We start from the raw sequence: 57,144 nt of genomic DNA on the forward strand, positions 1-57,144 counted from the left end.
TTGAACGAGTAAAACAGTCGCTCCTGCCCACTCGATAACTGTCCCATCATGCTGCGTGCTTCCCTGCTGGCCGATGCGAGAATTTTGCCGCAGGCCAGACGGGGGAGCTACTTTTTCAACAGAATCGGTCGAAAGCAGTCTGTCATACAAGTTTATATTGAGCATCGCCTGGCTTGCCCGCCGCCACTAAAGATTCCTGCCGTGCCAATGCCCACAAACCGACCTTGGCCGTACTCGCCTGCGCCTCAGCCTCGGGATTCGCGCGCCACAACTGCAACGCCAGGTAAAACAGTTACGCCGCTCCCAGAATCTTGATCCCGTAGAACAACAACTCCGACGTCTGCAACACCACCGCCGGGGAGAAAGAGGGCGAGGGTGGCGAGGTCCATGGCGGCTCCGGGTTCGCGGGTGCGGGGAGGTGTGAGGATAAGGGGAGTGGAAGTCGTTGGACAGCCTCAGTCGTTCATGTTTTGAGCTGTTTCGGCATTTGCGACACCACCTTAGCGACTTCAGCGGCCATCTGTTCAGCACCCCGCATCCCGTCAATCCGTAAAATCGGTACCGTCTGCTGTGACAGCCATGTTTCGTGCCACGCCCTGTTGCGCCCTGAGAAATTCGGGTCGTCGTATTGCGAAGCCCATTCCCGGAAGGCCGCGTGTATCGCATGCATATCACCACCGGGTGTGATCCGATCGCCAAAGCGGGCCTTTTCGCGGGCCGCCAACCGTTCGAGGCGAACGGGCGTGGGTGTGACCACAAACACAATCAAGTCAGCATCGGCGATCAACGCATCGCCCCAGATCATGCACGAACCGGTCAGCACCCAGTCGTCGTCACCGAGTGCTTGTTGCATCAAGGAAACGCGGTCGTTGGGAGGTCGCTTGGTTGTGAATGGAGGGTTTGTGGGCATCCAGTAAAAATCATCAACGTCGACGTGTCGTATACCGAGCCGTATCGCGAGGTTGCGACCCAGCGTGGTGACGCCCGCGCACGATGCACCGGTGATGTAGATCCGCATTTTTCCTCCATGAATACAAGCCGGGTTGGCGAACGGCAATCACGCAACCGGCCTTGAACGTGCTGATTTTGACCTTCTGAAGTTCCATTGCATAGTCTTTACCGGGCTCGGGAATGAGTGTGACAGGCGCGGGAAGGCAGGACATTTGCGAACCGCCCATGGCGAACCCTGCAATAAAGGGCCTGTGAAGGTGGGTCTTGAGGGAGAACGATTGATGCCTTCGCCTAAGCGTCGGGTCGAGGCCTATTGATCGGCCTTCCAAACCGCCAGTTCATAGCCATCCGGATCGGTGAAGTGGAACCTGCGTCCACCAGGGAACGAAAATGTCTCGCGGGTGATGACAGCCCCCAGGCTTTTGAGTCGCTGCTGCGTGGCCTCGAGGTCATCGGCGTACAAAATGACCAGAGGCCCACCCGGCCGAACCGGCTCCCCCGTGGTGAACCCGCCAGTCAGACGCCCATCGCTGAACTCGGTATAGGTGGGGCCGTAATCGACAAACGTCCAGCCGAACGCGCCGCCGTAGAAGGCTTTGCTGCGGGCAATATCGCTGACGTTGAATTCGATGTTGTCGATTTGCCGGTCTTTCCCTTGAGTGCTCATGCTTGCCTTCCTGGCCGATGTTAAGAGCGGCGAGTGTAGCGTGAACGCCTGCCTGCATGAAGACAGCAATCGTGCCTATGATGCACTCGACTACAGAATTAATCGGAGCGGACAGCGTGCTGAAGATTGGAATCCTGGGCGTCGGTGAGCTGACGGAAAAGGTGGTGATCGGCCTGCGGCGCAGCGAGTTTGGCGGGCGGTTGCTGCTGTCCCCGCGTAACCACCAACGTGCGCAGCAACTCGCTGAACCGTGGGACTGTGAGGTGATGGCTGACAATCAACAGGTTGTCGATGGGGCGGACTTGTTGGTCCTGGGCGTGCGCCCAGAGATGGTCGATCAGCTTTCGAATGAAGTGCAGCTCAGACCTGAGCAAACGCTGGTGTCGCTGGTGGCGGGATTGAAGCTGGCCGAGCTTCAACGCCGGTTCCCGCAAGCGCGTGTGGTGCGCGCCATGCTGTCCTATGCCGCGCAGATCAACCAGGCGACCGTGGTGGTAACGCCCGGTGGCGAACCCCATGCAACGCTGCTGGGCGCGCTCGGTTCATTGGTTGTATTGGACGAGGAAGAGGCGTTCGAACTGGCCACTGTCGCGGCCTGCATGAACGGCTGGTTCTATTTCTTCCTGAGTGATCTTCAGCAGTGGTTTACCGACAAAGGCCTGTCCAAGGACCAGGCCGCCCAACTGGTGATGGGCAACCTGCAAGACTGTCTGGCCAGCGCCCGCCACCAGCCATCCGCGAGTCTGGCAGCATTGGGTAGCGCCATTGCCACACCGGGCACCTTTACGGCGGCCGGGTTGGCGGTGTTGAGAAACAATGGCGCGACGCAGGCATGGCGCGAGGCGGCTGACGAGGTGCTTGAGCGGCTGCACAAGCCTGCACGTTTATAGCCGGTGATGCTCCAGCAAAAAGTCCACAAACACGCGGATCCGCGCCGGCATGCTCGCACCGCCGACAAACACCACGTGGATCGGCTCCCGGTCGCCGGGATTCCAGGATTCCAGCAGGCGCACCAGGTCACCGCGTTGCAGGTCTTGTGCAACCGTGAACTCGCCGATGCGTGCGATCCCGGCGCCTAATCGCGCCAGTTGAGCGAGGGCTTCGCCACTGCTGCATTCGATATTGCCGTTTATCTTCAGGGAAAACTCCCTGCCGTCGCGGGCGAAGGGCCAGTCGGATTGGGCACGGCGGAAGTTGAACCGTAGGCAGTTGTGGCGCAGCAAGTCGTTGGGTTCCAGAGGCGTGCCGTGTTGCGCGAGGTACTCCGGCGATGCCACCAGGACCTGGCCGGTGTCGCCGATGCGCCGGGCTGTCAGCGGGCTGTCTGGCAGGTCGCCAAAGCGGATTGCCACGTCAGCCTGGCCGCCGAGGATGTCGACCACCTCGTCGCCCAAGGTCAGGTCCACCACAATGTTTGGGTAGCGGGCGCTGAACGCCGCCACCAACGGCACGATGGTCATGCGGCCGTGGCCCAGGGCCGCACTGACCCGCAGCCGGCCTTTGGGCGCGCCCTGGTCGGCGATGGCTTCTTCGACTTCCGCCATGTCGGCCAGGATGCGCCGGGCGCCGCGAAGGTACGCCTCGCCTTCGGCTGTGAAGGCGAGGGCGCGGGTCGTGCGAATCAACAGGCGGGTGCCCAGGCGTTGTTCTGTGCGTGCGATGACGCGGCTGACGGCCGAGGGCGTCAATCGTAATGCCCGCGCTGCTGCCGACAAGCTGCCTTCCTGCGCCACCATCGCGAATACCGCCATCTCACCCGATCTGCCGTTGAAATCCATTTTTGCCTCGCGCGCAAAGGTGATTGCCAATTAAACGGTCTAGTGCCGTCAAAGCGTTGATCGTAGCATTTGCGGCATAAATGAGGAGTCTTCCATGCGTATCAATCCACCCCTTGTAGCCCTTGCTGTCGGTGCCTTTGGCATTGGCGTCACTGAGTTCGCGCCTATGGGCATGTTGCCCACCATCGCCAATGACCTGGGCGTTTCGATTCCCACTGCGGGGCTGTTGGTCAGCGCCTACGCCCTGGGGGTATTGTTCGGTGCGCCACTGATGATCTTGACCACTGGCAAGATTCCCCGTCGTCACTTGCTGGTCGGGCTTATGGCCATTTTCACCCTGGGTAACGTAATGTCGGCGCTTGCAACCGGCTATTACGATCTGTTGATTGCCCGCGTCATCACTTCGCTCAACCACGGCGCGTTTTTTGGTGTCGGTTCCATCGTCGCGGCCAGTGTGGTCGCGCCGGACAAGCGCGCCGGAGCCGTCGCCGCGATGTTTATGGGCCTGACCCTGGCGACCATTGGTGGGGTGCCACTGGCGACCTGGTTGGGTGAACTGCTTGGCTGGCGTACGGCGTTCTGGGGCATTGGCGGACTGGGCCTGGTGACCATGGTCGCGCTGTGGTTCGCGCTGCCTGACCTGCCGCTGCCGAAAAGCGACGGTGTGCTGGCCGAAATCAAGGTGCTGGGGCGTGGTTCGGTACTGGCGGCTCTGGCCCTGACCGTGGTGGGTTCCGGTGCTATGTTCACCGTGTTTACCTACATCGCGCCGATCCTGAGCAACGAGACCCATGCGTCTACCCCCTTTATCACGGCCATGCTGGTGCTGTTCGGCGTCGGGTTGACCCTGGGCAATGTATGGGGTGGCAAGGCGGCAGATCGCTCGATCGACCGGACCCTGATCGTCTCGCTGAGCGCACTGATTCTGGTCCTGCTGGCCTTCGCATTCCTGATGCGTTGGCCGATACCGGCAGCGGTGAGCATCCTCATCTGGGGTATCGCCAGCTTCGCCGTCGTGCCGCCGTTGCAGATGCGTGTGATGGAAGCGGCCAAAGATGCGCCGAACCTGGCCTCGGCCGTGAACATCGGCGCCTTCAACTTCGGCAACGCGATTGGTGCAGCGGTGGGGGGAGCAGTGATCAACGCAGGGCTGGGCTACCCGGCGATTTCCCTGGCCGGCGCGGCGATGGCGGGCATGGGGTTGCTGATGGTCGTGACGTTCGCCTGGGGTTCTAGAGCGCGCATGGCTGCGGCGGTTTAGCAGATGCGCACCAAAGGGTTCGCTGCGGCGCCTGCAGAAAACGCTGTTGAAGGTCTGGATGCGGCAGCAGGCAGGTGTCGAACTGATCCTACCTGCATCCAGCGGCGTTCACCCTCCTGCCGTTTACCGTGAAAGCAAAGGTGCGGTGCTTGTTTGCTCACCACCCACGTCGTGCAAGGACATCCGCGACGTCTCCGGCAACGCCAACCCACCGGCCAGTGCCAGCAACGCCACGGCAATCAGGTAAAACGCCGGTGACAGGTTGCTGCCCGAGGTGCTGATCAACCATGTCGCCACCAGCGGCGCGGTGCCGCCGAAGATCGTGTACGCCATGTTGTAGGTGATCGCCGAAGCGGTATAGCGCGTACGGGTCGGGAAGGTCTCCGAGAGCAAGGCCGCCGTGACCACGCCGCACAGCACCGCCCCAACCGCCAACAACATCACGCCGACAATCGACGCCGCAAACGAACCGGAGCTGGCCATCAGGAACGACGGATACACCACCACGATCAACAATACACAGGCAGTCATCACCGTGACGCGCCGCCCGACCCGGTCCGAATACAGCCCCGCCAGCGGGCAGATCGCCGCCGCGAAAATCAACGCGATCAGCGACACCAGTAGCGCCATCGCCCGGTTCAACCCGCCCGCTACTTGCAGGTACGTCGCGAAGTAGGTGGTGAACATATAAAACGACAACGCCGTCAGTGACACAAAAGCGCCCAGGCAGCAGATCGCCGCACCATGGTTGCGCAAGGTTTCCTTGAGCGGGGAGTGGGCGACGGCGTGCTCTTCCTTCACGGCCTGGAAGGCAGGCGTCTCGTCCAGCTTCCAGCGCAGGTAAAGGCCCACCAGGCCGAGTGGCGCGGCAATCAGGAACGGCAGGCGCCAGCCCCAACTGCCCATGGCTTCGGCGGACAATGACGCCTCAAGGGCATAGGCCACCACGGCGGCGGCGGCGAAAGCGGAAAACGTCGACACCGGCACGAAACTGCCATACCAGGCGCGTTTGTCACTCGGCGCGTGCTCCATCAGATAAGCACAGGCACCGGCGTATTCACCGCCGGCGGAGAAGCCCTGGGCACAGCGGATCAGCGACAACAGAATCGGCGCCGTGACGCCGATGGCGGCGTAGGTGGGCAGCAGGCCGATCAACGTGGTGGCAGCGGCCATCAACAGGATGGTCATGGCCAGGGTGCGCTTGCGGCCGATGCGGTCGCCGAGCATGCCGAAAAAAATACCGCCCAGGGGCCGGAACGCGAACGCCACGGCAAACACGGCGAAGGTCTTGAGCAACGCTGCGCTGGCGTCACCGCTGGGGAAGAATTGCTGGGCGATGGTGGTGGCGAGGAAGCCATAGACGGCGAAGTCAAACCACTCGACGAAATTACCGATGCCGGCGGCGATGATGACCTTGCGCAGGGTTTGCGGGCTGACCTGTTCGGTGGAGGGGCTCGTCATGGGGGAAGGCCTCGGGATAGCTGGGGGGATGACCGATTATCGGTGCAGGTGCTTGGGCGGCGGGGCCCAAAAGAGTCGTCCGCGTAGTCAGTAGCGACGGGGTGGGGGGAGGCACGCAGGAATTGGGCCAGGTCAGGCAATGGCGCCAGGCGTCGTCGGTCGGGTACTGCGGATGTAGCGTGCTGGCGACGACCCCAGCGTCTTGCGAAACATGCTGATAAACGAGCTGACGGACTCGTACCCCAGCGCCTCGGCGGTACGCTGCACCGACTCGCCCTCGGCCAGGTTCTGCAAGGCCACGATGATTTGCCATTGCTTGCGCCATTGGCCAAAGGTCAGCCCGGTTTCGCGCTTGACCAGGCGCGCCAGGGAACGCTCACTCATCGCCACCTGCTGCGCCCATTGCGCCATGGTGCAGCGGTTATCCGGAGCCTCGGCCAGACGACGGGCGATGACGCGCAGCTGCGCCGAAGCGGGCAGGGGCAGGTACAGTCGCTCCGAAGGGGCCTGCTCCAGTTGTTCAAGCAGCACGCGGGCCAGGCGTGCGCTCGCGCTCGGATCCGGATAGTCCTGGTCGAGGGTGCTCAGGTGCAGGATCAGTTCGAGAATCAGTGGCGACAGCACCAGCGTGCAGCAGGTTTGCGGCAACGCAGCCGCATTGGGCTCTATGAACAGAAAACCGACTTTGCCGTTGGCGGTGATGCGGTTGCTGTGAGCGATACCCGCCGGAATCCACACGCCGAATCCGGTAGGCACCATCCATACACCATCCTCCACCGTACACACGATGCCGCCGTGATAGGCCACCACCAGCTGGCCTTTGCGATGGCTGTGCACCGCGTATTCCGCGTCGTTGCGCTGTGCGCCCAGCATTACCGCCACGGCGGGTTGACCCAGGTCGTCGAGTTCGAATTGCTCCACCGTGTACAGGGTTGTCTCGTTCATCAAATCCCCCGTCGACTGTCCGAAATTGATTATAGGCTGGCAGCATACTCAATATCGGCCGTTTCAGGCACGCCCTACCATGCTCACCAAGGGCCTCACCCTGAAGGCCGTTACGAGACTTGAACCATGCTGAGCGAAATCACGATTGCCAACCTCTACCTGCCGCCGTTCCTGCTGTATGTGGGAGCGGCGGCATTGGTCTACGGTGTGCTGGAGCGGGTCGTGCGCACTTGGCTGGACCGGACCTGGCACCCCAGTCTGGCGCGGTTTTTTGTCTCGCTCATTGTCCTCTCGACCCTCGTGCTGAAGCTGTGAGGGCGGCGCCATGACGCTCAATAAACTGTTCAAGATGGCCGTGACGCTGGGGTTGGGGCTGGTTGCCCTGTTGTTCTGCATGCAGTTGTGGCGCGCCTATGTGCTGGCGCCCTGGACGCGGGATGGGCGGGTCAGCGCCCAGGTCATCCACATTGCGCCCGAGGTGTCCGGGCAGGTGGAACGCTTGCTGGTGGGCGACAACCAATGGGTTGCCAAAGGTGCATTGCTGTATGAGATCGATCAGCGTGCCTACCAGATCGCCCAGCAACAGCGCATGGCGGAGCTGGCCGAGGCTCGCAGTATTTTCGAGCAGCGCACTGCGCAGTTCAGGCGCCGCAGCCAACTCGGCGATGCGATTGCACGGGAAGAAACCGACAACGCCGCCCAGCAATTGGCTGTGGCCAAAGCCCGGCTGGACGCGGCGCGCAGCCAGTTGGCCCAGGCCCAGCTCGACCTGGGGCGCACTGCCGTGCGTTCGCCGGTCGAAGGGTATGTGACGCAACTTCGGCTTCAACCGGGTGACTACGCCGTGGCGGGCAGCACCAATATTTATGTGGTCGACAGCCAGAGTTTCTGGGTGACCGCCTATTTTGAAGAAACCAAGCTGCCTGGCGTGCTGTTGGGCGCGCCGGCGTCGATCAAACTGATGGGGTTTGCGCCGCTGCTTCAAGGGCATGTCGCCAGTATTGGCCGGGGCATCGCCGACACTAACGAGCTGCGTGGTGACAGCGGCTTGCCCCAGGTGGCACCGACGTTCAGTTGGATACGCCTGGCCCAGCGCGTGCCTGTGCGGATCGAGTTGGACAGCGTGCCACAGGGAGTGGAGTTGGCGGCGGGCATGACGGCGAGCATTGAAGTCGGCCAGGCAAATGCCGACGCGCGTTGGCGGCTCACGCGCTGGCTGCAGGCGTTCATGTGATGGCCGTGCATGTGTGGTGCTGGTTGGCCGCGCTGCCGCGGCCATGGACCCGGGATACCTTGGGCTATGTGGGCCGCAGTGTGGTAGCGGCCGTGCTGGCATTGTGGCTGGGTTTGCAATTGCACCTGGACTCGCCGTTCTCGGCAGCGTCGACGGTGTTGCTACTGATTCATCCGATCCAGGGCGCGGTGGTGGGCAAAGGTGTGATGCGCGTCGTGGGTACCCTGCTGGGGTTGGCCGTTGCCGTGATCCTGATGGGGATGTTCGCCCAACAGATGCTGCTGTTCATTCTGGGGATCGGCGTGTGGTTGGGGTTGTGTGTCGCAGCCATGACCCTGCTGCGGCACTATCACGCCACGGCGGCCGTGGTTGCGGGCTATACCGTTTGCCTTGCCCTTGGCCCTGCCATCGTTGCGCCTGAGCAAGGCTTCGATCACATCGTCACACGGGGAACGGCGGTGGTCCTTGGGGTCTTGAGCCTGAGCCTGGTGGCCTCGCTGCTGGGGCGCAAGACGGTCGAGGCACAACTGAAGCAGGCGCTTGGGGACGTTTCCACGCGCACGCTACGGTTACTGGCCCTTCGATTCAAGGGCGACGCAGGCGACCCCGCGCAACTCGCCCTCGATATAAATAAGGTGGATGAACTGCTCGGGATCGGGCGAGGTGAGTCGTACCTGATTCGTTCCAGGCTCAAGACGCTCCAGGGTGGGCTGGCGCATTTGCAGGCCGCCGTGCTGGTCACTCCAAGCCTGCCCCCGTTGCCCGCGTGCGTTGGAGCGGGCCAGGCCCTTGAGCAACTGGCGCAGATCCCCTTCGATTTCGTCACGGCTGCCGCGCGGGTCAGCGTCCTGCAAGGCGTTCTTGAGCATGAAAGTGAATCCCCGGATGGGTTGACCGAGGCAGTGGCGGACCTGTCCGGCGCCTTATCGAGTTTTGCCAGCCTTGAAAGCGCCACCCCGCCGCCTGTACGGACGGTAGCTTTCCATCGTCATTATGGCGATGCGCTGCGCAATGGGGTCCGCGCCTTGGCCGCCACCCTGGTGACCGGCGCGGTGTGGTACCTGACGGGCTGGGACCAGGGCCCGACCTTGCTGGCGGTGTTGGGGCCGTGTTGCACCTTGCTGGCGACCCACCCGGCGCCCACCCGAGGGCTTGACGGCTTCCTCAGGGGTACGCTCTACGGCATTGTGGCGGCGGCTGCCTGCAAGTTTCTGCTGCTGCCTCAGATCAATGGTTTTGCGCTGCTCAGCGTTGTATTGAGCGTGTTCTGGGTATGGGGTATCCAGGCTACGACCCAGCCGCGCCATGCCCTGCAAGGCATTGCCTATCTGATTGCGTTCAACACGCTGGTCGGCACCGGCGGCACGGCCCATTACGATTTCATCGACTTCGCCAATCAGGCGCTCGCTTGGTTGGTGGCGATGGCTATCTGTATGTTGGCGTTCCAGATCCTGCCGAGGAAACCCGGCAGCCATGTGCGTGCTCTACAGCACGCGCTTCATCGGGACATCTTGCGACTACTGCGTGTCGGGGGACGTATGAACCTGTCGAAGTGGCACGCCAGGCAGCTTCATCGGCTGGTCTCATTGCGGGCGTTGTCGGGCACGGATGACTCGCCAGTCGATGCACTGGGCTATCTGTCACTCGAACTGGGGCGCAGCCTGGAGCGGCTGCATAACGCCGCCAGGCTGCTGGTCCCAGGAACCCCGATTGCACAATGCGCAGATCGCGGTGCTTATCGCCTGGCCCGGTATGCCGGTCACCCTGCAATCAACGCACTTCAGGCGCGGCGGACGGCGAACGCGTTGAGGCGGCTCGGTGAGCCCGGTCTGGCTGAGCGGTACCAGGTGGTTGCCCGCCTGTTGGCGCACTATGCAAACCTTGCGGGCGTTGCCGACAAACCAGACATCATTGATGAAACCTGCGCCCCAGCGCATCCAGGCGCACCGCGATCGGCGGCAACCGCTCGCTGCTGCGTGCCAGGGTTTCCACATCGTCCGCGGTGCTTTGCGCAATGCTCTGCACCGACTGCAGACGCCCGACAATCTCCAGGTTCGCCGTGGTCTGCTCGCGGGTTGTGGTCACGATACGGCCATTGAGGTCATCAATGTGGGCGATGTCGTCGCCCACTGCGCGCAGCATGTCAACGGCCACTTGGCTGTCCTCCACGCAGCGCTCTACGCCCTCGCGGCTATCATGCATGGCTTGCACCGCCTGCCGGCTGCCGTGTTGCAGGCCTTCGATGATGGTTTTGATTTCCTGGGTGGATACCGCCGTGCGTTGCGCCAGGTTGCGCACTTCGTCGGCAACCACGGCGAAGCCACGGCCTTGCTCGCCGGCGCGGGCGGCTTCGATGGCGGCGTTGAGGGCCAGCAGGTTGGTCTGGTTGGCAATGCTGCTGATCACTTCAAGCACGGTGCCGATCTGTTCGGTTTGCAGGGCCAGGCCCTGCACCGTGTCGTGGGTGCCGCTGAGGCGGGTGGCCAGTTGGGTGATTTCCTGCTGGGCGCGGCCGACGCTTTCCTGGCCGCGCAGGATCTGTTGGCTGGCCTTGCCGGCATGATCCACCGCTTGCTCGACGTGCACGGCAATGTGGCCCATGGCGTCTTCCATGCGCTGCATCGAGCCGCTCATCTCGGTGATTTGCGCCAGTTGGTGCCGTGCGCCTTTTTCCAGGGTGCCGCTGGCGCTGGCCAGTTCCTGGCCGAGTTGGCCAAGGCCGTGGGAGTCACGGGCGACGCCGTCGATCAGGCCGGTCAACTGATGCAGAAAATGGTCGAAACGCTTGGCGAGGGAGACGTGGGTCTTGCCCTGGTCGCCTTGGGCGGTTTCAACGGTGAGCTGGGAAGTGACCGCCAGCATCTTCTCGAGCATTTCCTGGCTCTCGACCGCTTCGGCCTGGCTGTGCACGGCCAGGTAGAGCAGGGCGACGGTCTCCATCACCACGTAGAACGCATGCACGAACACCATGGTCCAGCCGCCGTGGTGTTCCATCACGAACACTGGAAAGCCTTGATGTTGCAGCGCATGGAAAACCACGTGGTGCACGGCGATGGTGGCCGCCGCCACCAGGATCGGCAGCCAGTCACGGTAAAACGTCAGCACCGCGAGCAACGCGAAGATGCCGAAGTGCGCTTCGATCAAGCCCTGGGCCTGGTTGATATGCAATGCCGCCATGACCATCAAGCCCGCGCCGAGCGCGCAGCGCATGACACGGGTACCACCGATGGCGCGGTAAAGCGCGGTCAGCACCACGCTGGTACTACCGCCGACTATCACGGCCTGCACCAGGGTGTCGTGCCAGAACGCCAGGCCCAGGGAAAACAGGAACATCAGCCAGACCAGCGCCAGCATGATGCGGTCGGCTTTACGGTAGTGCTCGGAAAAACGCGTGCGGGTGGGCATTCACACTTACTCCATGTGGTCTGGCCGGAACAAAGCGAAGGGCAGGGTGGAGCGAATCAGGTGTTTTTGATTGTTATTGGATTCAGTGATGCCAAACGTGTATCGGCATCGGGAGGCGGGACTTTAGGGGCGGCTACCCGGGCGGATAGCCGTGGTTCGGAGGGCGGTCAGAAGCTGTACTTGGCGGTCAGCATCATATTGCGTGGGTTGCCGTAGGAGTCGCCGCCATAGCTTACGGAGTTGGAGATGGACTGGTAGTAACGGCGGTCGAAGATGTTGTTGGCGTTGAGTTGCAGGTCAAGGTGCTGGTTGACCTGATAGCCGGCCATCAGGTCGGTGACAGCATAGGCGCCCTGCTGCAGGCGGTAGGTGCTGCCATCCGCGACTTTGAAGTCGTTGTACATGCGGCTCTGCCAGGAGACGTTGCCGCCCACGCGGAGTTTTTCCAACGGGCCCTGGAAGCGGTAGTTGGTGGTCAGCTTGAACAGGTGCTCCGGGGTGTCGGTGTCGAACTGCTTGTTGACCTTCTGCGGGTTGGCGGCGTCCTTGATGGTGTGCGTGCGCGCGTAGGTGTAGCCACCGCCGACCTGCCAGTTCTCGGTCAGGGCGCCTTGCAGTTCGAAGTCGATGCCCTGGCTGCGAATCTCGCCGGAGGCCACAGAGCAGGAGGCCTGCGGGCAGTTTGCGACTGTCACGCCGACGGCACGGTTTTCCTGGTCGACGCGGAACAGCGCCACGCTCGCGTTGAGCGCACCCCCCAGGTATTCACCCTTGATACCCACCTCGTAGTTCTTGCCGACGATGGGCTTGAGCGGGCTGCCGGAGGTGTCTTTTTCGCTCTGGGGCGTGAAGATGTCGCTGTAGCTGACATACACCGAGTGGTGGTCGTCCAGGTCGTAGATCAGGCCGGCGTAGCGGGTGAGGTTGCGGGTGACCTTGTAGTCACCGGTGTTGCTGCCATGGGCGTCGTAGTCGTACCAGTCCAGGCGCCCGCCGAGGATCAGCTTCAACGGGTCGGCCAGGTTCAGGCGGGTGGTGACGTAGACACCATCCTGGGTGGTCACGTCACGGTCATTGGTGGTATGGACGAAGTCCGGTTTGCCCGCTGTGAGCGGCCAGTTGGTGTTGTAGGGGCTGTAGTTGTGGGTGGTCATGTCGTAGATGCGCCGGCTGGCGCCTACCACCAGTTCATGGGCACGCCCGAACGCCTGGAAGGGGCCGCTGGCGAAGACGTCGGCACCTGCCTGGTTTTCATCGTAGGCCGCCTGGTAGACCGTGCGCGCCAGTGTGTTGGCGACCCAGCGCGACTGGTAGGAACCGGAGAACAACGCGTTCTGTTCGGCATAGTTGGCGTTGACTTGCAGTTTCCAGTCGTTGGCCAGTTGCTGGCGCAGTTCGGCGAATACGGTGTTGATCTCCTGGTCCTTGTTTTCCCAGTCAGTGCCGGGGTTGTAGGAGCGCGGCAGGTTCAGGTGATGGCCATCCAGGCCGACCATCGACGAGCCCCAGAAGTAATTGGTCTTGTCCTTCTGGTTGGAGAAACCCAGGGTCAGGGTGGTGTCTTCGCTCAGGTCGGCTTCGGTGACGGCATAGAACAGGCCGTGATACTCCTCGGCGTTGTCGATGAAGCTGTTGGCATCGCGGTACGAGGTAACCACGCGACCGCGCCAGGTGCCGCTGTCGTTGAGCGGGCTGGAGGCGTCGAGTTCGCCGCGATAGTCGTCCCAACTGCCGGCGGCGCCGGTCAGCGTGACTTTCTGCTCGTCCAGTGGGCGCTTGCGGACCAGGTTGATGGCGGCGGAAGGGTTGCCCGCGCCGGTGACCAGGCCGGTGGCGCCGCGCACGATTTCGACGCGATCGAACATCGCCAGGTTCGGTTGTGCGCCGACAGTGACGCCGTTGTAGCCGCTGGGGATGCCGTCATACATCAGGTTGTCGATGTCGAAGCCGCGTGACGTGTAGGACTGCCGGCCAGGGCCACTGGAAAAATTCAGGAACAACCCCGGGGTGGCCTTGACCACATCGTTGATGCTGGTCATCGCCTGGTCATCCATCCGCTGGCGGGTAATGACGGTGACGGCCTGTGGGGTTTCGCGCATGGTCAACGGCAGCTTGGTTGCCGTTTTCATCGCGCCGGTGGTGTAGGACTGGGTGCCTTCAGTGGTTTCGCCCAGTTGCTCTTCGCCGGAGATTTGCGTGGCGCCCAACTCAAGGGTGGCGGCCGGTGCCTGGGTATCGGCGGCAAAGACCGCGGAAGAACTGGCCAGACAGACCGCCAATGCCATCAGGCTGGGTGAAAAAACGTTACCGCCGTGTTGTTGCACTGACATGGAACTGACTCTCCCCGAACGCCGTCCCTAGCGAATAATAAATCTGTTGATAATTATTCGCATTAGTCTGGCAGATTGTTCCTGTAGGAAAAAGCCTTCAGGGAGAATTAGTTAACGAATTTTTCACATCGCAGTGACGGCGATTTGCCATATCGCGCCCCTGGAAAGCGCCGGTTATTCGCGCTGTGGAATGGCCACCCGACTCGTCGCCTTGACCTCCCTCAGCGCCAGGCTCGATTGAATCGACGCAATCCCTAACTGGCGCCGCAACACGCTCTCGACGAACTCGCTGTAGCTGTCCAGGTCTTCGGCCAGCACCTGCAACAGGTAATCGGCATCCCCGGTGATCTTGTGGCACGACAACACCTGCGGCAGTTCCTTCACCACGGTCTCGAACGCGTCCGGCGCATGGTCGGTATGGATCGCAAAACGCACATGCACGAACGCCAGGATATCCAGCCCGAGCATCTTGCGGTCGAGGTTGGCCTGGTAGCCCTTGATCACGCCTTCTTCTTCCAGGCGTTTGCGTCGGCGCCAGCAGGGCGTGAGGCTCAGGGACAGGCGCTCACTCAACTGCGCGTTGGAAATACTGGCGTCTTGCTGCAGCAGGGCGAGGATGGCGAGATCGGTGTCGTCAAGAACGACCTGTCTGGTTTTATTTTTCATAATCATGCGCCGTTGAGGTAAATATTCTCGATAAACCTAACAGTGCCGTAAGTAAAAGCAAAGAAAGCCCACTGCCGCCAGAACAAAATAGACCCTGTCTTTTACTGGCGGATGCCCTCACATGTTGACTGTTTTCAGCGAAGCCCACCGTTTGCACCATGGCACCGAACTCAAGGACGGCGTGCTCAAGCCCTCGTTCGAACAACCCAGTCGCGCCGACACCGTGCGTGACCGGGTCCGTCAGGTTGGCCTGGGCGATATCATCACGCCGCGCCGTTTTGACCGGGCCTGCTACGTCGCCGCCCACAGCGAACGCTACGTGGCGTTCCTCGAAACCGCCTGGGCCGAATGGACTGCCATCGGCCGCAGCCATGACGCCTTGCCCCTGGTGTGGCCGGTACGCGACCTGGCCAACCAGCAGGTGCCGGCGTTCATCGACGGCAAGCTCGGTTTTTACGCGATGGACGCCGGTTCGCCGATTACCCGCACCACCTGGCAGGCGGTGAAGACCAGCGCCGACATCGCACTGACCGGCCTGGCGTTGCTCGACGAAGGCCATCGCAGCGCCTTTGCCCTGTGCCGCCCACCGGGCCATCACGCAGCCCGTGAATACATGGGTGGTTATTGCTACCTCAACAACGCCGCGATTGCCGCGCAGCACGCCATCACCCAGGGCGCCCGGCGCGTGGCGGTGCTGGATGTGGATTTTCACCATGGCAATGGCACCCAGAACATTTTCTACGACCGCCCGGACGTGATGTTCATCTCCCTGCATGGCGACCCGGCGGTGTCCTACCCTTACTTTTCCGGTGCCGGCAGCGAGCGCGGCGTCGGCGCTGGTGAGGGCTTCAACCTGAACTACCCATTGCCGAAAAACACCAACTGGACCCATTACCGCACCGCCCTGATCGACGCCTGCCAGCAACTGCGCCGCTTCGCCCCTGAAGTGTTGGTGATTTCCCTGGGCGTCGACACCTTCAAGGACGACCCTATCAGCCACTTCCTGCTCGACAGCGAAGACTTCCTCCGCATGGGGGAGATCATCGCCAGCGTCGGCGTGCCCACGCTGTTCGTGATGGAAGGCGGCTACATGGTCGATGAGATCGGCATCAATGCGGTCAACGTGCTGCACGGTTTCGAACACCACAGCCAATAACAACGACCCCTCGACTTTTCTTCTGCCAAAACTCAAAAACATAACAAGAGGTTTTGTGATGAAAGCAACCACGCCCGGGCTGTGTGAACAGCCTGCGTTGCAACGCACCCTGAGCAACCGCCATATCCAGTTGATGGCCATGGGCGGCGCGATCGGCACCGGCCTGTTCATGGGCTCCGGCAAGATCATCGCGCTGTCCGGCACGTCGATCATCCTGATCTACATGATCATCGGGCTGTTCGTGTACTTCGTGATGCGCGCCATGGGCGAGCTGCTGCTGTCCAACCTCGACTTCAAGAGTTTCGCCGACTTTGCCGGTGCTTACCTGGGGCCGCGCGCGGCGTTCTTTCTCGGGTGGTCGTACTGGTTGAGCTGGAGCGTGGCGGTGGTGGGGGACGCGGTTGTGGTCGGCGGTTTCTTCCAGTACTGGTTCCCCGATGTACCGGCCTGGATGCCGGCGGTGGGCATGTTGCTGACCCTGTTCGCACTGAATGTGCTGACGGTCAGGCTGTTCGGCGAAGTGGAGTTCTGGTTCGCGATCATCAAGATCGTCGCCGTGGTGACCTTGATCGGGGTGAGTGGAGTGCTGATCGCCAGTTCGTTCGTCTCGCCCACCGGTGTCACCGCTTCGTTGAGCCACCTGCTGGATAAACAGGCGGCATTTCCCAACGGCCTGTTCGGCTTTTTTGCCGGCTTCCAGATGGCGATCTTTTCCTTTGCCGGCACCGAGTTGATCGGCACCGCCGCCGCCGAAACCCGTGCGCCGGAAAAGACCTTGCCCAAGGCGATCAACTCGATCCCGCTGCGCATCATCCTGTTCTACGTGCTGGCCCTGGCATGCATCATTGCGGTGACCTCCTGGCAGCAGGTGTCGCCGAGCAAGAGCCCGTTTGTCGAGTTGTTCCTCGTCGCAGGGTTTCCCGCCGCAGCGGGCATCGTGAACTTTGTGGTGCTGACCTCGGCAGCGTCGTCGGCCAACAGCGGGGTGTTTTCCGCCAGCCGCATGTTGTTCGGCCTGGCCGACCTGGGTGATGCGCCGGGTATCTTCCGGCGCTTGTCCAACAGCAGCGTGCCGTTTATCAGCCTGGCGTTTACCAGTTTGCTGATGTTGCTGGGGCTGGTGTTGCTGTTTGTGGTGCCGGAGGTGATGACCGCCTTCACCATCGTGTCGACGGTGTCGGCGATCCTGGTGATTTTTACCTGGTCGACCATCCTCGCGTCCTACATCGCCTACCGCAAAAAACGCCCGGACCTGCACGCCCAATCCACCTACAAGATGCCAGGCGGTGTGCCGATGGCCTGGTTTGCCCTGGCGTTTCTCGCGTTTGTACTGGGCCTGCTGGCGTTGCGGCCGGATACACGCCTGGCGCTGTGCGTGATGCCGGCCTGGTTCATCTGGCTGGGAATCGCCTATCAGTTTTCGCGCTTTCAGGGTCTGCGCTTTCAAGGTCGTTGAAAAAACCGGCCATATCTGGCTGATTTGTGGCGAGCGGGCTTGCCCCGCGTTGGGTTGCGAAGCGACCCTGTAAGGAGGAATGCGGTGAGTCAGGCACTCCTCGGCGGCTGGCTTTGGGGCCGCTTCGCAGCCCAGCGCGGGGCAAGCCCGCTCGCCACAGGGTATTTGTCGCCAGTTCTGACCAGAGACCTTGAAAGGGCGGGCTTTCAGGGGGCCAGCCTGGTGAAGACATAATCCCGGTCTTTCACCAACGCCTGGTGGCAGGCAAAACACGTCTGGTGCTGCGCTTCATCGGCGGGTTTGCCATTGATGAAGCGTCCAAAGCCCCAGCCACCGGTGGATGCGTATTTTTTCGAGTCCTTGACCATGAACTGCACCGTGGTCGCCGCGCCAGGGATGGACGCGGTCTTGAAGTCCGGTGACGGCTCGTGTTTCCACGCCAACTTGGCCAGGACGGTGCCATCCGGGAAAGGCAACTTGCCCTCCCGGTAAGCCTTGAGCGCAGCGCTGTTGCCCAGCACCACGCGCAGTTCGTTCAACGGGTCGGCTTCCTGGGCCGGCGCCACCAGTTCCCATTGGCGGTAGCCGTCGGGGATGGTCACGCCGTAGATCGGCGAGGCTGCGCTGTCGGCGAAGGCGCCGGTCGAACTCGCGAGGGTCAATGCGGCCATGCACAGACGCTTCATCACAGGTGATCCGCATCGATGACCGCCTTGGCAAATGCCTCGGGCGCTTCCTGCGGCAGGTTGTGGCCAATGCCACCCTTGATCAGGCGGAACTCGTACTTGCCGGTAAAGCGCTTGGCGTAGTCCTCGGGCTGCGGGTGCGGGGCGCCGTTGGCGTCGCCTTCGAGGGTGATGGTCGGCACGCCAATGGACGGCGCCTGGGCGAGTTTCTGCTCCAGTGGGTCGTACTTCGTCTCGCCCTGGACCAGGCCCAGGCGCCAGCGGTAGTTGAACACGGTGATCGCTACGTGATCCGGGTTTTCCAGGCCTTTGGCGCTGCGGTCGAACGTGGCGTCATCGAACTTCCACTGCGGCGACGCCAGTTGCCAGATCAGCCTGGCGAAGTCGTGGGTGTTTTTCTGGTAGCCGGCGGCACCGCGCTCGGTGGCGAAGTAGAACTGGTACCACCATTGCAACTCGGCTTTGGGGGGCAGTGGGTTCTTGCCGGCGGCCTGGTTGCCGATCAGGTAACCGCTGACCGACACCAGCGCCTTGACCCGCTCCGGCCACAGTGCCGAGACGATGTCCGCCGAGCGCGCGCCCCAGTCGTAGCCGCCGAGTACCGCTTGCTTGATCTTCAGGGCGTCCATGAAGTCGATCACATCACTGGCCAGCGCCGCCGGTTGGCCGTTGCGCAGGGTGTCATTCGAGAGGAAACGTGTGTCGCCATAACCCCGTGCGTAAGGGATCAACACGCGATAGCCCTTGGCCGCCAGTAACGGCGCGACCTGGGCGTAGCTGTCAATGTCGTAGGGCCAGCCATGCAGCAGGATCACCGCCGGGCCGGTGGCGGAGCCGACTTCGGCATAGGCCACATCGAGCAGGCCGGCCTTGACGTGCTTGAGGGCACCGAAGGCGGTTTGCGCGCTGGTGACAACTTTGGTCGGTGCCTCGGGCATTTCGGCGTGGGCCATGCCCAGGATGCCGAATTGCGCCAGGGCAATGGCCAGGAAAAGTGGTGTGGAGCGGCGGTTCAACTGAGCGTGCATGGCGAGCCTCCTGCGGCTGGATGTGTGCCGGTGCTCAGTTGAACGCCCGGCTGTATCTGGCCTGTTTCAGGAAACCCGCCGAGTTAAAGGCTGTGTATCGCAGCGGGCTGCGTACACACTGCGATACAAACCTAGAACGCCACCCTGACACCCACAGTGCCTTCGTGGCCGTTGTAAGTGTTGCTGTCCAGATTGCGGTTGGAGCCGATTTCGCCATACAGAGCCACATCGCGAGCAACCTGCAAGATGGCACCCAGGCTGACTTCCAGGGTGGTGGATTTCTGTTCGGTACCGATCCGGGTGGTGCGGTTGTAAATCACACTGTTGTCCCCGGCGCTGGCGTGCCAGACGTTCGCGCGCGCATAGGGCTGCCACGGCATGCCACGGACGTTGTAATCACCGCGTAGCCTTACACCCAGGCGGGAGGTGACGCTGGTATCTGCGTCGTACTTGACGTCGGAGATACCGTCGTTCTGGCTGTCGAGCTTTGTCTTGCCGACGATCACTTGAGCCTGTGGTTCCACTGTCCAGCGCGGGGTGACCTGGAACGGCCAGCCGACTTCGACGGACGCGCTCATGTTGCGCCCTCGGGTTTTCATCTTCACGCCACGGTCCGATTCGTTGTTGCCTTTGAAACGACTGCCCATCAGCACCAGGTCCAGATACGCCCGATTGGCACCGATCAGCGCCCAATACCCCCCCACGCTGTCAGCGTGCAAGGTGGTCTTGCCGGCGTCCAGATCTTGCCAGCCACCGTTGAAGCCCTTGACGTTGCCTTTGAGCGTACTCTGGCCCACAAACAGCCCAACGCGATGGGTACGCCCGCTGTCGTCGGTGGCGGTGTAGACATCGCTGCCTACCTGGAAGCCCTTGACCGTGCTGTCCAGCGTCGGGCTCACCGTGCCAGCAAACCCTTGACGGCTGCTGCTGCCGTAGACTCGGCTCCAGCCGGCCAAGCCGTTGCCGCTCTGTTGTTGGCTCTGGTCCCCCATGCGTTCGTGATAGGTCCCCAGCATGGCGAGCACGATCTGCTTGGCAGCTGGAAACAGTGCGGCGTAGATCGGCACTTCCTTGCGGTAGATAGGCTCTGGCTCGGTCCCTGGGTTAGGGGGCAAGGGACGCTCGCCCGGGCTCGGTAAAGGTACGATGATCTCAGGGCCTGATGGCTGCACCGGGACAGTGGAGCGCAGGTAATAATTCTCTGCCGTGCCTGCGGTTACACCGCCCTTGAACAGGCGGTAGTCGAACGCACCCGCGGAGACCGGGCTGGCGAGGGTGAAGGCGTTGGCACTGCCGGAGGCACCATTAAGGGCCTGCACCACCTGGATACCATCCTGCAGCGTCGCCGCACCCGCACCCCCCAGGTTGGTCACGCTGATCGCTGTGCTACCCCCAATGACACCTGTGTCAATCACCAGCCTGTCGCTGGGCGAACCGTCGCCCCCCAAAGCACTTTGCAGTGCAAGGCGCCCACCATTGCCGGTGTAATTGCCCCTGATGGTCAATGAGTCGCTGGTGCTGGAACTGCCCGTGGTCATGTCGATCACGCCGCTGTTTTTTACGGTAACCAACCGGCCGGCGGTAAAGGCTTCGATCACGCCCGTACCGGCCTGCAGTTTGCTCGTGCCATCCAGTCCCAGTGTGCCGGTACCGGAACCGCTATCACCCAGCTTGAGCGTCGTACCGCTCAGGGTCAGCTCGGAGCCGTTGTCCAGCTGGATGGCTTCCCAGTTGGGCAGCAGGCCAGGGTCCCCGGCCTTGGTGTTGTCCAGGGTAAGTTTGTCGTTGCCCAAACCGCCGTCCACTAGTTGCGCTGCCGCCAATTGAGCGCTTGTCAGATTCTGCAGCAGTGCCGTGTCGTCCCCCGCACCCATCAGCACAAACGAATGCAGGTTGCCGCCGGTCCAGATGAAGTCGTCATTGCCGAAACTGAGGAGGATCTGCCCGTTCACCTCACCGCCCGAGACGGTCACGTGGTCGTCACCGCCGCTGACACTGATGTTGCCGCCCACAAATGCGGTGCCCGAGATCAGGATGGTGTCGTTGCCGAAGCCGGTGACCAGGTTGCCGATGATGCGGCCACCCGACATATCAAAGATGTTGTTGTCGAGTTTCATGTCGACGCGACCGATGGTGCCGGCGGCCATTTTGGCATCGTCGCCGTCTTCGAAGGCGCCTGTGATGGTGCCACCGCTCATCCTGAAGATATCCCGGCCGTTGCCTTGAAACACATTCGCTACAGTGCCGGCGCTCTGGGCATAGGTGTCGATACCGTCCGCCGTGCTGACGGTACCGACCCGACCGCCGCTGATATCCACCTTATCCTCCCCGTCGCCATACGTCACGTCGCCAGTCACCTGGCCCGTCCCTGAGACATTGAGCGTGTTGTTGCCCCCGGTGTCGGTAAAGCCCGGCGCCGTGCCGCTGTCACAATTGGAGACGTCATCGCCGGCCGTGTTGTTGATGGTGCAGGCGCCATAAGAGGCCAGCGGCCACACCGTTATGACGATCAGGTACAACCAAGAGAGTGTCCGTGCGCGCATGATCCGTCCTCACTCGAGGGGATAGTTGCCCCGGCGCCTGCAAAGGCAGGCGCGGGCCAGACCATGACAACGTGATGCGCGATACGGAGCAGGGACAGCGGGTTACCTGATTCTGAAAACACCGGCCAATGCAAAGGGTTGGCATGGCTTTCTCGACTGCACCTGACGTGGTGCAGCGCTTTTTCCACCCTAGCCATCCATTCGCCAAGCCGCCACTGTCAGAATTAACAGGTATGAACGAGTTGGGTGTCAGGACAGCACGATTTCATAAGGTTCACGCATTCGTTCCAGCAGCACCTGGGCCAGTATGGGCGGCAAGCCGATTTGCGGGTCACCGGCCAACTGGCTGGCATAGGCATGGGCGGCGTGGAGTTTGCGCGCCACGGTCCAGGTGTCCAGGCGTACTTTGCGCGCGCGTTGCCAGGGGATGAGCGCGCCTTCGCGAGCAGGCCAGTGCCAGGCCCAGATCGGCAGTTCGTGCAACTGCGCGCCCACCAGGCTGCACGCCTTGGCACTGGCACGACCGACCGCGTCATGGTCATCATTGCCGTCGTTGCGCCAGGTGCTGAACACCACGTCGCCGGGCTGCAGGTAACGCGCAATGAATTGGCTCAGCTGTGGCTCGCGGGCGGCGAGGGCGTTGTCGCAGAAACCACCGCGAATCCACTTCAGGCTGTGCAGCGGCATGCCCAGGCGGCGCAGGGCTTCAGCGCTTTCCTGGGGGCGGACCACGCTCAAGCGGCTCGCCGGCCACACGTTGGACCCAGGATGGCTGGCGCTGCCGTCGGTGATGGAGATCAGTTGCAGCGGGTGTTCCAGCGTGCTGAGCAATTGCAGCAAGCCGCCGCAGGCCAGCACTTCATCGCCGGGATGAGGCGCGATGATCACCACGCGTGCGCCAGGCGGCACTAATGAGGAGGGCGTAACGGGGGAGATCAGCGCCAGTTGCGGGGCGCTGTTCCAGACTTGCGCGGGGCCGCGGCGGCCGTCGCTTAAGGAAGCAAGCTTCATGGGGTGTCACATCCTTGTCGGTTGATGCGGGGTCGTGCCCCGTTGACGGGACGACTCTCTTGTTTCCACTACAGGCTCCGCCGCAGTGGCTGCATGGCATCCCAACCCTGGAATGCCAGCAAGGCGTTCTCAGCATAGACAAGGATTGCTCGGTTTCACATTCGGTAACGGCGTTTTTTCAGGTGGCGTGCATCAGGCTCTTCAAGTAATCGCCGAATCCCCCTTGTGCACGGGCGTCCAGGCGCGCACTGGTAATCACCTGCGGGCCGTGGCTCCAGGCGATGGAGGCGCCGCACAGCTCCAGGTTGCGCACCAATTGCACATCCTCATGGCACGCCAACGGCTCGAAACCACCGGCGCGCACGTACGCACCGGCGCTCACCCCCAGGTTGGCCCCGTGTATATGCCGATGACCGTCGCGGGCCTCGTAGCCCTGGTGGTAGCGAATCTGCGCGACGGGGTCGAAACCCTCGCTCCACGCATCGACCGTGACGGTGCCGCACACGGCGTCCACCTCCAGCGCCAATTGGGCCACCAACCAGTCGGGGGCTACCCGGCTGTCGGCATCGGTGCAGGAGATCCAGCGTGCGCCCTGATTGAGCAAATGCCGCGCACCCACGCCACGCACATGCCCCACGTTGCGCGCCTGGGCTTCCAGGCACTGCACCGGGTAGGCCTGGGCAATGGCGGCGCTGGCATCGCTGCAGCTGTCGAGCACCACCAGGATAGTCACGGTTTCGCCGAGCAACCCAGGATGGCGGGCGGCGATCAACGCGGCTTCCAGGCAGTCGCCGAGCAGCGCTTCTTCGTTATGTACCGGGATCAGAATGCCGATCATCGCAGGCCCTCAAGGGTGGCGACCGAGGTGCCGTCGCGGCTCCAGAGGTCGAGCAGGAAATCAGGTTCGTGGTGGCTGGCGACGCGAGGCATGTCCAGGCGTTCATGGAGCAGGGCGTGTACCTGTTCCGCGGTTTGCGGGCAACCGTCGATAGGCGCGCGCCAGTGACAGGCCAGCAGCTGGCCGTCGGCGGTCAGCGCGGTGCGGACGCGATCGATCAGTTGGCGCAGGTCATCGGCGTCGAGGTAGTAGCACCACTCGCTCAATACGATCAGCTCGAACTGGCCCGCCGGCCACTGTTCGGGCAAGCGGCACTGCTGCACCTGGGCTTGGGGGAACCCCAGCAAGCGAGTGCGCGCAAGGGCCACGGCGGCCGCGGCGGTGTCGCAGCACAGCAGGCGATCGCAGCGCGGTGCCAGTTCGAAACTCAGCTCACCATTGGCGCAGCCGGGTTCGAACACCGAGGCGTAACGGGGCCGCGTGAGTATCGCCAGGGTCAGCGCACGTTTGCGCCGCTCATACCAGCGCTGGCGAAAGGCCCAGGGATCATCGCTGTCGGCGAACAGTTGGTCGAAGTAAGGCGTGGCCACACTCATACAAATACCACTTCAAAGGGTTGCAGCAGACGCTCCACCACATAGGGCGCCAGCACCGGCGCGAGGCCGATCTGCGGGTCGCCTTCCAGTTGGCTGGCGAAGGCGTGGATGGCATGCCGTTTGCGGGCAACGGCTTCACAGGTCAGCGGGATCTTGCGTGCACGGTGCCAGGGCACCCCGCTGTCTTCGGGCGTTGCCCAGTGCCAGGTCCACACCGGCAGCTCATACAGGGTAGCGCCGACCGCCGTGCAGGCCTGGGCGCTGGCACGCCCGACGGCCTCATGGTCGCAATGGCCGTCTTCGCGCCAGGTGGTAAACACTACGTCGGTGGGTTTGAGGTAGCGCTGGATAAACCCTACGAGTTCCTGTTCCCGCGCCGCCACCTGGCTGTCGGTAAAACCGGCGCGCAGCCATTTCAGGCTGTGCAGCGGCAACCCCAGGCGGTGCAGGGCCTGTGCCGATTCCTGCGGGCGCACTACGCTCAGACGTTCCACCGGCCAACGCTGTGAACCGGGGTGGCTGGCGCTGCCATCGGTGACTGAGATCAGCTGGATCGGCCGACCCAGTGCCGCCAGGCCCTGCATCAGGCCGCCGCAGCCGAGGATTTCATCATCCGGATGTGGTGCGATGATCACCGCACGGTGGCCGGCGGGTACCAACTGCTCGACGCTGATCGACGGCAAATCGGCCATTTTAGGCGAGGCCTGCCAGTGATGCAGCGGCGTGCCCTGGCCAACGATCGGATTGGGTCTCATAACTGCCACCTCCCTGTGGGTTCACCGGCCACCAGCTCTCCGAGCCCGGCCAAGTCGCGTTCGGCATGACTCTGGCGTACATACACAGGCAGGTCCGCCATCAACTGGGCAAAGTGCGGGTCCTTGCAGTAAGGACCGGCGCCGACGGCGCGCCCGATATGGCGTATGACCTGCTCGACCGTGTCTTCGATACAGGCCCGCGTCTGCTGGGCCAATTGCCGGGCGTCAGCCTTGGGCTCAAGGTCGATCTGTGCCGCGCTGGCACGCAGCACACAGGCGGCGCTGTTCAGTGCGCTGTCGACGGCGCCCAGATGAGCCAGGGCGTGGGGTTCCGGGCGTTTACTGCACTGCGCGCGCAAGACCTCGGCCAGGCGTTGCGCGGCGCCGTACCAGCAGGCGGCGATACCGATACCGCCTTGCCAGAAGCCTGGGCGGGCGAGGTAATCCCCCGGTCCGCCCACCGCCAATCCCCAGGCCCCGTCGAACACGACTTCCACACTGCCGGTGGCCGCCATACCCACCGCGTTCCACCCCTCATCCGTGACCACAATGCCGGGTTGATCCATGTGCACGGCCACCAACTGCTGGCGATCGTCTTCGTCCCAGGCGGTCAACAACCCATGGCTCACCACCGCCGCGCCGGAGCACCAGGCCTTGCGGCCTTGCACCCGCAGGCGATGGCCCTCCTGGCGCACGCGCACCTTCGCCGTTGGCGGCTCGGCGGCCCACATGCCCCACGTGCTGCCCAGGGGCGGCAGTGGGGAGTTGAGCTCGGCAATGATTGCCAGGGCATCGGTGTGGCCTTCGAACAGCTTGCACAGGCGCAGGTCATGACCCGCCACCTGCGCCAGGCGACTGAACCGCGCCAGGGTCTGACCGCCGCCGGGCAGCGGCAGTTGGTCCAGGCCTTCTTCCTGAAGGGCCTTCAGGGCGTCGCCCAGGGCTTGCGTGTCCGCATAGCCCCGGAAGCCTTGAAGGAATCCATGCAGAGCCATCTCACACCTCGTCTTCGCGCTGCAACTCGAACAACAACAGCGAGCGCCCGGTCACGGCGTACTCGTGATCGAACTCAAAGCGTTCCTGACCGCGTACGGCGGGCTCGTTGGTGTCGAGCATGCACGTCCAGAACTCACCTTCGGGCACTGGCGGCAAGCGGAAGTTGACCATGTCGTGATGGGCATTGACCACCAGCAGCAAGGTAGCGTCGGCGCCGGGACGGCGAATCCCGGTTTCCTGGGCGCGACCATCCATCAACATGCCCAGGCAGCGACCGTTGCTGTCCTGCCACTGTTCGGTGGTCATCTCGTTGCCATCCGGCGCCAGCCAGGTGACGTCCTTCACGCCGATGTCTTCGTTGTAGTCGCCCACCAGGAAGCGACCACGACGCAGGATCGGGTAGGCCAGGCGCAGCTTGATCAGGCGCTTCACAAACTTGAGCAGCGCCTTGCCATCTTCGTCCAGGTCCCAGTTGATCCAACCGATCTCACTGTCCTGGCAGTAAGCGTTGTTGTTGCCGTGCTGGGTGCGCGCAAACTCATCGCCAGCCACCAGCATCGGCGTGCCTTGGGACAGGAGCAATGTGGCGAAGAAGTTGCGCATCTGGCGCAGGCGCAGGGCGTTGATTTGCGGGTCGTCGGTCGGGCCTTCGACGCCGTGGTTCCAGGACAGGTTGTTGTTGCTGCCATCCTGGTTGTTTTCGTCGTTGGCTTCGTTGTGCTTGTCGTTGTACGACACCAGGTCGTGCAGCGTGAAACCATCATGCGCGGTGATGAAGTTCACCGAGCTGTAGGGACGTCGCCCACGGTGGTTGAACATTTCGCCGGAGGCGGTCATGCGGGCCGCGAAGTCGGCCAGTTGGCCGTCATCGCCTTTCCAGAATGCACGCACGGTGTCGCGGAAACGGTCGTTCCATTCCACCCAGCCAGGCGGGAAATTGCCCACTTGATAGCCACCGGGGCCGCAGTCCCAGGGCTCGGCGATCATTTTCAACTGGCGCAGCACCGGGTCCTGGCGGCAAGCCACGAGGAAGCTGTGACGCTCGTCGAAACCCTCGCGGTAGCGGCCAAGAATGGTCGCCAGGTCGAAGCGGAAGCCGTCGACGTGCATCTCGGTGGCCCAGTAACGCAGCGAGTCGGTGACCATCTGCAATACGCACGGGTGGCTCAGATCCAGGGTGTTACCCGTGCCGGAGTCGTTGATGTAGAAGCGCTTGTCGTCCGGCATCAGGCGGTAGTACGAAGCGTTGTCGATGCCGCGCATGGACAGCGTCGGGCCGCGCTCGTTGCCTTCGGCGGTGTGGTTGTAGACCACGTCGAGGATCACTTCGAGCTTCTGTTCATGCAGGTGCGCGACCATCTCCTTGAACTCGGCAATCTTGCCGCTTGCCAGGTAGCGCGGGTCGGGGGCAAAAAACGCGATGCTGTTGTACCCCCAGTAGTTGGTCATGCCTTTTTGCAGCAGGTGCTGGTCATTGACGAAGGCATGCACCGGCAGCAGCTCCACCGACGACACGCCCAGTTGGCGGATGTGCTTGAGCACGTCGTCTTCCATCAGCCCGGCGCAGGTGCCGCGTACTTCATCGGCTACGGAAGGGTGACGCATGCTGATACCGCGAAGATGGGTCTCGTAGATGATCGTACGGTCCCACGGCACGCGTACCGGTTGGTCGTTGCCCCAGGTGTGCGCCGGGTCGATCACCTTGCATTTGGGCACGAAGGGTGCGCTGTCGCGCTCGTCGAAGCTGAGGTCGTCGTCCGGGTGGCCGATGGTGTAGCCGAACAGCGCCTCCGACCACTTGAGCTCGCCCACCAACTGCTTGGCGTAGGGGTCGATCAGCAATTTGTTGTGGTTGAAACGGTGGCCGTTGGCCGGGTCGTAAGCACCGTACACGCGGTAGCCGTAGATCAGCCCGGGGTGGGCGTCGGGCAGATAGCCGTGGAAGGTCTCGTCGGTGTACTCGGGGAGTTCGATACGTTCCAGCTCGACCTCGCCGGAATCATCGAACAGGCACAGTTCGACCTTGGTTGCGTTGGCCGAGAACAGGGCGAAGTTGACGCCCAGGCCATCCCAGGTCGCGCCCAGCGGGAAGGGCAAACCTTCACGGATCCGCGACGGTTCATTGCCCGGCGTCGGTGGGGTTTTATCGGGTTTGCTCATTGAAAACTTGCTCCTGCAAAGATGTTTTTCAAGCCGAACGCGGCCGTGCCGATGAAATTTCAGCTGAGAATCTGGAAGGTGGAATCACCTCTTGCCGACCGTGCCGGCAAGAGGGGGGTATCAAGGCTTGGGTTTCTTCGGCGCGGGAGGTTTTTTAGCCGCCGGTGGCGCCGGCTTGCTGGGCGCAGGCTTGGCTTTGGTGGCTGGCTTGGGCTTGGCGGCCGCCTTGGGTTTGCTCGGCGTCAGCGCTTCGGCTTCGGCCAGTTTGCGCGCCATCTCCCAATGCCGCGCGTCTTGCCCATGGGGCTTGCCTTCGGACTCCCAGATCTGGTGCGCCAACTCTTTTATGCGTTTTTCGTCAGTACTCATCGCAATGCTCCTCAACAGAAAATTTTCAGCTTTCTTGATCATCAGGATTGATAAGGACATTGACCGGGAAATCCCCCAGGGCAGTGCTGATCAACAGCTCCTTGTCTGGTGTGACTGCGCCTGTATGAAAAAGTCCCTTCCAGTTTTTGTTTGTCGCGGCGAACGGTAATTTCACCCGTGTGTCGCCCCAAACCTGCGCATTGATCTTGGGATGCACACCGTTTTCAAGCAGGTCATGCGGCCATCTCGGCACCACCACCAGCAGGTAGTTGCCCTGGTGCTCGCGCGCGAACGCGACCACCCGTTCGGCGTGTTTGCCAAGCACTTGCAGCGGAGTGTAGGTTCCTTTGCGGAACAGCTCGGGACAGGCCTTGCGCAAGCCCAGCACCTGGGCAATCAATGCCTGTTTGATACGCCCGTCGCGCCAGTTGAACAACAGTTCGCCGATGTCCGGTGGGGTATCCAGCGCCTGTTGCCGGGCGTTGAAGTCCACCGGCCTGCGGTTGTCCGGGTCCACCAGGCTGAAGTCCCAGAACTCGGCGCCCTGGTACAGGTCCGGTACACCCGGCACCGTCATGCGAAGCAAGGATTGCGCCAGGCCATTGAGCGCACCGGCCGGCGCGATGGCCTGGGCCGCCGCGCCGATAGCAGTGCGCAACACCTGGCCTTCATCGCTGAGCAACAGCCGCGCCAGGAAGGCTTCGACGCCTTGTTCATAGGCTTCGTTGGGCGCGCTCCAGCTGCTTTGCAATTTGGCTTCGCGCAGGGCTTTCTGTTGCCATTGCCACAGGCGCTGCCGATAGCCCTCGAAGTCATCGGTCTGGTCCAGGGGCCAACTGCCCAGCAGTACCTGGTAGAGGATCAATTCATCGCCCGCTGAAGGCGTGCTTGCATCCGTCTTCAGTGGCGCGGCGAGGGCGCGCCACTGCTCGACCTGCTCGGCGTACCACGCCGCGCACTCGCTCAGCACGGCCAGGCGCGCGCGGGTATCTTCGCCGCGCTTGTGGTCATGGGTGGCGGTGGCCAGCAGGTTGTCAGGGAAGCTCTGCAGGCGTTGCTGGTTGACCCCATGGAAGTCGGCCAAGGGGGCGCTGAATTGTTCGGTGCTGAAGCCCACGTCGTTGCGCGACAGCAATACCGCCGAGCGATAGAACGCGGTATCTTCCACGGCCTTGGCGGCGGCGGGCGACGTCAGTTGCTGGAAGCGCACGCAGGCATGCTTGAGGATCTTGCGTTCACGGCCCACCGGGCGATTGCGCCACGGCTGGCCGCCCAGCCAGTTGGCCAGGTGGTCGAGCACCGGCCAGTCACCTTCGCCCAGGGTGGTGCGGGCGCCATCCATGGCCTGTTGGAACAGCCTGTCGTCGGCGGCGCTGCGGCCACGGGCGCTGATATAGGTGCGGTACACCGGGAAGTGCACGATCAGTTCCTGCAAGGCCCGGCGGATGGCGCCGAGGGTCAGGTCGCGGGTCATCACATCGTCGCGGGCCACTTGCAGCAGGGCCTGGGCCACGCTTTCAAAGTCGCCGCCGAGGGAGCCGTTGAGGATCTGCTGGCGGGCCAATTGCGCTTCTTCGATAAACGCAGCAGGCCGCTCGCTGTGACGGGTCCACAACGCGGCCAATGGCGCGAAGCCGTCCGGGTGATGTTGCAGCAGCGACAACTGGTTCATGAACTCGTAGCCGGTGGTGCCGTCCACCTGCCAGTCGTCGCGCAGGGTTTCGCCTTCGCCGAGGATCTTCTCCACGAAGATCGGCAAGTGCCGTTCGGGTGACAGCGAGTCCACCCGACGGCGCAGCTTGCGGCAGTAACCGCGCGGGTCGGCCAGGCCGTCGATGTGGTCGATGCGCAGGCCATCCACCAGGCCTTCGCTGATCAGTTCGAAGATCTTGCCATGGGTGGCCTCGAACACAGCGCTGCGCTCGACGCGCAGGCCACCGAGTTCGTTGACGTCGAAGAAGCGCCGCCAGTTGATATCGTCCGCCGCCGTGCGCCAACTGGCCAGGCGATAGGCCTGTTGCTCCAGCAACTGATGCAGGCGCTTGAAGCCCTCGGGCTGGCGACCGTCGAAAGCCTTCAAGCGCTGTTCGATCGCCGGCAGCAGGTCGGTGGCGCGCTCGGCCAGCGCTTGTTTGAGCGAGGCGGCCGCGTGGTAAGCGTCGTCCTGGCAGGCGAGGGCGCTGAAGCGCTCGGCCAGGGGGTGGAGCCGTTCATCGGTGCCCAGGATCGCCGCGTAATCCTTGGGGCAGATGGGGAAACGGTGTTCGTAATGCTCGACATAGAACGCGCCGTGGTCGGCATCGAAGTGCAAGGTCAGGGTGCCGGCCTGCAGGGCTTCGCCGTAGTCGCTGCCGAGGAACGGCATCAGCAATTGGCCTTTGAGCAAGGGGTCGGGCGAATGCCACTGGATGTCGAAGAACTCGCTGTAGGGGCTCAGGCGGCCCCACTCCAACAGGTCCAGCCACCAGGGGTTGTCGGCCCCGCCGACGGCCATATGGTTGGAGACGATATCGAGGATCAACCCCATGTCGTGTTCACGCAGCGCAGCGACCAGGCGCCGCAGGGCCGGCTCGCCGCCGAGTTCCGGGTTGACCGTGGTGGGGTCGACCACGTCGTAGCCGTGCATGGAACCGGCGCGTGCACTCAGCAGCGGCGAGGCATACAGGTGGCTGATGCCCAAACGGGCGAAATACGGCACCAGTGGCACCGCATCATCGAGGGTAAAACCTTTATGGAATTGCAGGCGCTGGGTGGCGCGCAGGGGCAGGGCTTTCATCGGTCACGCTCATAGGCTTGGTTGCGCGCGACGGCCAACAGTTCGAGGCGGCGGGCGGCGCCGGCATTGTCGAGCAGGCTGGACGCCTCGCCCGGCAGGCGGCGGCGCCAGTTGGGGTGGGTATCGGTGGTGCCGGGCAGGTTGGCTTGTTCCTCAACGCCGAGGGCGTCCTCCAGCGGCAGCAACACCAGCGGTGCGCGGGTGTGGCCGAGGTAGCGCACGCTGGCGTCGATCATGTGGTCGGTTTCATTGCGGATCTCTTCGACGAAGTTCTGCGGGTCCTGGCTCAAGGCCTGGCGCAGTGCCTGGCGTTCGCGCAGGCGGTGTTCGCTCCATTGCTCCACGGTCGGCGCATCGATCAGGCCGAGCTGGATGTTCCACTCGATATCGCGGCTGTGCCACCAACCGTTGAGGGTCGGCAGGTCGTGGGTGCTGGTGGTGGCCAGGGCGTTGTCCGGCCAGTCGAGGATCGGCTTGAACTGGCCTTCGTGGTTCTGTTCGAACAGCAACACGCGCATGCCCAGGATCGAGCGGGCGATGAGCTTTTCGCGCAGGCCGTCCGGCACGGTGCCCAGGTCTTCACCGAGCACGATGGCCCGGTGGCGGTGGGATTCCAGGGCCAGCAGGCGCAGCAGGTCGTCCACCGGGTAATACAGGTAGGCGCCGTCACGCGGCGAGGCGTCCACGGGCATCACCCACAGGCGTTGCAGGCCCATCACGTGGTCGATGCGCAAGCCGCCGGCGTGGGCGAAGTTGGCGCGCAGCATTTCGATAAAGGCGCGAAAGCCGTGGCGCTTGAGGCCTTCGGGGGAGAACGCGGAAATGCCCCAGCCCTGGCCGGCGCGGTTGAGAATGTCGGGTGGCGCGCCCACGGTCAGGTCGGCGAGCAATTCATCCTGGCGGCTCCAGGCCTGGCTGCCACCCCCGTCGGCGCCCACTGCCAGGTCGGCAATCAGGCCGACGCCCATGCCGCTGCCGCGTGCGGCTTGTTGTGCGCGCTCCAGGCAACGGGCGATCAGCCATTGGCAGAACGCGAAGTAGCCGATCTCTTCACGGTGGTCTTCGGCGAACAGGGCCAATGCCGGGCTCTGTGGGGTGCGCCAGTCTTCTGGCCAATGGCGCCAGTCGAGGTCTTCACCGGCGGCGGCGCGGGCGGTTTGCACGGCTTCGAAGCGGCAGTGGTTTTCCAGGGCCTCACCGCCGGCCTGGCGGAAACTCTGGAAGTCGGCGTGTTGCGGGTGGTGGCCGTGGCGGAAGTCTTCGTACAACGCACGCAGCAGGCGCTGCTTGGCGTTCGCGGCGGTGGGCCAGTCGATCAGGCTGTGTTGCTCCAGGTCGTGCAGTTCATCCGCCAGGCCGCTGGCTTCGATGGCGTTGCGCACTTCGCGCTCGCCCAGGATGCAACCCGGCGAGGCATACAGGCTGTTGAGGAACAAGCGGCTGGAGGGAGAGTACGGGCTGTAGCGCGCGGTGTCGGCGCTGAACATCGCGTGCATCGGGCTGATCGCCAGGGCATCGGCGCCACGCTCGGCCGCTGAGCGGGCGAGGTGCTCCAGGGCCAGGGTGTCGCCGAAGCCGCCATCGCCCAGGCGGCGCAAGCTATACAGTTGCGCGCTGAGGCCCCAGGCGCGGGCAGGTCGGCTGTCGACCGCTTCGGCCACGCTGTAGCAATGGGTGGGCGCGACGGCCAGGGTGAAGGTCTGGTCGGCAATATGCACCTGGTGGTAGCCGAGGGCGATGACGCCGGGCAGGACGGCGTCGCCATCCAGGCGCAGCTCCAGGGTTTCACCGTCTTCCAGGCAGACCCGGCAGAGGGTGTCCGGTTCGAAGTAGCGGGCCAGGTCCAGGCCTGCGCCGCTGTCGATGGTCAGCAGGGGCGGCAGGTGTTTGTCTTGTTGCACCTGTTCCAGTGCCCGCAGGCTGGCGTTGACTTCGGCATCGGTGTCGGCGGGGTGGCCCAGGCCTTTGAGGACGGCGCGCAGGGCGTCGGGTTTGACACGTTGCGGGCGGCCGTTTGCGTCGATCCAATCGACGGCCAGGCCCGCTCGGCTGGCGAGGATTTCCAGGTTCGCTTCGCTCAAGGGTGCTCTCCAACAGGGGATAGGGTGACGCGTGCGCTATACGGCGGCAGGTGCGCGCCGGTGTTGGCAGGCGTTTCAAACAGCACAGGCGCCGTCGCTGGGTGATCCAGCGGGTTGGCGCTCAGGTTGAGGTCGATCTGCAACAGGCTGCCATTGCCCAGGCGCCAACGAGCGCTGACGGCGCCTTCGGCCAGCACCTCGGCGCCCAGGGCCACGCTGCCGGGCAAGTGCGGCACGATGTGGCCGTGGCGCAGGCTCAGCAGTTGGCGGTAGAGCTCGGTGTGTTCGTTCTCGTGAAAGCTTGGCGTGGTCTGCGAAAAGGTCGTCAGGGCATTCGGGTCGGGGATGCGTTCGCGTCGCTCCGGGTCCTGGAACGCGGCGAAATCCTTGAACTCATTGCGACGGCCTTCGCGCACGGCTTCTGCCAGTTCGCCATGGTGATCGGTGAAAAACAGGAACGGCTCGCGGGCGTTCGATTCGTCGCCCATGAACATCAACGGGATCATCGGGGAGAGCAACAGCAGGGCGGTCGCCGCCTTCAATGCCTGCGGCGAGCAGAGTTGATGCAGGCGCTCGCCCAGGGCACGGTTGCCAATCTGATCGTGGTTCTGCAGGAAGGCCACAAACGCGTTCGGCGGCAGATGCCCGCTGGGTTCGCCACGTTCATGTCCATGCCGGGTGGTGTGGCCCTGGTAGATAAACCCTTCGCCCAGGCAGCGCGCCAGTTTGGCCGTGGGCTCTTCGGCGAAGTCGCTGTAATACGCGTCGGTTTCGCCGGTCAGCAGCACATGCAGGACGTTATGGAAGTCATCGTTCCATTGCGCGTCGAAATCCTGCTGCAGGAGACTGGCCTGGTTGAGTTCGTTTTCCAGCATCAGCCAGACGTGCCGGCCGGAATCCACCTGCTCGCGCACCCGGTGCGCCAGTTCCTTGAGGAAGTCCGGGTTGTCGATGGCGTGGACGGCGTCCAGGCGCAGGCCGTCGAAGCGGTATTCGAGCAACCACATCAAGGCGTTATCCAGGAAAAAGTCGCGCACCTCGCGCCGGTTGAAATCTATCCCGGCGCCCCAGGGCGTGTGCACGTCTTCCTGGAAGAAGCCCTTGGCGTACTGACCCAGGTAGTTGCCGTCCGGCCCGAAGTGGTTGTAGACCACGTCGAGGATCACCGCCAGGCCGTGCTCGTGGGCGCTGTCGATCAGGTGCTTGAGCTGTTCGGGCGTGCCGTAGGAGGCTTGGGGCGCGTAGGGCAGGACCCCGTCATAGCCCCAATTGCGATCACCGGGGAATTGCGCCAACGGCATCAATTCAATCGCGGTAACACCCAGCTCGGCCAGGCGTGGCAGATGTTGTTCGATGCCGGCATAACCCCCCATGGCGCCGACATGCAGTTCATAGATGACGGCCTCGTGCCAGGGGCGGCCTTGCCAAGTGCTGTGGCGCCAGTGATAGGCAAGGGAATCGACCACCACGCTCCAACCGTGCACATCCGCGGCCTGGGCCCGGGAGGCCGGGTCGGGTACATCCATTTGCCCATCGATATTGAAGCGGTAGCGCGTGCCCGCCGGGCACGCTATTTCGGTTTCAAACCAGCCATCTGCCTGGGGCAGCATGGCAACAGATTTGCCGTGTTCCAATTCAACGCTGACATAAAACGCGTCTGGCGCCCACAAGGCGAAACGCGTGTGTTGCGCGTCCAGCATGATTGCGCCGTGGGGCCAGGTTTCCAGAGTCCTTAACGGCATCTATAGAGACCTCCCGATGATTATTTAGCGGATTTCCCCAGTGCTTTAGCCACCAGTCGCTCGTACAGCTCGGCGTAGGGTTCCACCGCCTGGCTCCAGTTGAACGGTTGGGTCATCGCTCGGCTGCGCATGGCATTGAGCAGGCCAGGGAAGGCAAACACTTTGAACGCGCGGTTCAAGGCTTCTTTGTAGCTGTCGACCGTGGATTCATTGAACAGAAAGCCGGTCACACCGTTTTCGATGGTGTCGGCCAGGCCGCCGGTGTTGCGGGCGACGGGCAGCGAGCCGAAGCGCTGGGCGTACATCTGGCTCAGGCCGCAGGGCTCGTAGCGCGAAGGCATCAGCAGGAAATCGCTGCCGGCGAACATGCGGCGGGCATCGGTCTCGTTGAAGCCGATGCGCACACCGATCTGGCCGGGAAAGCGCAGCGCCAGTTCGCGCATGGCGTTTTCTTCTTCCGGCTCGCCGCGACCGATAATGGCGATCTGCCCACCTTGCTCGACGATGAAACTGGCCACCGCTTCGGTGAGGTCCAGGCCTTTCTGGAACACCAGGCGCGAGACCACGGCGAACAGCGGGCCGGTCGAGTCATGCAGGCCGAACAGGTTGCGCACCTGTGCGGCATTCACGGCTTTGCCTTCCCAGTCGCCGATGTTGAAGTTGTGCGTCAAGTGCGGGTCGGTGGAGGTTTCCCAGCTGTCTTCAATGCCGTTGGGAATACCGCTGAGCAAACCTTGCTGGGTCTTGCTGGCCAAAAAGCCATCGAGGCCGCAGCCGAACTCGGGCGTCGTGATTTCCCGGGCATAGGTGGCGCTCACCGTGGTGATATGACTGGAATACGCCATGCCGGCCTTGAGGAACGACATCTTGCCGTAGAACTCCATGCCCTCCTGCTGCAAAGCGTGAGGTGGAATGCCCAGCTCTGGCGTCGACGCCAGGCTGATCACGCCTTGATAGGCCAGATTATGGATGGTGAACAATGTCGGCGTGCGTGACCCACGCCAGTGCATGTACGCCGGGGCCAGGCCGGCGGGCCAGTCGTGGGCGTGCACCAGGTCCGGGCACCAGTGGATCTGTGCCAGGTTGGCGGCCATGTCGGCGGCGGCCAGGCCCAGGCGGGCGAAACGAATATGGTTGTCCGGCCAGTCGCGGCCGTTGTTGGCGCCGTAGGGCGTGCCTTCGCGCTCGTAGAGTTCAGGGCAGATCAGTACATAGATGACCAGGCCATCCTTGAGGTCCATGCGCCCGATCTTGCACGGCGGCAGCGCCGCGTGGCCGCCCAGCTCACCGATGATATGGATCGGGTTGTCGCTTTCCATCACCTGCGGATAACCGGGGATCAGCACCCGCACATCGTGCAGGTGGGCCATGGCGCGGGGCAGGGCGGCGGAGACGTCGCCCAGGCCACCGGTTTTCACCAGGTCGGCGAACTCGGAGGTCACAAACAGGACTTTCTTACGGTTGGGGTTGTGGCTCGGAACCGGCCGCACTGTGGTGAGGTCAGCCAACGCGGCGACCCCGCCAACGCTCTGACTAACACGCTCTCCCTGAATACTTGCAGCGGCACTGATCATAATTCTCTCCACGTGTTGGTCGGCTAATGGCCGGCTGCCATTAACTCCGTCGACCGCATCCTGCGGCCACGCGCACAAGCGCTGTACAGATCTGGCAAGGCTTATGCCAGTTGCACGGTTGGCAGATATAGATTGGATGGACGGGCATCGGGCTGGAACCGTGTGTGCTCGTCGTACCTTAAAACTTGACCAATGGCCGAGTTGAAAAGTTTAGATTTTTTGCGGGGTTTTTGTTTTGGAACGGACCCATCGGTCATGAGTCTAGGACAGATCCCAGAGCCTGTAGGCTTTCTGGGAATATTTTGTAGGACAAAAAAATTGTAACCATATGCCAGGTGCTCTGTGGCGAGCAGGCTTGCCCTGCGTTGGGCTATGTAGCATGGGGGAGCGCTTCGCGCTCCAACGCGGGGCAAGCCCGCTCGCCACAACAAGCCCGCTCGCCACAACATGCCCGCTCGCCACAGCAAGGCGGTTCGCTATAAGAGTGCGAACGCACAGAAACGGTGCGTCAGCCCAGCACGCGAATGGGCGTGCCGTTCGTCCAGGCTTGAATGTCTTCGATCATCTGTGAATAGAACTGCCGGTAATTCTGCTCGCTCACGTAGCCCACGTGCGGGGTGGCCAGCACATTCGGCAACCTGCGCAACGGGTGATCCGCCGGCAACGGTTCCTCGGCATACACATCCAGCGCCGCCCCGGCCAGGCGACCGCTTTCCAGGGCCTGCACCAGTGCCTGCTCATCCACAATCGGCCCGCGTGCAGTGTTGACCAGGCGCGCGCCGGGTTTCATCCATCCCAGCGCCTGGGCATCCACCAGCCCACGGCTACGGTCGCTGAGTACCAGATGAACGGTAAGGATGTCCGACTGTTCAAACAGCGCTTGCTTGCTGACCCAGGTCACGCCGGACTCGGCGGCACGTTCCGGCGTGAGGTTTTCACTCCAGGCAATCACGCGCATGCCGAACACCTGAGCGAACTGCGCGACCTTCTGGCCAATGCTGCCCAGGCCGAGAATCCCCAGGGTCTTGCCGTGCAGGTCGCCGCCGAGGCCCACCTGCCAATGGCCGGCACGCAACGAATTGGCTTCGGCCACCAGGTTGCGGGTGGAAGCCATGATCAATGCCCAGGTCAGTTCCGGCGCGGCGTGTTTATAGCTGTCGGTGCCGCAGACCTGAATGCCCAGGGCCTTGGCGGCGGGAATGTTGATGGCGGCGTTGCGCATGCCGCCGGTCACCAGCAATTTGAGCCGGGGCAGGCCTTGCAGCAGCGCCTTGTCGAAGGTGGAGCGTTCGCGCATCACGCAAATCACCTCGAACCCCTGCAAACGCTCGATCATCGTGGCGGTATCCGCCGGGTAATCGTGCAGGAAGTGCACCTGGCCTACTGCCTCAAGGACTGACCAATCCACCACGCCTCTGGCCACGTCCTGCCAATCATCAATGACTGCGATCTGTACCGACATTCAACGAGTGCCTCGAAAAAGGTTGGATTAAAGGGCGTTCAGCCCCTGCAACAGTGCTGCGTGAAACCGGGCCGGCTCTTCCATTTGCGGCGCATGCCCCAGGCCTGGGAATTCCACCAGGGTGGCATGGGGGATCAGCTTGGCTGCCTGCTTGCCAAGCACGGCGTAGTTGCCGAGCTTGGCTTTGACGGCTGGCGGCGCGACGTCTTTGCCGATGGCGGTGTTGTCGGACGTGCCAATCAGCAGCAGCGTCGGCATCTTCAGGTCCTTGAACTCGTAGTACACCGGCTGGGTGAAGATCATGTCGTAAATCAGCGCCGAGTTCCATGCGACCCGCGTATGCCCGGGGCCGTTGCTGAGGCCGGCGTACATGTCTACCCAGCGCTCGTACTCCGGCTTCCAGCGCCCGACGTAATAAGTGTTGAGTTGGTACTTGCGGATGCCCTCGGCACTGACATTCAGCTCACGGGCATACCATTGGTCGACGCTGAGCGAGGGCACCCCCAGCGCTTTCCAGTCTTCCAGGCCGATCGGATTGACCAGCGCCAACTGTTCGGTTTGCCCGGGGTACATCAGCGCGTAGCGCGTGGCAAGCATGCCGCCGGTGGAATGGCCGACAAGGGTAGCCTTCTGAATACCGAGCTTTTCCAGCAGTTGGTGGGTATTGAGGGCCAGTTGCTGGAAGCTGTATTGATAGTGATCGGGTTTGCTGGAGCTGCAGAAGCCTATCTGGTCCGGCGCGATCACGCGGTAGCCGGCGTCGCTCAGGGCCTTGATCGAACTTTCCCACGTCGCGCCGCAGAAGTTCTTGCCGTGCATCAGCACCACGCTGCGACCGTTGGGCTTGCCATTGGCCGGCACGTCCATGTAGCCCATTTGCAGGGACTCGCCTTGGGATTGGAACTCGAAATGCTTGAGCGGATAGGGGTAGTCGAAGCCTTGCAGTTCAGGACCGTAGGTGGCGGCAAATACCGGCGCGGCGGTGGCCGTGAGCAGGCCGGCGATGCAAAAAGCGCGGAACAGAGGCATGGGCAGGGCTCCTGGAAAGGTGGTTCGGATGCTGTTGCCCGAGGATTAAGCAGCGATTAAATCCATTGCAAAGTCACGGCGGCCAGCGCGCCATAACGCAGGCCTTTGGCCAGGGTCACCAGCAACAGAAATCGCCACAATGGCTCGCGCAGCACTCCGGCTACCAGCGTCAGCGGGTCGCCAAGGATCGGCACCCAACTGAGCAACAGCGTCCAATGGCCCCAGCGCTGGTAATGCTGGCGGGCTTTATCCAGTTGCTGGTCGCTGACCGGAAACCAGCGCCGCCCCTTGAAGTGCTCCACCCAGCGCCCCAGCCACCAGTTCACCACCGAACCGAGCACATTGCCCAGGGTGGCGATACCCAGCAACAGCCACAGGCTGTAATGCCCGCTGAGCAGCAGGCCGACCAGCACGGCTTCCGATTGCAGGGGCAGCAAGGTCGCGGCGCCAAACGCCGCGAAGAATAACCCCAGGTAGCCCGCGATCATTGCGCCGGGTATTCAGCCACGACGACATCTTTACCCTCACGGGTCAGGCCGATGACCTGATAGGCCTCGCTGCGGCCTTCCACTTCCATGCCGGGCGAGCCCATGGGCATGCCCGGCGCGGCGATTCCCAGCAGGTCGTCGCGCTTGCGCAAGGCCAGCACCTGTTCGGCGGGGACGTGGCCCTCGACGAATTTGCCGTCGATCACGGCGGTGTGGCACGAGCCCAGGCGCGGCGCTACGCCCAGGCGTTGCTTGACGGCACTCATGTCGGCTTCGACGTGGTCATTGACCTTGAAGCCGTTGCTTTCCAGGTGGCTGATCCATTTTTTGCAGCAGCCGCAGTTGGCGTCGCGGTGCACGTCGATGGGGATCAGGTCGGCGGCCTGGGCCAGGGTGGCGGTGAACAGGGTCGACAGCAGGGCCAGGCGCAATGGGATTTTCATAGGATCTCGCGTGCAGGTGGGATGGCGGCGATCATGACGACGTCATCGCAGGCAAGCCAGTGTCCACAGGGCGAGAATGTTTCAAGATTATACGAGCGGTGGATTTTCCAGCCGGTGCTTGAGCTGGTCCAGGGCAAGCGCCGACAGTTCGATCATGCGTTTATGCAAGGTGGCAAGTTGCAGTTCGGTTTCATAGGTCAGTACCCGCTTGAACAGCGTGCCGCCCTGGTGGGGCATGAGGAAGTAGTGAATCGAACCATCCACGGCCAGGGACGTGAACACGGTCTTGAACTCGCCGGGGCGCCGGGCGATCTGCACGCGGTAGCTCATGGGCACGCGTACACCCAGCAGGTCGATCATTTCGGTGAAGCGGGCGCCGGCGGGGAGTGAGCCGGTAGTGCCGGTATCGGCACCGAGGGACGTGGGGTGCCATTCGTGCCAGCGATCCGGCTGGGTCACATAGTCATAAACGGCATCGATGGGAGCCTGGATAAAGCGTTCCTGACTGATCCGTTCCAAGCGGACCGACTGCTCGGCTGCGCGCATGGCACACCTCCTGTGCGTCTTCGAACTGTCAGAATAGTCCCACTCCCGCACATTGCACGGGAGTGTTTCAGCCGTTTATCAGCACACCTTGAAACGACTCATCAGGGTAATCACCCGCCCATTCGCCTCGAGCAGGCTCTGGGTATTGTTTTCGGTGGCGTGGCCGCTCTGTACCAGCTCTTCGACCATTTGTCGGATCTGCACCATGCTGCGGTTGATCTCCTCGGTCACCGCGCTTTGCTGTTCGGCGGCCGTGGCGATCTGGGTGCTGAGGTTGTTGATATGGCTGACGGAGCCGGCCATTTCATCCAGCCCGGTATTCACCCGCGCCGTGGCGTCCGCCGCCGACTGGCAACTGGCCTGGGTGTTTTCCATCGCCGCCACCGAGGAGCTCACGCCTGCGGTCAGGCGCGTGAGCATGTCGTTGATCTGCGAGGTACTGGCCTGGGTGCGTGCGGCGAGCGCGCGCACTTCATCGGCAACCACCGCAAACCCACGGCCTTGCTCGCCGGCCCGCGCCGCTTCGATGGCGGCGTTGAGGGCCAACAGGTTGGTCTGCCCGGCAATCGCGCCGATCACGCCGAGGGTTTCGGTGATGCGTGCAGCGTCCTGGCGCATGTTCTCTACGCTGTGGGTAGCGCTGGAGACTTCGCCGATCAAAGCGCTGACGCTGTTGGACGCCTCACCGACCACCACGCGGGAACGATCGGCATGCTCGTTGGCGCGCTGGGTGAACGCGGCGGTTTCGGCGGCGTTTTGCGCCACGGTGTCGGCGGTGGAGCTCATTTCGGTAATGGCGGTCACCGTCTGGTCGGTCTCCGACGCATGCCGCACCAGGATCTGGTTGGTGTGCGCCGAGGTCTGTTGCAACTGCGCAAGGCTCGACGACATGGCGCCGGTGGCCTGGGTCACTTCGCCGATCATGTTTTGCAGGTAGACGATAAAGCGGTTAACCGAATGGCCGATGGCGCCCAGTTCGTCTTCGGCACGGATGGTGATGCGTCGCGTGAGGTCGGCGTCGCCGGCGGAGAGTGCGTCGATATTGGTTTTCAGCGACTTCATGCGCTGCACCAGTTGGCGGATCGCATATACCGCGAGCAGCACCAGCAACAACACCATGGGGATCTGCAACAGCGCCAGGCTGCCGAGCACGTCATTGCGCTGGGCGGTGATCAGCGAGGTGGGCAGGGCGGTGGCTAGGAACCACGGGGTGCCCTCGATAGGGCGCATGTAGAAGGTGCTGGCCACGCCCTGGTTGTCGAACTCATTGCGTTGCAGGGCCTGGTCGCGATGGGCCAGGGCTTTGCTGACCTGGGCGGCAAACGCGGAAGTGCCGGTGAGTTCGCTGATGTTTTTCAACACCACCGGGCCGCTGATGCGCGAGCTGTTGCTGATGATCTTGCCGTCGCCTTCAACGATCAGCATTTGCCCGCCGATGTCTTTCTCTTTGCTGGCCACCAGGTCATTGAAGAAGCCCAGGGTCACGTCGATGGTGGCGACGCCATAAGGCACGCCGTCGCGCTGGATTGCCATGGCGCAGTTGGTGCGCGGCTCCTGGCTGGCGTCGTCCTTGTAGGCGGCGGCCCAGGCACATTGACCGCGTGGCGAAGCGAGGCCGCCCTTGTACCAGCTCTGGTCGTAATAGTTGGGCGCCGGGTCGCTGTTCCAGAAGGTGTTCACGGTCAGCTTGCCCGATGCATCGCGGTGCCAGAACGTGCTGTGCTTGTTGCGCCCCGGGGTGCGCTGGTTGGGCAGCGGCCAGATGCCGCCGCCGAAGACTTTCAACTCGCCATACTGGTCGACCAGGCCCGGCAGGACTTTGTCGATGGCATCGCTGTCGAGCAATGGAATGGTCTGGGTGATGCTGCGTTGCTGGGACTGGACCTTGTTGAGTTCGCCCTGGATCTGCTCGGCGACCTCGGCGACACGGTTGAGCACCACCTGCTCTTCGGTGTGCTGTAGCTTGGGCGCGACCAACTGGCCGATACCCACCACGGTCAACACAAATAACACCAGGACGAACAGCACCAGGAACAGGGTATAGCGGGCTTGGATGGAGCGCAGTGGGGGCATGGGGTCGTCCTTACGAAGCGTTTATTGTCGACGCGGCTTTGTTAGAGCTTCGTAGGGCTATCGGCTTGGCAGGACAGAGCTTTAGGTACGATGGTGCAAGAAAATACCGCGCCGGTGACCGACGCGGTATTTATTCAGATATCCAGCATAGCCATGACGGCCTCGGGGTAGCGCAAGCCGGCGGGCGCCTCGGCAGGGAAGATGGCCTCCAGCGCCGCCAGTTCGCCCGGGCTGAGGCTGACCGACAGCGCGGCGACATTCTCCTCCAGGTATTTGCGCTGCTTGGTGCCGGGAATCGGGATGATGAAATCACCCTGCGCCAGCACCCACGCCAACGCCAGTTGCCCGGCGCTGATACCCTTGTCGGCGGCCAGTGCCTGCACGTTTTTCACCAGTTCGAGGTTCTTGCCGAAGTTCTCGCCCTGGAAGCGTGGGCTGAAGCGGCGGTAGTCATCGGCGCCGAAGTCGTCCGGGCTTTGCAGCGCGCCGGTCAGAAAGCCACGGCCCAGCGGGCTGTAGGGCACAAAGGCGATGCCCAGGCGCTGGCAGGCAGCGAGGCAGCCGTTGTGTTCCTGGTCGCGGCTCCACAGCGAGTATTCGCTTTGCAGGGCGCTGATCGGGTGCACCTTGTGGGCGCGCTCCAGGGTGGCGGCGGAGGCTTCGCTCAGCCCCAGGTAACGCACCTTGCCCTGTTGCACCAGCTCGGCCATGGCGCCGACGGTTTCTTCGATGGCGACCTCCGGGTCGATACGGTGTTGGTAATACAGGTCGAGGGTTTCTACGCCAAGTCGTTGCAGCGTGCCGTCGATGGCCTTGCGGATGTATTCAGGGCGGCCGTTCACACCCCGCACGGCGGGGTTGGCCGGGTCACGCACGATGCCGAACTTGCTGGCCAGGAACACCTGGTCGCGCTTGCCGACGATGGCCTTGCCGATCAGTGCTTCGTTGGTGTGCGGACCATAGATATCGGCGGTGTCGAGGAGGTTGATGCCCAACTCCAACGCGCGGTGCAGGGTTGCCGTGGCTTCGCGGGTGTCGCTGCCGGGGGTGTAGAAATCGCTCATGCCCATGCAGCCGAGGCCGATGGCTGAGACGAGTGGGCCGTGGGTGCCGAGTGTGCGGGTATGCATGGGTTGTGCTCCTTGGGTGGGAAGGCCTGCATTGTCACGCTCGACAAAACCGGGATAAACCGGCTAAAAGCACTAACACTATTCGTAATATCTGAATAATCAGCGCAAGGAACCGCCCCTTGGACCGTTTCAACGCGATGCGCGTGTTCACCCGGATCGTCGAATTGCGCGGTTTTGCCAAGGCCGCCGACAGCCTGCAATTGCCCCGCGCCTCGGTGACGGTGTTGATCAAGCAATTGGAGGCGCACCTGGGCGTGCAACTGTTGCAGCGCACCACGCGGCAAGTCAGCCCGACGCTGGATGGCGCGGCGTACTACCAACGCTGTGTGCAGTTGCTGTCGGACCTTGAGGAAACCGAGGCGGTGTTTTCCACCCGGCGCCAGAATCCACGCGGCACCCTGTGCGTAGACATGCCGTCAGGAATAGGGCGCTTGATCGTGATCCCTGCATTGCCGGCATTCACCGCCCGCTACCCCCAGATCGAACTGGAGATCAGCCTGAACGACCGCCCGGTGGACTTGATCCGTGAAGGCGTGGATTGCGTGCTGCGTGGTGGTTTGGCCCTGGATGAGTCGCTGGTGGCACGGCCTCTGGCGATGATGGATCAATTGACGTTGGCGAGCCCGGGGTATCTGGCGCGCAGAGGGATGCCTGCATCGTTTCAGGACCTGGCCAACCATCAGATGGTCGAGTATGTCTCCAGCGTCACGGGCAAACGCTTTGGCCTGGAGTTTGAGGTCGACGGCCAATTGCGCACGGTCAACCTGTCAAAAGGCTTGGCGGTGAACAGTTCCGATGGCTATTTCGCGGCCTGTGAAGCCGGGTTCGGCTTGATCCAGGCACCCGGTTACCATGCGATGCGCCAATTGGCCGAGGGCACCCTGGTGCAGGTATTGCCTAGCCTGGCGGTGCCGAAAATGGCCCTGTCGGCGCTATATCCGCCGCACCGTCAACTGTCCCAGCGTGTGCGGGTGTTCGTGGACTGGCTGGTCGAACTCTGCGCCCGGCCCGACACCGGTTTGCAGCGCTAGGTCTGGGCCTTGCGATACGCCCCAGGCTGTTGCCCGGTGACCTTGTGAAACGCCCGGGTGAACGCTGCCACCGACTGATACCCCACGGCCAGCGAGACGTCTGCCACCGTCTGGTCCTGCTTGAACAGTTGGCAGGCATGGCGCATGCGCATCATCAGCAGCACTTGCCCTGGCGACTGCCCGCACAGTTCATTGAAACGCTTGAAAAACGCCGAGCGCGACAACCCGGTGCACGCGGCCATGCTTTCCAGGGTCCAGGCCTCGGCGGGCTGGGCGATCAACTGCTCCAGCAAGTTGGCGAACGCCGGTTGCCGGGCCAGCGCCGCCAGGCCGCCGAGTTCACGGTTGTCCAGCACTTGTTGGCGCAGGACATACAGGAACAACAGGTGGCACAGCCGCTCAAGCAAGGCAGAGGAGGGCGCAGGCACGCGCTCGCACTCTTGCAGGATCAGGTCGAACAGGTTGCGCGCGGCGGTCAACGAAGGGTCGCCTGCGCGCAGGATGATCCAGGCGGGCAGGGTGTCGACGATCATCGCCGACAGGCCGGACTGGAAGTGAAAGAACCCGCAGACCAGGCCGACGCCATCGCTGGCGGCGCTGTCCAGGGGCTCCATCGGTACACGGGGGCATTCCTGGGCGCCGGCGGCGGTGGGCTCACCGGACAGCCGATATTCCAGGTCGCGCAACAGGAACACCGCGTCGCCGTTATCCAGCCGATGCGGCGTGGCGTCGCCCTCGATATGCAGCCAGCACTGACCCTGCACAATCAGGTGGAAACTGGCGCTCGCCAGGCCGTGGGTGCTCGCATGCCAGTCGCCGCAGTAGCGGCCCACATGGAACAGGCTGGTGTCGAGTTCGAGGCTGTCTAATAACCAATCGACAAGTGCACTGGACGAATTCATCTAATGGAAAGACTCAAGAGCAAGTAATCGCTACTTTAGCCTATTGAGACGATTTCTTATAACCAACAGACTGGATACACGAACCCATCAGGAGACCACTCCATGTCCCGTGTACCCCTGCTTACCCCTGAAACCGCGCCGGACGCGGCCAAGCCCTTCCTGGAAAACGCGCTGAAAGGCTCGGGTTTCATCCCCAACCTGTTGGCGGTACTGGCCAACGCTCCGGCGGCGCTGGAGACCTATATTACCGTGTCCGGGCTGAACGCCAAGGCCGAACTCAGCCTGGCCGATCGCGAAGTGGTGCAGTTGATTGCGGCCACCACCCACGGCTGCGATTTCTGTGTGGCCGGCCATACTGCCGTGGCACGCAACAAAGCCAAATTGCCGGAAGAAGTCATCGACGCCCTGCGCCAACGCGGTGAGCTGCCCAATGCCCGCTATGAAACCCTGGCTGCGTTTACCCGCGAAGTGATCGCCAGCCGTGGCGATGTCAGCGATGCCGGTTTTGATGCGTTCCTGGCCGCCGGTTATACCCAGGGCCAGGCGCTGGAAGTTATTTTGGGCGTGAGCCTGGCAACCCTGTGCAACTTCGCTAACGTGTTTGCGCGCACCCCGTTGAACCCGGAGCTGGCGCAATACCGCTGGGAAAAACCCGCAAGCTGAAGATGACCCACCCGCTGTGAAAAGGAGAAACATGAATGCTTGACCCAATCTTGAGCCGTTGGCTCGATGTTCAAGCGCAGGCCCTGGACGTGGGCAGTTGCGATCCACAGGAAGTGCTGCCACGGCTGGCAGAGGCCAATGTATTGCGTATCGGCGTGCCGGCTCAGCTTGGTGGCCTGGGTGGGGATGTGGCCGGTGGGGTGGAGGCTATCGCCAATGTTGCCAGCCATTCCCTGGCGGCGGCGTTTGTGTGCTGGGGCCAGCGTTCGTTTATCGAATATTTGCTGCAAAGCCCGAATGCGCAACTGCGTGAGCGACTCTTGCCGGACCTGCTCAGCGGCAAGTTGGCGGGGGCCACGGGGCTGTCCAATGCGATGAAGTTCTTGTCGGGTATTGAAGCCCTGCAGATCAGCGCCGAGCCTACCGACGACGGCTGGACCCTCAACGGTCGGCTGCATTGGGTCACCAACCTGCGCAAAAGCGGTTTTGTCGCTGCGGCTGCCATCGAGCATGCCGGGGGTGGTGCGCCGTTTATCCTGGCGATTCCGGATGCGGTGGCCGGCTTGCAGCGCTCCCGCGACCTGGAACTGCTGGGGTTGCAGTCCAGCAACACGGCGGCCCTGGGGCTCGAAGGCGTGGCGCTGAGTCGCGACTGGTTGCTGCATGAGGATGCACGCAAGTTTTTACCTGCGGTGCGCCCGGCGTTCCTTGGGTTGCAGTGTGGCATGTCCATCGGCCTGGCCCGGCGCTCCCTGGCGGAAGTGGCCAACCACCTGGGCGCGACCCGTACGGTGTTGCGCGAAGAGCTGGAGACGCTGCGCGGGACTTTGGATCACCTGGTCAGCGACCTGAAGAACGGCCTGTTGGCCGGGCGCTTTGCGGCCGAGCCGGCAGCGTTGTTCAAGCTGCGCATCGCCCTGGCCGAAACGGCCGCCCATGCTGTGCAACTGGAGTTGCAGGCCAGCGGCGGCAAGGCCTACCTCACCGCACACGGCAGCGGTTTTGCGCGGCGCTGGCGTGAGTCGGCGTTCGTGCCGATCGTGACCCCGAGCCTGGTGCAATTGCGCACCGAGTTACAGCGCCAGGCCAATCTATGACGAACGCGGTATTGAACGCCCAGGGGATTTGCCTGGGGTACGCCGGCGGGCCAGTGTTGCAGGGCTTTGACCTGCAACTGCAGCCCGGCGAAGTGGTGTCGATCCTCGGTCCCAGCGGGGTAGGCAAGTCCAGCCTGCTGCGGGTGCTTGCCGGTTTGCAGGCGCCGCAGAGCGGCAGTGTGCGGGTGCTCGGTGAACCTGTGGATGGCCCTCACCCGCGTGTTGCGGTGGCGTTTCAGGACCCCAGCCTGCTGCCCTGGCTGAGCCTGGAAAAGAACGTCGCCTTCGGCCTGGACTTCGCCCGCCAGCCACACTTGAGCGTTGAGGAACGCCGCCAGCGTGTCGACCACGCCATCGCCGCCGTTGGCCTGGAGCATGCGCGCCAGCACTTCCCGGCGCAGCTTTCCGGCGGCATGGCCCAGCGTACGGCGCTGGCCCGTTGCCTGGCGCGCCAGCCCCAAGTGCTGTTGCTGGATGAGCCGTTCGGTGCCCTCGACGAGGTGACCCGCGCCGACATGCAGCACCTGCTGCTCAAGGTCAACCGCGAGCAGGGCTCGGCGGCCGTGTTGATCACCCATGACATTGATGAAGCGCTGCTGCTGTCGGACCGCATCCTGCTACTGGGCAACCGCCCGGCGCGGACGTTGGGCGAGTGGCTGATCGACCTGCCGCAACCGCGCGAAGAACAGGTGGAAGCCATCGGCGCGCTGCGCATCGATATCCTCAAAACCCTACGGCAGGCGAGCCGCCCTCAACCCAACCCCCTTGACCTGCTGGAGCCTGCCCATGTGCCTGGATGACCTGACCCACTCGCGTCGCGACTTTCTCAAACTCTCCGCCGTGCTCAGTGCCGCCGGCGCCTTGCCGCTGCTGAGCAGTCTGCAGGCCCGCGCTGCCAGCGAGCCGGACGCACCCGTGCGCATTGGCTACTTGCCGATCACTGACGCCACGCCGTTGCTGGTGGCGCATAACAATGGCCTGTTCGAAGCCGAAGGCATCAAGGCCGAGCGCCCGGTGCTGCTGCGCAGTTGGGCGCAGGTGATCGAGGCGTTCATTTCGGGCCAGGTCAACGTGATTCACCTGCTGTCGCCAATGACCGTGTGGGCACGCTATGGCAGCAAGGTGCCGGCCAAAGTGGTGGCGTGGAACCATGTGGGTGGCTCGGGCCTGACCGTGGCGCCGGGCATCACCGATGTGAAGCAATTGGGCGGCAAGTCGGTGGCGATCCCGTTCTGGTATTCGATCCATAACGTAGTAGTGCAGCAACTGTTCCGCGACAACGGCCTCACGCCGGTGGCGCGGGCGGCGGGCAGTGCGATTGCGACCAATGAGGTCAACCTCATCGTGCTGCCACCGTCGGACATGCCACCGGCGCTGGCCAGCAAGCGTATCGATGGCTATATCGTCGCCGAGCCGTTCAACGCCCTGGCGGAAAACCTCAAGGTCGGTCGCGTGCAGCGCTTCACCGGTGACGTGTGGCGCAACCACGCATGCTGCGTGGTGTTCATGCACGAGCACGACCTGACCAGCCGCCCGGAGTGGTCGCAGAAGGTGGTGAATGCCATCGTCAAGGCGCAGGTGTGGACCCGCGACAACCGCGAAGCGGCGGTGAAGCTGCTGTCCAAGGACGGCCCTAACCGCTATACCCCGCATGCCGAGCCGGTGTTGAGCAAAGTGCTGGCGCCCGCCGCGGCCGACCGTGTGGCCTACCTGGCCGACGGCGCGATCCAGCATGGGAGTTGGGATGAGCACCGCATCGATTTCCAGCCCTACCCATTCCCCAGCTACACCGAGGAACTGGTGCGCCGCCTGAAGGACACGCTGATCGAGGGCGACAAGAAATTCCTCGCCGACCTGGACCCGGCGTTTGTCGCCAAGGACCTGGTAGACGACCGTTTCGTGCGCAACGCCATTGAGTCCGTGGGCGGCATGAAGGCCTTTGGTTTGCCTGATGGGTTTGAGCGGCATGAGGAGATTGGCGTTTGAACAAACGGGAAATCCCGGGCTGGTTGCTCGGGTTGAGTGGCTTGGCGGGGTTGCTGTTGCTCTGGTGGCTGGGGGTGAAAGTGTTTGGCGCGGCGGACGGCTTGTCGGCACGCTTTTCCCTGGCCGCCACGGCCGCCAGCCTGTGGGAATTGCTCGGGCGCGGGGAGTTGTACCTGCACATCGCCGTGAGCCTCAAGCGTATTTTCGTTGGGTTGCTCCTGGCCTTGCTGGTCGGCGTGCCGCTGGGATTGCTGGTGGGCAGTTCGCGCAACCTGGAGGCGGCGACCACGCCGGCGTTCCAGTTCCTGCGCATGATCTCGCCGCTGTCGTGGATGCCCATCGTGGTGATGCTGATGGGGGTAGGCGACCAGCCGATCTATTTCCTGCTGGCCTTTGCTGCCGTATGGCCGATCATGCTCAACACCGCCGCCGGGGTGCGTCAGCTCGACCCACGCTGGTTGCAGTTGAGCGCCAGTTTGAGCGCGACCCGCTGGGAGACCTTGCGCCGGGTGATCATTCCCGGCGTGGTGGGGCATGTGCTGACGGGCGTGCGCCTGGCCATCGGCATTCTGTGGATCGTGCTGGTGCCGTGCGAGATGTTGGGAGTCAGTGCGGGGCTTGGGTATTACATCCTCGATACCCGTGATCGGCTGGCTTATTCGGAGCTGATGGCGATGGTGGTGTTGATCGGCTTGTTGGGCTTTGCGCTGGATGCCTTGGCGCGGTGGCTGCACCAGCGGTGGGTGCGTGCTGGCTGATAGGGCAAACAACGGCCCGGATACATCCCCGGGCCGTTGTTTGCGGGAGAGCAGCAAGTAAGGTCAGCGTTCTACAAAAATATGCAGATCACCCGGAATGCCGCCTCCCCAGCCTACCGGTTTTGTAGGGTCTTGAGGCCGGCCAATTAACTGCTTGCCGACCTGCCCTTTGACGTTATCTGCGTTAGCCACGTAGATGCCGATGCTGTGTGTCAACTCAGCCAGGCCTGGTACATTTTCGCAAGTGTTCATATGGGCGCACCCAACCAGTGCGACCCATTTTTCAGTTCCTGAAGTCGCCTGGATGGTTTCCGAGGCGTAGTAGTTGCACTCCCTGAGGCGGCGTTGCGAGCTTTCGCCCGTTGTTGTACGCTTTTTATGGGGCTGGTCTTTGTGTCGCGTGAGGAAGCAGTGATCAATGGGCATGACTTCTATGCCATTGGCCTCAAGCTTTCCGAGTAGTTCCTCGAGCGTCGGATTAGTTCGACGCCCTTGTTCACCCAGTACACCTATACCGTCATCCCGCAGGCCTTTCGGCGTATCGATAAGCCCTTCGAAATACACTTTCTTGACGCCTTGGTTCTTTAACGTTTCCACGTTAGCGAAAAGCACCTTGAAACTCGCCATCTGTGAGTGCTTTTCCCCCAACACTATGCCGTTAGAGGTTTTGAACGCCTTTTCAAACAGTGTTGGCACGCTGACGGATTTGGGCACCGATGGGATAAGAGGACGCTCCAGCTTGTTTATAGGGGGCAGGGCGTCATAAAATGCGTTCATTTCTTGTTTGAACTTGTTCATGGTTGCTTCTATGGTATCCGGTTCGAAATGGTCAAGCTCCAACTTGCCTTGCAAGCTTTCTACGTAGTCGCCCTCGGGTAATGGCTTTTTGATGTGTAACGGACGAGCGTCGGTATTCAAGGGGTTGAATCGATGACTTTTGTTGGGTTTTCTGTGTGTTGTGGGAGAGTTAGGATTCAAGGTGTCCTGCACGCTGAAATCCTTCAGTGGCGGGCCGTAAGGCTTCATCGTGACCGGGTCATAGGCGTACCGTTGCCCATTATGAATAATGCTGCTGGTCTCCAGGGTTTGCTCCCCGACCTTTAAGGTCCCCCATGTGACATCACCGTAAGGCGGCGGAGTCAAGCCTGCCGCAATCTTGGCTTTAGTAATGCCTTTGCTTGCGAGGCGGGTGCCCCCGAGCAACAAATCACCTACACCATTCAACGGGTTGAACTCACTGATAACGGTGGTTCCGATGATTCTCGAGCATTGCAGCGCCTTCTTCGTCATGGTGATGGCTTTGGTACCAACCTTGGCGACTTTCGCTGCGGCCGCTGCACCGGCAGTGACAAAACTGAAGACGTCCAGGAACAGGTCTGTGGCGCCGTCGATGTATTGACCCTCCTTGAAATTGCAAATCGCCGATCTGAGAGGGATCAAATCCAGGAAAAAGTTGGTCAAGGCCCATTCGGCATCCATCTGCTTATCGAAGCTGGTGACGCCCTTGGCTTGCTTGATGACGTCCCGATTATCAATGTGAAGGTGTTTCACAAAGGTATCTGCAATGGCCTGGGTTCGAGCGCTTGTGAAGGTGGAGGGGGTAGGCTGCGCTGATCCGGCTTGTGTGTTCTGGCTGAAGTCGGCATTGGCAACGGGTGTGAATTTCTCGATCGGATAGACCCGATTGGCATCGCGCTCACGCTCGCAGGTCAGGACACTGTTACTGACCTGCGTGATGGAATGCTTGCTCAGGTCCACCTCATACGTGGTGGTGCCATTCGCGCCAGTGGCCTTGACGTAGAGCTTTTCATTTTTATGGTGGAGGGTTCTGTCGGTGAAACCGAGGCCCAGGCGATAGGTATTGAGCTGATAGAACTCAAGCTGCCCGTACTCGAGGTTCTGCCTGTCAGCCAGTGGAAGCTGGGCGATCATATGTTTGATCGCTACGCCGATGCCTTTTTTCTTGTCGCTGATGGCCTGTGCAAGTTGGCTGTTGAATTCGGCATTGACTCCCAAATTGAGCGACTTGCCTTCCAGTGCGGCATTGATGCGCGGGTCTTGGCTCACCCATTCGTAGTTGTCCAATCCACTCATTGCAATGTCCAGGAGCGACATCATGCCCGCAGGCGCGCGATTCGGGTCGTAGACCGGTTGAATTGAAGGTTGCTTGGTGTCATGGACCTTCAGCAACTTTTCTTCAAACGGAACGCTTTCGCCAAACCGCTCCTTGAGGCGAGCGAGGGCGATATCCCTGCGGCTGGGCATTTCGGATTGGATCAGGCTGGAGGCGTCAATCTGCTCAATGGCCTGTTGGTTGAACGCGTTTCTGACCACCTCGATGTCGGCTGCGTTGTAACGTCCGGCCTGCTCCGGAGAAAGAACGCCATTGACCAGCCCCCATACTCGCAGGGCAGCGATCTGCGCACGTTGAGTGGCCTGCGGATTGTAAAGGGCGGCAGTTTCAGCTTCAGCCATGACTTGGTTAAAGGTCATGTTTTGCACTTTTCCTGGCGTCTTGGCCTCTATCGATGCTGCCGCGGTCCGCAGCCTGACCCAGGCGGCGCTGGCGTACACCACAGCGTCGGGAACGTCTTTGATCAAGAGTTCGGGGTGCTTCATTAAAAGCAACAGGTGTGCACCTGTTTTGGACATCTCGGCGGAGGTTCTACCTGATTTGCTCAGGTGCGTACTCAAGCCGTCTACAATCATCGATAAAGGCTTGCCCCAATGGGTTTTGTTGGACAAATCAAAACCGGCCACTTTATTAGGGTTAGGCTCGGTCAAGCACTCCGGGTCCATTTGCAGAATTATTGCTGTCTTGAGGCATTCGTACGCGCTTTCGCGGGTGGCAACCCAATTCATTTGCTTGCACAGGGTTTCAGCCATCAATAACCCCTCGGCAGTACCCATCAGCATTTCCCCCACTTGGATGGGATCACTCAGGACTCCCTCGGGAAGGGGGGCCTTGTAACGCAAAAACTCCAGCAACCCCCCCTTCACTCCCATGACCAAGGGCTTGTCACCGAGATGATGTTCGTAGTTCATGGCGAACTTACGCAGGCGCCCTTGATCAACTGTGCTCAAGGGAATAGGCCAGCTCAACGCACCACCAAAATTGCCAAGGGGGTGTTCCAGAGCTCTGTCGATCAGGGCTCTGGCCAGGGCGATCAAGGAATAGTGGCTGTCCGGTACGGGGAGGCCGTTGGAGGTGATGTAGTTCTCCAGTGTGGTGGTTCTGCCGGCTTCCTCAGAGGAAGATGAGCCCGGCGCGACTTCCATCGACGTGGACTTGAGTGCCGTGAGGACAGCCAGCGGGGTGGCCGCTTCACCCAGTTGCGCCGCCAGCTCATTGAGTTTGCGTGCCAGGGTCCTGAAGTTCTTCTGATCTGCGAGCTGTTGCTTGAAGTCACCGCTGTCTGGGCAATTGTCTGTTTGTGGCTGGGGAGTGGGGCCTGCTGCCGAATCGAGGTGTGCGCTGGCGGTGTCTCGGAGGGTGGATAGAGATGGACCGTTAGGGTGGGGCGGTTGATACGTGTATGACTGCTGAGGCGAGCGAGTATGTAGTTGGGTCATTGTTGGGTACCTATTCAGACGTACTGAGAACAAGCGCCTGTCAACGGGAGGTTCCCTTTTCCCATGGCGCACCGCTGTGTGCTGAAAACGTCCGTTCGCGTTCCGGCTGCGGGTACCAGGTTTTGTAAGATCGGATGTAGGCGGGGAGTAGGCGGGCTGGTCAAGTGCAGTCAGTTCCGTACCGACGACAGCGTCAGCATTGCACTGTCAGGGAATATTTTCTGCTTACTCGGGCTGGGTTTATCGCAGCGTGCGCCAGACGAGCCAAAGCGTTTCATCACCTGTAACATGAGCGCCTATTGATCCCGTTCCACTCCCAGATACAGGACCCCCCTGATGACCCAAAAACAGCGTTTGAAATATTCGATTCTGATTGCCCTGGCCGTACTGGCGACGATGTTTGGCCTGTCCTATTTGCAGAACACCGGGGTCATCAGCGAGAAGACATTCCAGACCATCGCCATTGCCGTCGCAGTGGTCGTGGTGGTGATCAACGGCATCATGCGCCGCAAGGTCAAGCTTTAACGGCGATCAGGCGCGGCCTTCGAGTACCTTGGCAGCCTCTTCATGGAGGCTGTAGCTTTTGTCCGCATTGAGGGTGATCACACCTTCGCTGCACAGGCGCTTGAGTACCTCGCGCACGCTGAGAAACGACAACGGAATGCCCAGCTCCAGCAAGTGGCTGTGCACGCCGCGTACGCCAAGGGTGCGCTGGTTGTCGGCGGCGGTGAGCAGGGCGTCGATGACCTTCAGCCGGATCAGGCTGGTACGCAGGCCAAAACACTTGAGCAGATGGCGGATACGCTGGTTGCCTTGCTGTTCGGGCGTTTTGCCGAACGCTTGCGGGCCGCTGCCGAAACTGGCGTCGGCCGCGTGTGAATGTCCATCCGTGGGCACTTGCGGGTTGTACATGCAAAAACTCCTTATCAGAGCCTGATCAGGAAAAAATGAGCGCTCTTGGTTAATAAGACGAACGAGCGAGCGAAATCATGAAGTGTCGGATGTAGAAATTTCGTCGGTATCGGTTTTGTCACATCCCCATCGCCTTAAATAAACGACCCCGTGCATTAAATTATTCCCGGTGATTTGCGTTCTTACGGTGGGGTTATTGCCCCTTGTGAGACGGTTAAATCTGACGGTGGAGTCTGCGTGATTATTTCCAATGGGTTGTCCAGGGTCTGCATGGCCGGAGTGTTGCTGGGGTTGGGCCTGGCCGCCTCTGCGCGGGAGCAGGTGACGCCAGCGGCGGCGGACATCCGCCGCACCAGTTACGGCGTACCGCATATCCGCGCCAACGATGAACGTGGCCTGGGCTTCGGCATTGGCTACGCCTACGCCCAGGACAACCTGTGCCTGCTGGCCAATGAAGTGGTCACCGTAAATGGCCAGCGCGCCCGCTTCTTCGGCCCCGAGCAGGCGACCCTGGAAGAGCGCAACAACCTGGCCAGCGACCTGTTCTTTGGCTGGCTCAATACGCCGGATGCGGTGGCGGCATTCTGGAAGGCGCAGAGCCCGCAGATCCAGCAGCGTATTGAAGGTTATGTGGCCGGCTACAACCGTTATCTGAAAGAGCAGGGCGCGCCTGCGCAGTGCCAGGCGGCGTGGGTACGGCCACTGGTGGCTGAAGATCTGGTCAAGCTGACCCGCAGGCTGTTGGTCGAAGGCGGTGTCGGCCAATTCGCCGAAGCCCTGGTGGGTGCGGCGCCGCCTCAAGCAACCGCCAGTGTGTCGAGCAGTGCGAAGGCCTTTGATCAGGTCGTGGCCAATCAACAGCGTTTCGCCTTCGATCGTGGCAGTAACGCCGTGGCAGTGGGGCGTGACCGCTCGTTCAACGGGCGCGGCATGTTGCTGGCCAACCCGCACTTCCCATGGGTGGGCGGCATGCGGTTTTACGAGATGCACCTGACCATCCCCGACCAGTTGGATGTAATGGGCGCTGCGCTGCCGGGCCTGCCGGTGATCAATATCGGCTTCAACCAGCATGTGGCGTGGACCCACACCGTGGACACGTCCAAGCACTTCACCCTGTACCGCCTGACCCTGGACCCCAAGGACTCCACGCGCTACATGCTCGATGGCAAATCGGTCGCCCTGGATAAAACCACGGTAACCGTGCAGGTCAAACAGGCCGATGGCAGCCTCAAGGACCAATCGCACACCGTCTATAGCTCACAGTTCGGCCCGGTGGTGCAGTGGCCGGGCAAGCTCGATTGGGACAGCCACTACGCCTTCAGCCTGCGCGATGCCAACCTGGGCAACGACCGTGTATTGCAACAGTGGTACGCGATGAACCGTGCCGGCAGCCTCAATGAGCTGAAAACCTCGGTGCACACCCTGCAAGGCATCCCGTGGGTCAACACCCTGGCCGCCGATGACCAGGGGCAGAGCCTGTACATGAACCTGTCGGTGGTGCCCAACGTCAGCGCGGCCAAACTGGCGCAATGCAGCGACCCACGCGCCGGCCTGCAGATGATCATGCTCGACGGCGCCCATAGTGCCTGTGCCTGGGACGTTGACCCGCGTGCAGCACAGGCTGGGATCTTCCCGGCCGACCAACTGCCGCAATTGCAACGCACCGATTACGTGCAGCACTCCAATGACTCGGCGTGGCTGGCCAACCCCAAGGCGCCGTTGACCGGTTTCTCCCCGCTGATCAGCCAGGACCATCTCGGCCTCGGCCCACGTGCGCGCTTTGCCCTGCAACGCCTGCAATCCCTGGCTAAACCGATCAGCGTCAGCGACCTGCAAGACATGGTGATGGACAACGAGGTGTACCTGGCCGGCCAAGTCATGCCCGATCTGCTCGCGTTCTGCGCCAGACACCTCGGCAGCGACGCCCCTGCCTTGCACCCCCTGTGCTCCAGCCTGAAAGCCTGGGACCAGCGCGCCAACCTCGACAGCGGCCTCGGCCTGGTGCACTTCATCAACCTGGTGCAGCACCTGCAGCAAATCCCCGACGCTTGGCGCGTGGCCTTCGACCCGGCCCAACCCCTCACCACCCCACGCGGCCTGGCCATCGACCGCGCCGATGTCGCCAAAGCCCTGCGCGAAGCCATGCTGGCCTCCACCGCCGACGTCGCCAAACGCGGTTTGACCGCCAGCAGCACCTGGGGTGAGGTCCAAGTCGCCGGGCAAACTCCGATCCACGGCGGCCCGCAGGAACTCGGCATCTACAACGCCATGCAAACCGTGCCCCGCGCCGACGGCAAGCGCGAAGTGGTCAGCGGCACCAGCTACCTGCAAATCGTCACCTTCGACGACCAGGGGCCCCATGCCCAAGGCGTGCTCGCGTTCTCCGAGTCCAGCAACCCGGCTTCCCCACACGCCAAGGACCAGACCCGAGCCTTCTCCCAAAAACAACTGCGCCCGCTGCCCTTCACCGAAGCCCAAATCAAGGCCGACCCGCAGTACCAACAACTGCGCATCAAGGAGTAGGGCAGGCCCGCAACCCCTTGATGCCAATACGAAATATTTTTGAAATCAAGGGGTTGCACGCCT

At 62.4% G+C, this 57,144-nt stretch carries 46 protein-coding genes and 3 pseudogenes; 15 read left to right on the top strand and 34 right to left on the bottom strand.

Translation table 11 applies throughout. The features are described from left to right. Positions 1–169 precede the first annotated feature (169 nt). From AC3WP7_RS27345 to AC3WP7_RS27355, 3 genes and pseudogenes are all read right to left on the bottom strand, one after another. A pseudogene (locus AC3WP7_RS27345) lies at positions 170–355 on the bottom strand (LysE family translocator); the annotation flags it as partial. Positions 356–463: 108 nt separating this feature from the next. After that, positions 464–1,018, bottom strand: a complete 555-nt coding sequence (locus AC3WP7_RS27350; protein ID WP_092243960.1) for an ATP-binding protein — start codon at positions 1,016–1,018, stop codon at positions 464–466. A gap of 243 nt (positions 1,019–1,261) precedes the next feature. Next, positions 1,262–1,618 carry a VOC family protein gene (locus AC3WP7_RS27355; protein WP_092243954.1) on the bottom strand — a complete coding sequence of 119 codons (357 nt, stop codon included), beginning with the start codon at positions 1,616–1,618 and terminating at the stop codon, positions 1,262–1,264. Positions 1,619–1,734: 116 nt separating this feature from the next. On the opposite strand from AC3WP7_RS27355, the gene AC3WP7_RS27360 reads away from it, so the two are divergent. Beyond that, positions 1,735–2,508, top strand: a complete 774-nt coding sequence (locus AC3WP7_RS27360; protein WP_102593286.1) for an NAD(P)-binding domain-containing protein — start codon at positions 1,735–1,737, stop codon at positions 2,506–2,508. Here the strand turns inward: AC3WP7_RS27360 and AC3WP7_RS27365 are convergent. Continuing rightward, positions 2,503–3,396, bottom strand: coding sequence for a LysR family transcriptional regulator (locus AC3WP7_RS27365; RefSeq protein ID WP_093513420.1), 894 nt, complete (start codon positions 3,394–3,396; stop codon positions 2,503–2,505). The two genes, AC3WP7_RS27360 and AC3WP7_RS27365, sit on opposite strands and share 6 nt — an antisense overlap. A 94-nt stretch (positions 3,397–3,490) precedes the next feature. Here AC3WP7_RS27365 and AC3WP7_RS27370 point away from each other — a divergent pair, with 94 nt between their 5' ends. Then, positions 3,491–4,657, top strand: coding sequence for an MFS transporter (locus tag AC3WP7_RS27370; RefSeq protein ID WP_102593287.1), 1,167 nt, complete (start codon positions 3,491–3,493; stop codon positions 4,655–4,657). Positions 4,658–4,780: 123 nt separating this feature from the next. Here AC3WP7_RS27370 and AC3WP7_RS27375 read toward each other — a convergent pair whose 3' ends face one another. Next, entirely contained in the window at positions 4,781–6,118 is a 1,338-nt protein-coding gene (locus tag AC3WP7_RS27375; protein ID WP_102593288.1) for an MFS transporter, read from the bottom strand. 132 nt (positions 6,119–6,250) lie between these two features. Further along, positions 6,251–7,063, bottom strand: a complete 813-nt coding sequence (locus tag AC3WP7_RS27380) for an AraC family transcriptional regulator (RefSeq protein WP_093513327.1) — start codon at positions 7,061–7,063, stop codon at positions 6,251–6,253. A gap of 126 nt (positions 7,064–7,189) precedes the next feature. On the opposite strand from AC3WP7_RS27380, the gene AC3WP7_RS27385 reads away from it, so the two are divergent. From AC3WP7_RS27385 to AC3WP7_RS27395, 3 genes and pseudogenes are all read left to right on the top strand, one after another. Next, entirely contained in the window at positions 7,190–7,378 is a 189-nt protein-coding gene (locus AC3WP7_RS27385; protein ID WP_092243940.1) for a DUF1656 domain-containing protein, read from the top strand. 10 nt (positions 7,379–7,388) lie between these two features. Next, on the top strand, positions 7,389–8,297 hold the full coding sequence (locus AC3WP7_RS27390) for an efflux RND transporter periplasmic adaptor subunit (RefSeq protein WP_092243937.1): 909 nt from the start codon (positions 7,389–7,391) through the stop codon (positions 8,295–8,297). Further along, positions 8,297–10,174, top strand: a pseudogene (locus AC3WP7_RS27395) (FUSC family protein); the annotation flags it as partial. The gene AC3WP7_RS27390 and the pseudogene AC3WP7_RS27395, both read left to right, overlap by 1 nt. Before the next feature lie 31 nt (positions 10,175–10,205). Here AC3WP7_RS27395 and AC3WP7_RS27400 read toward each other — a convergent pair. From AC3WP7_RS27400 to AC3WP7_RS27410, 3 genes are all read right to left on the bottom strand, one after another. Continuing rightward, positions 10,206–11,702: a methyl-accepting chemotaxis protein gene (locus AC3WP7_RS27400; protein WP_093530489.1), complete on the bottom strand. Its 1,497-nt coding sequence runs from the start codon at positions 11,700–11,702 to the stop codon at positions 10,206–10,208. Positions 11,703–11,869: 167 nt separating this feature from the next. Continuing rightward, positions 11,870–14,032 carry a TonB-dependent siderophore receptor gene (locus AC3WP7_RS27405; protein ID WP_102592933.1) on the bottom strand — a complete coding sequence of 721 codons (2,163 nt, stop codon included), beginning with the start codon at positions 14,030–14,032 and terminating at the stop codon, positions 11,870–11,872. Positions 14,033–14,206: 174 nt separating this feature from the next. Then, entirely contained in the window at positions 14,207–14,698 is a 492-nt protein-coding gene (locus AC3WP7_RS27410) for an Lrp/AsnC family transcriptional regulator (RefSeq protein ID WP_092243927.1), read from the bottom strand. A 121-nt stretch (positions 14,699–14,819) separates the two neighbouring features. Here AC3WP7_RS27410 and AC3WP7_RS27415 point away from each other — a divergent pair, with 121 nt between their 5' ends. Beyond that, complete coding sequence (locus tag AC3WP7_RS27415; RefSeq protein ID WP_102592932.1) at positions 14,820–15,854, top strand: histone deacetylase family protein; 1,035 nt, start codon at positions 14,820–14,822, stop codon at positions 15,852–15,854. A gap of 58 nt (positions 15,855–15,912) precedes the next feature. Then, positions 15,913–17,310, top strand: a complete 1,398-nt coding sequence (locus AC3WP7_RS27420) for an amino acid permease (protein WP_093121136.1) — start codon at positions 15,913–15,915, stop codon at positions 17,308–17,310. A 206-nt stretch (positions 17,311–17,516) separates the two neighbouring features. On the opposite strand, the gene AC3WP7_RS27425 is transcribed toward AC3WP7_RS27420, so the two are convergent. The 22 genes and pseudogenes from AC3WP7_RS27425 to AC3WP7_RS27530 form a co-directional block, all read right to left on the bottom strand. Beyond that, a complete protein-coding gene (locus AC3WP7_RS27425) occupies positions 17,517–17,996 on the bottom strand; it encodes a cytochrome P460 family protein (protein ID WP_102592931.1) in 480 nt (159 codons plus the stop codon). Continuing rightward, positions 17,996–19,024: an alpha/beta fold hydrolase gene (locus tag AC3WP7_RS27430; RefSeq protein WP_102592930.1), complete on the bottom strand. Its 1,029-nt coding sequence runs from the start codon at positions 19,022–19,024 to the stop codon at positions 17,996–17,998. Before AC3WP7_RS27430 ends, AC3WP7_RS27425 begins: the two co-directional genes overlap by 1 nt. Positions 19,025–19,155: 131 nt before the next feature. Then, positions 19,156–21,567, bottom strand: coding sequence for an autotransporter family protein (locus AC3WP7_RS27435; RefSeq protein WP_102592929.1), 2,412 nt, complete (start codon positions 21,565–21,567; stop codon positions 19,156–19,158). A 249-nt stretch (positions 21,568–21,816) separates the two neighbouring features. Then, positions 21,817–22,578: a PIG-L deacetylase family protein gene (locus AC3WP7_RS27440; RefSeq protein WP_102592928.1), complete on the bottom strand. Its 762-nt coding sequence runs from the start codon at positions 22,576–22,578 to the stop codon at positions 21,817–21,819. A gap of 178 nt (positions 22,579–22,756) precedes the next feature. Then, on the bottom strand, positions 22,757–23,416 hold the full coding sequence (locus AC3WP7_RS27445) for a glycosyltransferase family 2 protein (protein WP_093121132.1): 660 nt from the start codon (positions 23,414–23,416) through the stop codon (positions 22,757–22,759). Continuing rightward, on the bottom strand, positions 23,413–24,012 hold the full coding sequence (locus tag AC3WP7_RS27450; protein ID WP_102592927.1) for an SAM-dependent methyltransferase: 600 nt from the start codon (positions 24,010–24,012) through the stop codon (positions 23,413–23,415). The genes AC3WP7_RS27445 and AC3WP7_RS27450 overlap by 4 nt, the downstream gene beginning before the upstream one ends. After that, on the bottom strand, positions 24,009–24,767 hold the full coding sequence (locus AC3WP7_RS27455) for a PIG-L deacetylase family protein (protein ID WP_093121131.1): 759 nt from the start codon (positions 24,765–24,767) through the stop codon (positions 24,009–24,011). The genes AC3WP7_RS27450 and AC3WP7_RS27455 overlap by 4 nt, the downstream gene beginning before the upstream one ends. After that, positions 24,764–25,762, bottom strand: a complete 999-nt coding sequence (locus tag AC3WP7_RS27460; protein ID WP_102592926.1) for an acyl-CoA dehydrogenase family protein — start codon at positions 25,760–25,762, stop codon at positions 24,764–24,766. The genes AC3WP7_RS27455 and AC3WP7_RS27460 overlap by 4 nt, the downstream gene beginning before the upstream one ends. A 1-nt stretch (position 25,763) precedes the next feature. Further along, a complete protein-coding gene (gene glgX, locus AC3WP7_RS27465) occupies positions 25,764–27,923 on the bottom strand; it encodes a glycogen debranching protein GlgX (protein ID WP_071488163.1) in 2,160 nt (719 codons plus the stop codon). Between the two features lie 120 nt (positions 27,924–28,043). Beyond that, positions 28,044–28,292 carry a DUF2934 domain-containing protein gene (locus AC3WP7_RS27470; protein WP_093121129.1) on the bottom strand — a complete coding sequence of 83 codons (249 nt, stop codon included), beginning with the start codon at positions 28,290–28,292 and terminating at the stop codon, positions 28,044–28,046. 25 nt (positions 28,293–28,317) lie between these two features. After that, positions 28,318–31,068 carry a malto-oligosyltrehalose synthase gene (locus AC3WP7_RS27475; protein ID WP_102592925.1) on the bottom strand — a complete coding sequence of 917 codons (2,751 nt, stop codon included), beginning with the start codon at positions 31,066–31,068 and terminating at the stop codon, positions 28,318–28,320. After that, on the bottom strand, positions 31,065–33,149 hold the full coding sequence (gene malQ / locus AC3WP7_RS27480; protein WP_102592924.1) for a 4-alpha-glucanotransferase: 2,085 nt from the start codon (positions 33,147–33,149) through the stop codon (positions 31,065–31,067). The genes AC3WP7_RS27475 and malQ overlap by 4 nt, the downstream gene beginning before the upstream one ends. After that, entirely contained in the window at positions 33,146–34,891 is a 1,746-nt protein-coding gene (gene treZ, locus AC3WP7_RS27485) for a malto-oligosyltrehalose trehalohydrolase (protein WP_102592923.1), read from the bottom strand. Before treZ ends, malQ begins: the two co-directional genes overlap by 4 nt. A 20-nt stretch (positions 34,892–34,911) precedes the next feature. Next, the gene (gene glgA / locus AC3WP7_RS27490) at positions 34,912–36,465 is read right to left on the bottom strand and encodes a glycogen synthase GlgA (protein ID WP_092243891.1); all 1,554 of its coding nucleotides are present in this window, start codon (positions 36,463–36,465) and stop codon (positions 34,912–34,914) included. Positions 36,466–36,973: 508 nt separating this feature from the next. Continuing rightward, entirely contained in the window at positions 36,974–37,927 is a 954-nt protein-coding gene (locus AC3WP7_RS27495; protein WP_102592922.1) for a D-2-hydroxyacid dehydrogenase family protein, read from the bottom strand. Positions 37,928–37,954: 27 nt separating this feature from the next. Further along, complete coding sequence (locus AC3WP7_RS27500) at positions 37,955–38,956, bottom strand: alpha/beta fold hydrolase (RefSeq protein WP_092243884.1); 1,002 nt, start codon at positions 38,954–38,956, stop codon at positions 37,955–37,957. A 56-nt stretch (positions 38,957–39,012) separates the two neighbouring features. Further along, a complete protein-coding gene (locus AC3WP7_RS27505; RefSeq protein WP_102592921.1) occupies positions 39,013–39,444 on the bottom strand; it encodes a YqaA family protein in 432 nt (143 codons plus the stop codon). Next, the gene (locus tag AC3WP7_RS27510) at positions 39,441–39,887 is read right to left on the bottom strand and encodes a DUF411 domain-containing protein (protein ID WP_092243878.1); all 447 of its coding nucleotides are present in this window, start codon (positions 39,885–39,887) and stop codon (positions 39,441–39,443) included. The genes AC3WP7_RS27505 and AC3WP7_RS27510 overlap by 4 nt, the downstream gene beginning before the upstream one ends. Before the next feature lie 87 nt (positions 39,888–39,974). Then, positions 39,975–40,433, bottom strand: a complete 459-nt coding sequence (locus tag AC3WP7_RS27515) for an SRPBCC family protein (protein WP_071488173.1) — start codon at positions 40,431–40,433, stop codon at positions 39,975–39,977. Positions 40,434–40,511: 78 nt separating this feature from the next. Then, complete coding sequence (locus AC3WP7_RS27520) at positions 40,512–41,357, bottom strand: methyl-accepting chemotaxis protein (protein WP_371914421.1); 846 nt, start codon at positions 41,355–41,357, stop codon at positions 40,512–40,514. 15 nt (positions 41,358–41,372) lie between these two features. Further along, positions 41,373–42,506 (bottom strand): annotated as a pseudogene (locus AC3WP7_RS27525) (HAMP domain-containing protein); the annotation flags it as partial. A gap of 134 nt (positions 42,507–42,640) precedes the next feature. After that, positions 42,641–43,636, bottom strand: a complete 996-nt coding sequence (locus AC3WP7_RS27530) for an aldo/keto reductase (RefSeq protein WP_071488175.1) — start codon at positions 43,634–43,636, stop codon at positions 42,641–42,643. 119 nt (positions 43,637–43,755) lie between these two features. Here AC3WP7_RS27530 and AC3WP7_RS27535 point away from each other — a divergent pair, with 119 nt between their 5' ends. Next, the gene (locus AC3WP7_RS27535; RefSeq protein WP_093513313.1) at positions 43,756–44,667 is read left to right on the top strand and encodes a LysR family transcriptional regulator; all 912 of its coding nucleotides are present in this window, start codon (positions 43,756–43,758) and stop codon (positions 44,665–44,667) included. Here AC3WP7_RS27535 and AC3WP7_RS27540 read toward each other — a convergent pair. After that, positions 44,664–45,569 carry an AraC family transcriptional regulator gene (locus AC3WP7_RS27540; RefSeq protein ID WP_093513312.1) on the bottom strand — a complete coding sequence of 302 codons (906 nt, stop codon included), beginning with the start codon at positions 45,567–45,569 and terminating at the stop codon, positions 44,664–44,666. The genes AC3WP7_RS27535 and AC3WP7_RS27540 overlap by 4 nt on opposite strands. Positions 45,570–45,671: 102 nt before the next feature. On the opposite strand from AC3WP7_RS27540, the gene AC3WP7_RS27545 reads away from it, so the two are divergent. The 5 genes from AC3WP7_RS27545 to AC3WP7_RS27565 are packed head-to-tail and all read left to right on the top strand — an operon-like array spanning position 45,672 to position 50,073. Then, complete coding sequence (locus tag AC3WP7_RS27545) at positions 45,672–46,232, top strand: carboxymuconolactone decarboxylase family protein (RefSeq protein WP_092243867.1); 561 nt, start codon at positions 45,672–45,674, stop codon at positions 46,230–46,232. Between the two features lie 35 nt (positions 46,233–46,267). Continuing rightward, positions 46,268–47,329 carry an acyl-CoA dehydrogenase family protein gene (locus AC3WP7_RS27550; protein ID WP_102592920.1) on the top strand — a complete coding sequence of 354 codons (1,062 nt, stop codon included), beginning with the start codon at positions 46,268–46,270 and terminating at the stop codon, positions 47,327–47,329. Next, positions 47,326–48,129 (top strand): ABC transporter ATP-binding protein, encoded by an 804-nt coding sequence (locus tag AC3WP7_RS27555; RefSeq protein WP_092243861.1) that lies wholly within the window; start codon positions 47,326–47,328, stop codon positions 48,127–48,129. The genes AC3WP7_RS27550 and AC3WP7_RS27555 overlap by 4 nt, the downstream gene beginning before the upstream one ends. After that, positions 48,116–49,315: an ABC transporter substrate-binding protein gene (locus AC3WP7_RS27560; protein ID WP_102592919.1), complete on the top strand. Its 1,200-nt coding sequence runs from the start codon at positions 48,116–48,118 to the stop codon at positions 49,313–49,315. The genes AC3WP7_RS27555 and AC3WP7_RS27560 overlap by 14 nt, the downstream gene beginning before the upstream one ends. Positions 49,316–49,326: 11 nt before the next feature. Next, entirely contained in the window at positions 49,327–50,073 is a 747-nt protein-coding gene (locus AC3WP7_RS27565) for an ABC transporter permease (protein ID WP_172963352.1), read from the top strand. 63 nt (positions 50,074–50,136) lie between these two features. On the opposite strand, the gene AC3WP7_RS27570 is transcribed toward AC3WP7_RS27565, so the two are convergent. Beyond that, positions 50,137–53,646 (bottom strand): membrane-targeted effector domain-containing toxin, encoded by a 3,510-nt coding sequence (locus AC3WP7_RS27570; RefSeq protein ID WP_102592918.1) that lies wholly within the window; start codon positions 53,644–53,646, stop codon positions 50,137–50,139. 336 nt (positions 53,647–53,982) lie between these two features. Here AC3WP7_RS27570 and AC3WP7_RS27575 point away from each other — a divergent pair, with 336 nt between their 5' ends. Beyond that, positions 53,983–54,171: a hypothetical protein gene (locus tag AC3WP7_RS27575; RefSeq protein ID WP_010210250.1), complete on the top strand. Its 189-nt coding sequence runs from the start codon at positions 53,983–53,985 to the stop codon at positions 54,169–54,171. A 6-nt stretch (positions 54,172–54,177) separates the two neighbouring features. Here AC3WP7_RS27575 and AC3WP7_RS27580 read toward each other — a convergent pair whose 3' ends face one another. Then, a complete protein-coding gene (locus AC3WP7_RS27580; RefSeq protein ID WP_093121115.1) occupies positions 54,178–54,558 on the bottom strand; it encodes a fe2+ zn2+ uptake regulation protein in 381 nt (126 codons plus the stop codon). A gap of 237 nt (positions 54,559–54,795) precedes the next feature. On the opposite strand from AC3WP7_RS27580, the gene pvdQ reads away from it, so the two are divergent. Beyond that, on the top strand, positions 54,796–57,081 hold the full coding sequence (gene pvdQ / locus AC3WP7_RS27585; protein ID WP_102592917.1) for a bifunctional acylase PvdQ: 2,286 nt from the start codon (positions 54,796–54,798) through the stop codon (positions 57,079–57,081). The last annotated feature ends 63 nt before the right edge of the window (positions 57,082–57,144 follow it).

This window comes from Pseudomonas sp. FW305-3-2-15-C-LB1 (assembly GCF_058787615.1).

Excerpts from the sequence above, each read along its gene's own strand:
- AC3WP7_RS27350 (WP_092243960.1), bottom strand. The coding sequence starts at position 1,018 with ATGCGGATCTACATCACCGGTGCATCGTGCGCGGGCGTCACCACGCTG.
- AC3WP7_RS27355 (WP_092243954.1), bottom strand. The coding sequence starts at position 1,618 with ATGAGCACTCAAGGGAAAGACCGGCAAATCGACAACATCGAATTCAAC.
- AC3WP7_RS27365 (WP_093513420.1), bottom strand. The coding sequence starts at position 3,396 with ATGGATTTCAACGGCAGATCGGGTGAGATGGCGGTATTCGCGATGGTG.
- AC3WP7_RS27370 (WP_102593287.1), top strand. The coding sequence starts at position 3,491 with ATGCGTATCAATCCACCCCTTGTAGCCCTTGCTGTCGGTGCCTTTGGC.
- AC3WP7_RS27375 (WP_102593288.1), bottom strand. The coding sequence starts at position 6,118 with ATGACGAGCCCCTCCACCGAACAGGTCAGCCCGCAAACCCTGCGCAAG.
- AC3WP7_RS27380 (WP_093513327.1), bottom strand. The coding sequence starts at position 7,063 with ATGAACGAGACAACCCTGTACACGGTGGAGCAATTCGAACTCGACGAC.
- AC3WP7_RS27385 (WP_092243940.1), top strand. The coding sequence starts at position 7,190 with ATGCTGAGCGAAATCACGATTGCCAACCTCTACCTGCCGCCGTTCCTG.
- AC3WP7_RS27390 (WP_092243937.1), top strand. The coding sequence starts at position 7,389 with ATGACGCTCAATAAACTGTTCAAGATGGCCGTGACGCTGGGGTTGGGG.
- AC3WP7_RS27400 (WP_093530489.1), bottom strand. The coding sequence starts at position 11,702 with ATGCCCACCCGCACGCGTTTTTCCGAGCACTACCGTAAAGCCGACCGC.
- AC3WP7_RS27405 (WP_102592933.1), bottom strand. The coding sequence starts at position 14,032 with ATGTCAGTGCAACAACACGGCGGTAACGTTTTTTCACCCAGCCTGATG.
- AC3WP7_RS27410 (WP_092243927.1), bottom strand. The coding sequence starts at position 14,698 with ATGAAAAATAAAACCAGACAGGTCGTTCTTGACGACACCGATCTCGCC.
- AC3WP7_RS27415 (WP_102592932.1), top strand. The coding sequence starts at position 14,820 with ATGTTGACTGTTTTCAGCGAAGCCCACCGTTTGCACCATGGCACCGAA.
- AC3WP7_RS27420 (WP_093121136.1), top strand. The coding sequence starts at position 15,913 with ATGAAAGCAACCACGCCCGGGCTGTGTGAACAGCCTGCGTTGCAACGC.
- AC3WP7_RS27425 (WP_102592931.1), bottom strand. The coding sequence starts at position 17,996 with ATGAAGCGTCTGTGCATGGCCGCATTGACCCTCGCGAGTTCGACCGGC.
- AC3WP7_RS27430 (WP_102592930.1), bottom strand. The coding sequence starts at position 19,024 with ATGCACGCTCAGTTGAACCGCCGCTCCACACCACTTTTCCTGGCCATT.
- AC3WP7_RS27435 (WP_102592929.1), bottom strand. The coding sequence starts at position 21,567 with ATGCGCGCACGGACACTCTCTTGGTTGTACCTGATCGTCATAACGGTG.
- AC3WP7_RS27440 (WP_102592928.1), bottom strand. The coding sequence starts at position 22,578 with ATGAAGCTTGCTTCCTTAAGCGACGGCCGCCGCGGCCCCGCGCAAGTC.
- AC3WP7_RS27445 (WP_093121132.1), bottom strand. The coding sequence starts at position 23,416 with ATGATCGGCATTCTGATCCCGGTACATAACGAAGAAGCGCTGCTCGGC.
- AC3WP7_RS27450 (WP_102592927.1), bottom strand. The coding sequence starts at position 24,012 with ATGAGTGTGGCCACGCCTTACTTCGACCAACTGTTCGCCGACAGCGAT.
- AC3WP7_RS27455 (WP_093121131.1), bottom strand. The coding sequence starts at position 24,767 with ATGAGACCCAATCCGATCGTTGGCCAGGGCACGCCGCTGCATCACTGG.
- AC3WP7_RS27460 (WP_102592926.1), bottom strand. The coding sequence starts at position 25,762 with ATGGCTCTGCATGGATTCCTTCAAGGCTTCCGGGGCTATGCGGACACG.
- glgX (WP_071488163.1), bottom strand. The coding sequence starts at position 27,923 with ATGAGCAAACCCGATAAAACCCCACCGACGCCGGGCAATGAACCGTCG.
- AC3WP7_RS27470 (WP_093121129.1), bottom strand. The coding sequence starts at position 28,292 with ATGAGTACTGACGAAAAACGCATAAAAGAGTTGGCGCACCAGATCTGG.
- AC3WP7_RS27475 (WP_102592925.1), bottom strand. The coding sequence starts at position 31,068 with ATGAAAGCCCTGCCCCTGCGCGCCACCCAGCGCCTGCAATTCCATAAA.
- treZ (WP_102592923.1), bottom strand. The coding sequence starts at position 34,891 with ATGCCGTTAAGGACTCTGGAAACCTGGCCCCACGGCGCAATCATGCTG.
- glgA (WP_092243891.1), bottom strand. The coding sequence starts at position 36,465 with ATGATCAGTGCCGCTGCAAGTATTCAGGGAGAGCGTGTTAGTCAGAGC.
- AC3WP7_RS27495 (WP_102592922.1), bottom strand. The coding sequence starts at position 37,927 with ATGTCGGTACAGATCGCAGTCATTGATGATTGGCAGGACGTGGCCAGA.
- AC3WP7_RS27500 (WP_092243884.1), bottom strand. The coding sequence starts at position 38,956 with ATGCCTCTGTTCCGCGCTTTTTGCATCGCCGGCCTGCTCACGGCCACC.
- AC3WP7_RS27505 (WP_102592921.1), bottom strand. The coding sequence starts at position 39,444 with ATGATCGCGGGCTACCTGGGGTTATTCTTCGCGGCGTTTGGCGCCGCG.
- AC3WP7_RS27510 (WP_092243878.1), bottom strand. The coding sequence starts at position 39,887 with ATGAAAATCCCATTGCGCCTGGCCCTGCTGTCGACCCTGTTCACCGCC.
- AC3WP7_RS27515 (WP_071488173.1), bottom strand. The coding sequence starts at position 40,433 with ATGCGCGCAGCCGAGCAGTCGGTCCGCTTGGAACGGATCAGTCAGGAA.
- AC3WP7_RS27520 (WP_371914421.1), bottom strand. The coding sequence starts at position 41,357 with ATGATCGGCGAAGTGACCCAGGCCACCGGCGCCATGTCGTCGAGCCTT.
- AC3WP7_RS27530 (WP_071488175.1), bottom strand. The coding sequence starts at position 43,636 with ATGCATACCCGCACACTCGGCACCCACGGCCCACTCGTCTCAGCCATC.
- AC3WP7_RS27540 (WP_093513312.1), bottom strand. The coding sequence starts at position 45,569 with ATGAATTCGTCCAGTGCACTTGTCGATTGGTTATTAGACAGCCTCGAA.
- AC3WP7_RS27545 (WP_092243867.1), top strand. The coding sequence starts at position 45,672 with ATGTCCCGTGTACCCCTGCTTACCCCTGAAACCGCGCCGGACGCGGCC.
- AC3WP7_RS27550 (WP_102592920.1), top strand. The coding sequence starts at position 46,268 with ATGCTTGACCCAATCTTGAGCCGTTGGCTCGATGTTCAAGCGCAGGCC.
- AC3WP7_RS27555 (WP_092243861.1), top strand. The coding sequence starts at position 47,326 with ATGACGAACGCGGTATTGAACGCCCAGGGGATTTGCCTGGGGTACGCC.
- AC3WP7_RS27560 (WP_102592919.1), top strand. The coding sequence starts at position 48,116 with ATGTGCCTGGATGACCTGACCCACTCGCGTCGCGACTTTCTCAAACTC.
- AC3WP7_RS27570 (WP_102592918.1), bottom strand. The coding sequence starts at position 53,646 with ATGACCCAACTACATACTCGCTCGCCTCAGCAGTCATACACGTATCAA.
- AC3WP7_RS27575 (WP_010210250.1), top strand. The coding sequence starts at position 53,983 with ATGACCCAAAAACAGCGTTTGAAATATTCGATTCTGATTGCCCTGGCC.
- AC3WP7_RS27580 (WP_093121115.1), bottom strand. The coding sequence starts at position 54,558 with ATGTACAACCCGCAAGTGCCCACGGATGGACATTCACACGCGGCCGAC.